Genomic DNA, 55,356 nt, shown 5'->3' with positions numbered 1-55,356 from the left:
CGGGTCTCGAGTTCGGTTTCCAGCCGCTGCAGGCCGCAGATGTAGCGCATTTCCAGGATGGCGGTGCGGATCGTCATGTCGGACTTGGAAAGCGCGATGCATTCTTCCACCGTACGGGTGGCGTGGCCGACCTTGAAGCCCATGTCCCAGAGCACGTAGAGCATGAACTCGACGGCCTTGTGCGTCTCCTCGGTCGGGCGCGGCGGGAAGAGGAAGAGCAGGTCTATATCGGAGCCCGGCGCCAGCGTGTCGCGGCCGTAGCCGCCGACGGCGGTGACCGCAAACTTGTCCTTCTGCTGCGGAAAGATATGGGCGGTGGCGAAATTGTAGAGGACGGTGATGATCTGGTCCTGCAGCCAGGAAATCCGGTAGGCGCAATTCAGCCCGCCGCCGTCGGCCATAAGTGCGGCCCGCGCCTTCTGCCGGCCTTCCGTGCTCGCCTTCTTGAGCACCGCAAGCAGGTCGGCGCGCAGCACGTCGGGCCGGTTGCGGTTGGCCTCGGCAACGGCGTCGCACTGCTTCTGCAACAACTCGACGTCGAGAATATGGGAAAAATCAAGCTCGCGCATCGCTGTCGCCGGGGCGGTTTCCTGTTCATGCCGGGCGGCCGCATCCGGGCTCGCCTCGTGTTTCGTCCGCATGCGCTATAACCCCTTTATCAGGCGATTGACACGGGCCCTCATACTGCAAGAACCTTTAAATTTGGCGAAATGGTGTTGGTAAGCCGCGCGACGGCTTTCCTGAAAACTCAGGTGGTGGCCCGCGCATTCAGCAAATGCAGCACCTGCCGCGTCTCTCTCATGATCTCCTCAAGCGACTGTCTGTCGCACTCGCGATAGCCGGCCTTGGCGATCGAAGTTCCGAGTTCCGAGATCATAGCGCAGCAGCGGGTAATTTTCAGCATGCCGATCGGCGACGTCCAGCCGCGCGCATTGCGATCGGCGTCGGCGCGCCGCATCGTGTCGAGCATGGAGCAGATGAGCGAGAGGCGCTCCGTTTCGCGTATCAGCTTTTCCATGAACATCGCGTGCCGCTGCCCTATTTCAATTTTTTCTTGAGGTCGTAAAGCGCGTCCATTGCCTCGCGCGGCGTCATATCGTCAAGGCTCATCGCCTTCAGCGTCTCCTCGACCTTGGACGGTCCGCGGGCCGTGTCCTCGCGGCGCACCGCCACCTGGAAGAGCGGCAGGTCGTCGATCAGTTGGCTCGCCGGGTTCTTGCGGTCGGCATCTTCGAGGCGAGTGAGCACATCGCGGGCCCGCGTCACCACCGAGGCCGGAAGCCCGGCAAGGCGGGCGACCTGGATGCCGTAGGAGCGGTCGGCCGCGCCCGGGCCGACCTCATGCAGGAAGATGACGTCGCCGTCCCATTCCTTGACGCGCATCGTCGCGTTCGATAGCCGGCCCAGCTTTTCCGAAAGCACGGTCAGCTCATGGAAATGCGTGGCGAAGAGGCCGCGGCAGCGGTTGGCCTCGTGCAGATGCTCGACGGAGGCCCAGGCGATCGACAGGCCGTCGAAGGTGGCGGTGCCGCGGCCGATCTCGTCGAGGATGACGAGCGAACGGTCGCTCGCCTGGTTGAGGATCGCAGCGGTCTCGACCATCTCGACCATGAAGGTGGAGCGCCCGCGCGCCAGGTCGTCGGACGCGCCGACGCGCGAGAAAAGCCGGTCGACGATGCCGATATTGGCTGAGGTCGCCGGCACGAAGGAGCCCATCTGCGCCAGGATCGCTATCAGCGCGTTCTGCCGCAGGAAGGTCGATTTGCCGCCCATGTTCGGGCCGGTCAACAGCCAGATCGCGCCGTCCTTGTCGCCTGCTTTCGGCGATAGATCGCAATTATTGGCGACAAAGGGGCCGCCCGCCTGCCGCCGCAGCGCCTGCTCGACGACCGGATGGCGGCCGCCCTCGATGGCAAACATCTTCGAGCCGTCGACCTGCGGACGGCAATAGGCCTGCTCTTCGGCGAGCAGCGCCAGGCTAGCTGCAACGTCGATGACGGCAAGCGCCCTCGCGCCGGATTTGATCGCCTCGGCTTCCTTAACCACTGCCGCCGTCATCTTCTCGAAGGCGGCAAGCTCGATCGTCAGCGCCCGATCGGCGGCATTGGCGATGCGGCTTTCGAGATCGGCAAGTTCGGTGGTGGTGAAGCGCATCGCGCTCGCCATCGTCTGGCGGTGGATGAAGCGGGCCTTGGCTTCGGCCGTGTCCGTCATCGGCGAGGCATTGCCGGCGGTCACCTCGATGAAATAGCCGAGGATGTTGTTGTGCTTGATCTTCAGCGACCGGATGCCGGTCTCTTCGGCATATTGCAGTTGCAGCCCGGCGATCACCCGGCGCGACTGGTCGCGCAACGCCCGGACCTCATCGAGCTCGGGGCTGGCGCCGTCGCGCAGGAAGCCGCCGTCGCGCTTCAGCAGCGGCAATTCGTCGGCAAGCGTTTCGGCCAGCAGGGTTTCGAGCGCTGCGGGAAGGGCCTGCAGCCCGGACAGCGCCTGGCCAAGCTCTTCCGGCAGCATCGCATTTGCAAGCATGGCTGCCACGTCGTTCGCCGCTTGAAGGCCCTGGCGAATGGCTGACAAATCGCGCGGGCCGCCGCGGTCGAGCGCCAGGCGCGACAGCGCCCGCGGCATGTCCGGCACATGTTTCAGCGTGTCGCGCAGATTGCCGCAGAGCGAGGGTTCGTCGATCAGGAAGCCGATCGAATCGAGCCGCGCATTGATGCGGGCGGGGTCGGTCAGCGGCGACATCAGCCGCTCGGCCAGAAGCCGCGCGCCGCCGCCGGTGACGGTGCGGTCGATCGCTTTCAGCAATGAGCCGTTGCGGTCGCCCGACAGCGTGCGGGCCAGTTCCAGATTGGCGCGGGTGGCGGGATCGATGAACAGCGTTGACGCCGCACTTTCCCGCTCCGGCTTGCCGAGCGCCGGCCGCTCGGCGATCTGAGTCTTCTCGACATAGGCGACGGCGGCGGCAGCCGCCGCCAGCTCGGCGCGCGAGAAGGTGCCGAAGCCGTCGAGCGTCGCAACGCCGAAATACCGCGCGATCCGACCTTCGGCGCTGGCGCTGTCGAAGAGCACGGCAGGCTGCGGCACGGCGGTGCGACCGAGCACGTCGAACACCGGCTTGAGTTCCGGATCGTGGAAGATCGTCTCGGGCAGGATCAGTTCGCGCGGATCGATGCGCAGGATATCGGCAAGCAGTCGCGAGGCTTCGGTTTCGGCCAGCCGGAAGACGCCGGTGGAAATGTCGATCCAGGCAAGCGCCAGCAAAGGTTCGGCCCCGCCGCGAATGCGGGTCAGCGCCATCAGATAGTTGGATTCCGAGGGCGAAAGCAGCTTTTCTTCGGTGATCGTGCCCGGCGTGACCAGGCGGACGACATCGCGCTTGACGACGGATTTGCCGCCACGCTTTTTCGCTTCGGCCGGATCTTCGACCTGCTCGCAGACGGCGACGCGGAAACCGAGCGAGATCAGTTTCTGCAGGTAATCGTCGGCCGCATGCACCGGAACGCCGCACATCGGGATATCCTGGCCCATGTGCTGGCCACGCTTCGTCAGCGTGATGCCGAGCGCACGGGAGGCTTCCAGCGCATCCTCGAAGAACAGCTCGTAGAAGTCGCCCATGCGATAGAAGAGCAGCGAACCCGGATTGTTCGCCTTGATCTCTATATATTGCTCCATCATCGGCGTCGCCGAGGCACGACTTTCCGCCGTGGCAAGCTCGGCAGCCGAAAAGGCTTCATTCTCTGTGTCTATTCGTGCGTTCACGGAGGTGCAGTTTTTCCCAAAAAAACAGGTGCCAACCCTATCCGCGCGCCGCTATAGATGACAACAGCATTTGAGGAAGAGCGAAGCGTCGCCCACAGGACGTTGGAGGATTTATGCCCGATATCGATAAGAAGGACCGGCCGGCGACATCAGTTACCGACCAGGAGGCGCTCGATTTTCACGCCACGGGCCGGCCCGGCAAACTGGAAGTCGTCCCGACCAAGCCGATGGCGACGCAGCGCGATCTGTCGCTCGCCTATTCGCCGGGTGTCGCCGTACCGGTGAAGGCGATCGCCGCCGATCCGCAGACGGCCTACGATTATACCGCCCGCGGCAACATGGTCGCCGTCATTTCCAACGGCACGGCCATTCTCGGTCTCGGCAATCTCGGCGCGCTGGCCTCCAAGCCCGTCATGGAAGGCAAGGCGGTGCTGTTCAAGCGCTTTGCCGACGTCGATTCCATCGACCTCGAAATCGATACGGAAAATGTCGACGAGTTCATCAACTGCGTGCGCTTCCTCGGTCCCTCCTTCGGCGGCATCAATCTCGAGGATATCAAGGCGCCGGATTGTTTCGTCATCGAAAGCCGGCTGCGCGAGCTGATGGATATTCCCGTCTTCCACGACGACCAGCACGGGACGGCGATCATCGCCGCCGCCGGCCTGATCAACGCGCTCGAACTGACCGGCCGCGACCTGAAGACGACCAAGCTCGTCTGCAACGGCGCCGGTGCTGCGGCGATCGCCTGCATCGAACTCATCAAGGCGATGGGCTTTGCGCCGGAGAATATCATTCTCTGCGACACCAAGGGCGTCATCTACCAGGGCCGCACCGAGGGCATGAACCAATGGAAATCGGCGCATGCGGCAAAGACCGATACACGCACGCTTGAGGAGGCGATGGACGGCGCTGATGTCGTTTTCGGCCTGTCGCAGAAGGGCGCCTTCTCGGCAGAGATGATCCGCTCGATGGCGGATCGACCGATCATCTTCGCCATGGCCAATCCCGATCCCGAAATCACCCCGGAAGAGGTGGCCCGCATCCGCGACGACGCCATCATGGCGACCGGCCGCTCAGACTACCCGAACCAGGTCAACAACGTTCTCGGCTTTCCCTATATCTTCCGCGGCGCTCTCGACGTCCGCGCCTCCACAATCAACGACGCGATGAAGATCGCCGCCGTCAAGGCGCTGGCAAACCTTGCCCGCGAGGATGTGCCGGATGACGTGGTTGCCGCCTATCAAGGCAACCGGCCGCGCTTTGGCTCGCAATACATTATCCCGGTTCCTTTCGACCCGCGGCTGATCTCGGCGATCCCGGTCGCGGTGGCGGAAGCGGCGATCGAAACCGGCGTCGCCCGCAAGGTCATCACTGATATGGCCGGTTATGCCCGCGAGCTTTCGGCGCGCCGCGATCCGATCGCCTCGACGCTCGCCAGCCTCTATGAGCGGGTGCGCCGCCGCCCGAAGCGGATCGTCTTTGCCGAGGCCGAGGAAGAGCAGGTCCTGCGCGCAGCACTCTCCTACGCCAACCAGCAGCTCGGCACCGCCATCCTGCTCGGCCGCGAGGACCTGATCCGGTCGACGGCCGAACGCGCCGGCATCGATCTCAACCGGCCGGGGCTTGAAATCGTCAATGCCCGTATTTCCACCCGGATCGAAGCCTATATTGACTATCTCTATGCCAGGCTGCAGCGGCACGGTTATCTCCACCGCGACGTCCAGCGGCTAATCCATAATGACCGCAACCACTTCGCCGCCACTATGGTGGCGTTGGGCGACGCCGACGGCATGGTGACGGGTATCACCCGCAACTATTCCACCGCGCTGGACGATGTGCGCCGCTGCATCGATGAAAAGCCTGGCCACCGCGTCATCGGCGTGTCGCTGGCGCTCTGCCGCGGCCGCACGGTCTTCGTGGCCGATACCGCCGTCCACGACATGCCGACGGCCGAGCAGCTTGCCGATATTGCCGAAGAGGCCGCCGGTCTGGCGCGGCGCATGGGCTATCAGCCGCGCGTCGCCATGCTCGCCTATTCCACCTTCGGCCATCCCTCGGGCGAACGTTCAGAGCGGGTGCGCGAGGCGGTGAAGATCCTCGACAAGCGTCGCGTCGATTTCGAATATGACGGCGAGATGGCGGCCGATGTCGCATTGAACCGCAAGGTGATGGAGCAATATCCCTTCTGCCGCCTTTCCGGCCCCGCCAACGTGCTTGTCATGCCGGCCTTCCACTCGGCCTCGATCTCGACCAAGATGCTGCAGGAGCTTGGCGGCTCGACGGTAATCGGCCCGATCCTCGTCGGTCTCGACAAGCCGGTGCAGATCACCTCGATGGGCGCCAAGGACAGCGACATCGTCAACATGGCGGCGATCGCCGCCTACGGGGCGGGTTCGTAACCTGTCCTGCGTTTCTGAGACGCCTTTTGGCCCGGCCGACTGTGCGTCGGCCGGGCATTTATCCGGCTTTAGACTGGCGCCAAGGGGTGAAGCATCATGAGCGCCAAAGCCTGCCAGCCATTGCCGGCCGATCGTGCCTGGCCTCGAGCGCGCCTCCTGAAGATGAGATCAAGTTGAGAAACAAACTTGTCGTTTTAGCCATCGTGGTCGCCAGCTGTTTCGCTTATACGAAATTGATGGCCAGGGTCGGCTCAGGCTCGCCGCCTCCGGATGCGCCATGGGAACAACAGGCTGACCTCATTCGCGTTTATAAATCCGAACGCCGCATGGTCCTTTTGAGAGGCGATGCTCCCATCTCTACATACCGGATTTCTTTAGGCACGGCTGCCGATGCCGGGCCCAAGCAGCGAGAAGGTGACGAGAGAACACCTGAAGGGCGTTATGAAATAGACTGGCGAAATCCAAAGTCCATGGCCTATCTGAGCCTGCACATTTCCTATCCAAACCCGGATGATCGGCGCAACGCTGAAGCAGGAGGTTTTCCTGCCGGGGGCGATATCATGATCCACGGGCTTCCCAATGGCTGGGGCCTCTTCGGAAACGTCCATCACCTGTGGGATTGGACGGATGGCTGTGTTGCAGTAACCAACTCGGAGATGCGCGATATCTGGGCTCGCGTCCCCAACCATACACCGATAGAGATCATGCCCTGAAACATTGCCGGGGCCTGGCGACTAGGAAAGGCTCTAGCTCGCGAAGCGGCCCGCGTCGGCGCCGTAATAATTCAGGTAGCGGTCGGAAATGCTGGAGATCGGCAGCACGATCAGCACGTCGGTCGTGTTGAAGGCGTGGTCGACGACGGCGCTGGAGCCGACCATCGCGCCCAAGCGCATGTAACCCTTGATCAGCGGCGGCAGCGCCATCAGCGCGCGCTTCGGGTTGACGGCCTCGACCGGCATCAGATCCATGTTGCGGGCGAGATGCGGCAATGCGCTGACGGCCCATTCGTTCTTCGCCAGCACATTGTGGTAGAGGAAGGACAGCGCCAGCGCATGGCTTTCTAGATAGACGCCGGGGAAAGAGGCGCAGCCGAACATGGCGCTGACGCCGTGCTTCAGCGCATAGGCCCAGTTGCCCTGCCACAGAAGCTCGACGGTGCGTTTGGTGCGGTATTCCGGCAGTACGCAGGAGCGGCCGAGCTCCATGAAGCGCTTACCCGGATGTTTGGCGAGGAGGCCCTCGATCTCGAATTCGGAAGCCGAGTAAAAACCGCCATTGGCCATGGCGACATCCTGGCGCAGCAGGCGGTAGGTGCCGACGATCTGGTCTTCCGGGTCGCCCTCGATCGTGCGGTCGAGAACGAGAAGGTGGTCGCAAAAGGCGTCATAGGCATCGACATCGCGCTGGCGGCGCATGGCGTCCAGCGGCAGTTGCGCCTTCATTTCGTCGACGAAAACTCGGTAACGCACGGCTTGGGCGGCATCGATCTCGCGCGCCGTGCGGGCAAGCCGGGTTTCCAGATTGCCGATGCGGCCGAGGATGTCGCCGTCCGTCTGCGCAGCCGCCGTCAAGGGCGGTGCAACCTCGGTGGTGTCACGATTCAGGATGTCGATGGCGGACATGGCGATTCTCCCGTTGCCGGCTTATCGACGCCATAAAACACTTCTCTGCGACAGGAAAGTGACATATTGAATTTGTGAACGCAAGAAGCATGCCGGCCCCGCGGCACGTTATCGCGCCTCTGCCCGGCGGGCGGAAAGTGCGGCGACCGCCTGCACTTCGGTCAGCAGCCGCACCGGGTCGACCGGCTTTACCATCACCCGGTTGGCGCCGTTCAGCAACACCTGGCGGCGCGATTCGTCGCTCTTGTCGGCGGTCAGCACAATCACCGGCACCGAGGCCAGATCGAGCCGTCTTTCGTGGCCGCGCAGGCGTCCGAGCATGTCGATGCCGTTGCCGCCGGGCATCGACAGGTCGCTGATGATGATATCGGGCCGGGCATTCGCCTCGCAGAGAGCGCAATCCAGCAGCGCCTCGAAATCCTCGACATGGCGCACCTTATGCCCGCCCTTCTCCAGCACGACGCGCACCAGCATGGCGTTGATCGGATCGTCCTCGCCAAGCAGGATGTTGAGCCCGCTGGCGGCAACCATCGGCTCCGCCGCCGAAAGGCCAAAGCCCGGCTGGTTGTCGTTCAGCGCGTCGCGCTTCTCCATGCCGCGCATGCGCCCGCGCAGCACGTCGATCAGCGACTGTTCGCGCAGCGGCCGGATGAGCCAGGCATCGAAGAGGTCGAGCGGATGGGCGCTGCGCTCTTCCGGATTGACGAGCAGCACCTTGCGCAGGCCAAGGGCGGCGATTTCGGCGCGATCGGCAAGATGGGCGGCAAATTCCGCCGACATGCGATGGTCGATGATGATATCGGTCGGCCGCTTTCCGCTATTGGCCAAGCCGAGCAGCGTCGTCCGCGCGCTCTCGCCGTCGCTGACCAGATGGCAGAGGCCGCCGAGCGCGGTGATCGTCTCGGCGATGGCGGTGCGTGCAGCACCCGTCGGCGCCAGGAGCACGACGCTGTTGCCGGCAAGCAGCGTATTGCGCCGGTCAGGGCGCTCGCTGCCGATATCGACAGGGAAGCGGATGGTGAATTCGCTGCCTCTGCCCTTTTCGCTGGCAACCGTCAGCGTGCCGTTGAATTCGCGCATGATGCGGGCGGAGATGGCAAGGCCGAGCCCGGTGCCGCTGCTCCTGTCGGCAACGGTCCCGCCCTGTTCGAATTCGCCGAAGACTCGCGCCTGCTCCTCCGCCGTCATGCCGGGACCGCTATCCGTAACCGTGATCGACAGGTCGTCCGCATCGAGCGAGACGCGAATGAAGACGCCGCCGACCTGGGTGAACTTCACCGCATTGCCGATGACGTTGAACAGAACCTGGCGCAGCCGCGCCGGGTCGAAACTCATATTCTCCGGAACGTCTGATGACACCGTGGCGCCGATCTCGATGCCTTTTTCATGCGCCCGGTGGGCGAGCATCTCGACGACGCTTTCCAGAAGCTTGCGCAGCGATTCCGAGCGCGGGTGCAGCGCGAAGCGACCGACCTCGATGGTGGAGAAATCGAGCAGATCCTCGACGAGCTGCGTCAGCGCGTGGCCGGACTGGCGGATATTGGCGAGATAATCCTGCTGCTCCTGCGTCAGCCGCGTCTCGGCGAGGAGATGCGTCATGCCGAGCAGGCCGGAAAGCGGCGTGCGCACCTCGTGGCTGACGGTGGCAAGCAGCCTCGACTTGGCGGCGCTGTTATACTCGGCCTTCTGGCGGGCCTCCTCGCGGCCCTGCGCGATCAGCCGCTCGTCGGTCACATCGCGCGCCACGCTCTGCAGCAGCAGCCGGCCGTTTGCCGGGTCGCGGGTGACGACGTCGCGCCAGAGAAAGATGCGCTGGCCGTCCGGCGTCGAGATCTCGACATCGAAGCAGTGGGGTATCGGGCCGGGCCGAAAGGCAAGCCCGATCTCCTCGCAACTGTGCCCTTCGGGACGCAGGCGCCCGGTCAGCCGGCGAAACGTATCGTTGGCGGAAATGATGCGCCGGTCCATGCTGCGGCTGACGGTGATATCGCCGAGCACGTCGTGGACGTCTGCAAACAGCTTGGCGCCGTCGTTCCAATCCGGCAGCGATTTGCCGCCGCCGGGGGGCCTGCGCCGGCGAAACATCAGGACGGCATAGCTGGCGATGACGGCAAGGCCGAGGACCACAAGACCGCCCGAAAGCAGCAGAGGATCGCCGGCATGGGCAAGCAGAGTCAGGATCATCGCGGCAAGCAGGCCAGCGCCGCCAAGCCAGTAGACCAGCAGGCGCCGTGTCGCTGCAGGCCCCATCTTGCCGTCATCGGCCGCCTGAGGCGCCGATGTGCCGGGTCGCGAGAAGAACTCCGCCATCCGCTCTTCACGCGGCTTGGCGGCGGGTCCGCCGAAGGCGGCGGACAATCTTTCCTGCAACTGTCCCAGATTCTGCATGCAATCTGGCTAACATGAGGCCTCTTCCGAATGCCTTCAGGAATTCGATAAGATTTTAGCGGCCGGCCTTTTTCGGCAGCAGCAGCTCGTCGAGAATGACGCAGCCAGCCCCGATGGTGATGAAACTGTCGGCGAGATTGAACACCGCGAAAGACCAGCTGTCGGTGTAAAACAGGATGTAATCGATCACGTGGCCATAGGCGAAGCGGTCGACGAGATTGCCGATCGCGCCGGCGATGATCAGCGCGTAACCGAGATGGGCAAGCCAGCGGTCCTTCGCCGTGCGGTACCACAGCCAGATGACGAAGGCGACGATGACGAGGCGCATGCCGACGATGAACCAGCCATCCATGCCCTCCAGCATCGAAAAGGCAACGCCGAGATTGTAGGTGCGGTAGAGCGCCAGCATCGGAATAACCGGCACGGCCTCCTGCAGCGGCAGGTAATGATCGACCGCGATCTTGACGATCTGGTCGAGGAAAACGGCGACGATGATGAAGAAGAGGATCGGCGCCGGGCGCGAAAACAGCGCGGGGCGGGCAGGCGTCTGTTCGGTCATTTGCCCTCGGCAAGTGAGAGGAGATGGCGGCGCGCCTCGAAAAGCATGACAGCGGTGGCGACGGCGAGATTCAGGGAATCGGCGCGGCCCTGCTGCGGAATGCGGGCAAGCGCGTCGGCTTGCCCGGCCAGTTGGTCCGGCAGGCCGGATTGCTCGTTGCCCATCAGCAGCACGACGGGCTTTTTCCGGTAGTCGATGGTGCGGTAGTCGACCGCGCCGGCAAGATGCGTCGCAACCACGGAAACGCCGGCCGATTTCCGCCAGGCGATGAACTCTTCCGGTGTTGCCCGCGCCACCGGAACGGCAAAGACCGAGCCCATGGTGGCCCGCACCGTTTCGAGCGAAAAGGGATCGGTCGTCTCTCCGATCAGAATGATGCCGGAAGCGCCGGCCGCATCGGCTGTGCGGATAATGGTGCCGAGATTGCCGGGGTCGCGCACCCGGTCGAGCGCCACCCAGGTCTCGCCATCCCTCGGCCGAATGTCCCGAAGCGGCATCCAGCGCTGCTCGAAGATGCCGACGACCATCTGCGGATTGTCGCGCCGGGTGATCGAGGCGATCACCTTTTCGCTGACTTCGAGCACCAGCCCACCCGAGGCGACGGTCTTTGCCGCCATCTGCTCGACCAGCGGCTTGCCCTTGGCGGCCTTGGCATAGACCAGCGTCCGGATTGTCCAGCCGAGTTCGATCGCATCGATGACGAGCTTCAGTCCTTCGGCCAGGAAAGTCCCGCTTTCCTCCCGCGACTTCTTGTTCGTCAGCGCCTTGATGTCCTTGATGATCGGATTGGCAAGCGAGGTGACTTCCTTCACCTGTCCGACCCTGCGCGGTCCCTGATCGTGGAAGTCCTTGCTCATTTCGGCACCCAGCGGGAAAAGAGGGAGGTGGAAAGCGCGCGGCCTGGCGTCTTGCCGTCGAGGCCGGCTTCGCGGATGACCAGCTCGCCGGATTCGACCACGCCGCCGGCGCCCCGCATCGTCTCGCGCATCAGCTCGTGGATCGAATAGAAGCTGGCGCGGATCGAATAGGCGGTCAGCACCAGGCCGACGGCCTTCGGCGACAGGATCTCGCGGCAGACATCGAGCATCAACGGCAGATGCGCGAAAAGATGCCAGACTTCGCCGTTCGGGCCGCGGCCGAATTTCGGCGGATCGGTGAGGATGATGTCGTACTGGCTGCCGCGGCGTTCCTCGCGCAGGATGAATTTCATCGCGTCTTCGCAGATCCAGCGGATCGGCAGCTTCTCCATGCGCCCGAGCGCCTGGTTTTCCCGCGCCCAGCCGATCGCCTTCTTCGAGGCGTCGACATGGGTGACTTCGGCGCCGGCTGCGGCGGCAACCAGCGAGGCGACGCCGGTATAGCCGAAAAGGTTCAGCACTTTCAGCGGCCGGCCGGCCTTTTCGACCTGCTCCTTCATCCAGCTCCAGTGCACGATCTGCTCCGGGAAGACGCCGACATGACGGAAAGAGGTGAAACGGCCGAGGAAATCGACGCCGAGCAGGTTGAGCGGCCAGGTCTCTCCCAGCGCCTCCTTCGGGAAGCGCCAGCGGCCGCTGCCTTCCTCGTCGGTATCGCCGGTGAAGACGGCATTGACCTTTTCCCAGACATGCGAGGGCAGCGACGGCCGCCACAGCGCTTGCGCCTCGGGACGGATGATACGGTAGGGGCCGTATTGCTCAAGCTTTTCGCCGTTGCCGCTGTCGATCAGGTGGAAGTCGCCGGCCCCGAGCGATTCGAGGATCACGGGCACGCGCTCAGCCGGGCGCTCGCCGCTGCGCGTCATCAGCGGCCGTTCGGGGGCGGCAGGCACGGCAGCCTCGCGCACCGTCTCGCGGGCAGCCGCAGGCCGCGAGACCGGCTTCGGCGGCCGGCCGACCCGGTCGTCCCTGCGGCTTTCCCCGGAAGGACCTGATGTCTTCTTCTGGCCCGGCCGGCGTTCTCTTTGTTTCAACGTGCTCTTCCGCGTGTCTGTCGGGATATGGTGAGAACGTCTGCATCTTCTGCAGCGCCCTTTGAATTATGCAGTAGCCCAGAAAAGCGTGCCGGATCAACTGCGCGCCGGCGCGGCATTTATTTCAAGCCTCCGATGACCGCCGGCGAAGCCAGCTTTCCGCCGCATAAAGGGCTGCGACATGCATCGACTGCATGATGACCGCGCCGGACTGCAGGTCGCCGAGGAGGGCGGCAAGATCCTCAAACAACAGCTCGACCTTCTCGCCCGGGTCGAAACGCGGTTCACCGGCTCGGCTGAGGTCGAGTGCCAGCCAGCTCGTCACCGCGTTGCTGTGGCTTGCTGCATTCGGGTAGGAGGTGAGCAGCTTGACGAAGGTGGAGGCTTCATAGCCGGTCTCCTCCCGGAGTTCGCGCCGGGCTGCCGCCATCGCCGCATCGCCGGTCTCGCTGTCGCCGTGCTCGACACCGCCGGCGACGAGCCCGTGGATGATCTCGCCGCGTCCATGCCGGTATTCCCGAGTCAGCAGCACGCGGCCGTCGGGCATGACAGGCACGACGTTGATCCAGTCGGGATAGTCGAGCACATGGAAGGGCGCGACGACGGTCCCATCGGCGGTGATGCAGTCGTCGCTTCGCAGCCGGATCCAGCGATCCTCATAGGTGATGCGGCTTGCCGTCACGCTCCACGGCCTCAATTCGTCACTCATCGCCAATTCCTTGCCCCGGAACGAGCGGGATAACGTTCCTCTCCGCCTGGCAAAAGCCTTTCCCGCTGGGATAAAGTGAGCGAATCGGAGATGGGGTTATCGAATGGATTTCACCGGCGAAGAACGCATCGCCGCGCCGCGGGATGTCGTCTGGGCAGCGCTCAACGATCCCGAGATCATGCGCGGCTGCATTCCAGGCTGCCAGGCCATCGAGCGGCTGTCGCCGGATACCTTCGAGGCGACGATCAAGGTCAAGTTCAGCCTGCTGTCGGCTACCTTTCATGGGCTGCTGACACTGTCCAATGTGGATGCGCCGAACAGCTACACGCTGTCGGCCGAAGGCAAGGGTGGTCTTGCCGGCTTTGCCAAAGGAGCCGCCGATATCGTGCTCGAAGAAAGCGGTGCCGAGACCATCCTGCATTTTCGGGCAAAAGCCGAGCTCGGCGGCAGGCTTGCCCAGTTCGGCGCACGCCTGCTCGATGCGACCTCACAGAGGCTCGCCGAAGGGTTCTTTTCGGATTTCAATGCCGCCGTCGTCGCGAAGATGGCGGCTGGCTGATCCGGGCCCGACGCCACGCGCTTTGGGCTTGGCGTGGGTTGGGCCATGGGTTACATCCACGTCATGACGTGGACAATCAGGCCGCCGCGGGCGGAAGACCAGGAAATGCTCGCGGAGATTTATCTTTCCGTGCGCCGCGAAACATTCGTCTGGGTCGATCCCGGCAAATTCCACCGCGAAGACTTCGCCGCCCATACGAATGGCGAGACGGTCTTCGTCTGTGAGCATGAAAACGGCGGAGTAGCCGGCTTCCTGTCGCTCTGGCCGGCCGATGATTTCATCCACATGCTCTATATCAGCCCGGACTTCCAGGGCTTTGGCGCCGGTACGGCGCTGCTGCAGGCGCTGCCGGAATGGCCAGGCCACCGCTACCGGCTGAAGTGCCTGGTGAAGAACCGGCGGGCGAAGGCTTTCTACCTCGCCCACGGTTTCCGTGTGACCGGCAACGGCACGTCGCCGGAGGGCGACTATGAGGAACTGAGCTTTTTTCCGGTTTGACCGCTGCCGAAGCATCGCCGAAACCGAGCCGGTTTATCGTGCCGGAAGCTGCCCGGCGATTTCCTCGGCGCGGCTCTTGTGGCGGTCGGCCTCGCCCTGCCAGCGGATGGCTTCCTTGGCCTCGGTGCGGGCGCGCTTGCGGTGTTTACCCTGGCTGAACCAGGTGGCGGCCGAGCCGATCAGCATGCCTGCGATCAAGGCAACGACCAGGAAGACGAAGAAGGGCGCAGAAACCGCAAGCACCTGATCTTCCGGCCGGAACGGATTGAAGGCGAGCGTGACGCTTTGGCGGTTGGCGACGCAGAAGACGATGAGGATGACGCCGAGCGGCAGCAGAATCAACAGGTTGACGATCTTCTTGGCCATTGGAGCTCTCCATGCGTCGGATGGCGCCGCCCTTTCTGAGCGGCGCATTGTAACTACGCATCGGCCCCGAAAATCGATTCCGATTTTCGGGGCCGATGCGTTAGCAGAATAGGAAAACGGTCTTCGAGATCAAGTGCGGATTCGCCGCAGGCGGCGTGCGGCGCTCAATCCTCTTCGTCGGCCTGACCGGGATTGAGCCGCTCGCGCAGCTCCTTGCCGGTCTTGAAGAAGGGAACCCACTTCTCCTCGACGAAGACGGTATCGCCGGTGCGCGGGTTGCGGCCGGAGCGGGATGGGCGGTTCTTGACCGAAAACGCGCCAAAGCCGCGCAATTCGACTCGGTTGCCCGCAGCCAGTGCATCCGTGATCTCGTCGAGAACCGCGTTGACGATATTCTCGACGTCGCGATGATAGAGATGCGGGTTGCGTGCTGCAACAATCTGCACCAATTCGGACTTGATCACGTTCGCCCCCTTAAATTATTGATTTCTTATCAATCGCGGCCAACCTGCCAAACTGAAAGCAGCCCGTCAAGAAGCAACTTTGGGGGCAGGATTCCATTGATATCCTGGCCTTTCAAGAGATCATCATAACCGAAGATCGTAATCAACCGCGAAACAGCCCCAGCGAGCAGAAAGGGCGTGTTGCTCTTCTTGTCCCAGTCGACCATCGGCAGGTCGGCGTCGACGCCACGCGATTTGAGATAGGCCCGGATTTCCGCCTCGCCGCCGATCGTATCGACGAGTTTCACCTTGAGCGCCTGGCGGCCGGTATAGATCGTGCCGTCGGCGAGTTTCAGCACCTCGTCGCGCGGCAGCTTGCGCCGGTCGGCGACCAGATCGACGAACCAGTTATAGCTGTCGACCACCATGTTGCGGATCATTGCCTTGGCCTCCTCGCTCGCTTCGTGGAACGGCGAGGGTTCGGCCTTCAGCGGCGAAGATTTGATCTCCTGCAGCGAGACGCCGATCTTATCGAGCAGCGGCTGGATCTGCGGATACTGGAAGATGACGCCGATCGAGCCGGTGATCGAGCTGTCGCCGGCAATGATCGTGTCGCCGGCGGTGGCGATCATATAGCCGGCGGAGGCGGCAAGCGTGCGCACATCGGAGACGACGGGTTTCTTGGCTGCGATCGCACGGATCGCCTTGAAGATCTTTTCGCCGCCATAGGTCGTGCCGCCGGGCGAGGAGATCGAAATCACTGCGGCCTTCACCTGATCGCTGGTCTCGACTTTCTTCAGCCGCTCCAGAAGCTCGTCGTCGTCGACGATCAGTCCCGAGATCGTCACGTGGGCGATATGCGGGCGCTCCGTCCCGCCATTGCCGAAGGCGAAGCTGTAGAAGGCCAGACCAAGCGCCACGATGAGGGCGACCGCGACGATACGCCAGAAGCCGAGCTTGCGGCGCAGCCGCCGGCGATCGGCGATGATCGAACTGTCCATGAGAAACCTCCAGCGCTGGCCCGGCTTCGGCATGCCGCCGATCGATCCGGTGAAATAGGTGGCAGCGGCGCGTACGAATGCCACTTTTTGATGTTTTTCCGTTTTGTTGCTTGTTGCAGAAAAAATTCCATATTGGCAAGCCAATGTAATAATGCGAAACGAACTGTGATTGGCGGCCGGCTTTGTTACGAGGCGCGGCAATCACCGCACATGGAACGAGACCTATGCTCGATACCCTGAAGAACAACGGAAATGCCGCCTATGCGGGCTCCGGCCGTAGCGCCTATGGCGATGCGTTGTTCCATTCCGCCCGCGTGCGGCGGCTGAAGATTTTGCTGCCGGTGGCAGCCCTCATCGTCGCGGCTGCCCTCCTGGCGGTGGCGTTGGTCAGCATCTATCTGCCTGAGAACGTCAAGTTCGAAGGCGCCAAGATCGAAAACGGCAAGGTCGTGATGGAAAAGCCGGCGATCGCGGGCCGCAATTCCGACGGCATCAATTATTCGATGCTCGCCGAACGGGCGTTGCAGGATATCCGCAATCCCGATCTCATCACGCTGGAGACCATCAAGGCCGCCGTGCCGATGAATGACGGCCTGATCGCCCGCGTCGTCGCCTCGACCGCCGACTACAACCGCGCCACCGACAACCTGCATATGACCGCTCCCTTCACCCTGGTGCTGAGCAGCGGCCTCAACGCGAATTTCCAGTCCGCCCGCCTCGATATCAAGGGCGGAAACATGCGCAGCGACGACCCCGTCACCATCACCAAGGACAATGCCTCCATTGTTGCGAAGACGCTCCAGATAACCGATAAGGGGCGGGTGATCACATTCGAGGGGAATGTTCGCATGAATGTCGATCCATCCACCATCCATAAACAGGGCACTTAACCAGCCGGGTCATCCATGACAAAAGATTGTCGCATTTCCACTTGCAAGACTGGCTTGGCGTTCATTGCCGGCGCATTTGCCCTTGTTCTGACAGCCGCGGGCGCGGGAGCGCAGCAGGCGGCCACGATGTCGGGCATGAAGCTTTCCAACGACCAGCCGATCCAGATCGAAAGCGACAAGCTGGAAATCCACGATCAGGAACACACGGCTTTGTTCACCGGCAAGGTCAAGGTCGTCCAGGGGACGACGACGATGCAGTCCGGCAAGATGACCGTCTATTACAAGGACAAGGCGGCAAAGCCGGCCGCCGACGGGACGCAACCCGCCGCCCAGCCGCAGCAGTCGGCCTCGCTGGCATCGGGCAGTGCCGATATCGACAAGATCCTGGTGACCGACAAGGTCCTGCTGACATCGGGCACGCAGACGGCGACCGCCGATGACGGCAAGTTCGATATGGCCTCGCAGACATTCATCCTCACGGCGGATCAGGGCAACAAGGTTATTCTGTCGGATGGACCGAACGTCTTCACCGGCTGCAAACTGACCGTTCACATGCAAACCGGTCAGGCGGAGCTTGAAAGCTGCGGCGGGCGTGTCCAAATTCAGCTCGATCCAAAATCGCAGCCGAATGCGCAGCAGAAGCAGAACTGAGAAGCCGGCCTCCCACGTGAAATTATCATCGCTATCCACCATGTTCGGCCAGCCCGGGCCACAAGCTGCGGGCGCCGCCGACAAAAGCCGTTATCAGGGAACGCTGATCGCACGCGGTCTGACGAAGACCTATGCGACGCGGCGCGTCGTCAATGGCGTCTCGCTGGTGGTGCGCCGTGGCGAGGCCGTCGGCCTGCTCGGTCCGAACGGCGCCGGCAAGACCACCTGTTTTTACATGATTACCGGCCTCGTGCCGGTGGATGAAGGCACGATCGAGATCGACGGCAACGACGTCACGACCATGCCGATGTACCGCCGCTCCCGTCTCGGCGTCGGTTACCTGCCGCAGGAAGCCTCGATCTTTCGCGGCCTGACGGTGGAAGAAAATATCCGCGCCGTGCTTGAAGTGCACGTCAAGGACAAGGCCGAGCGCGAGCAGAAGCTGAACGAGTTGCTGGAAGAATTCCATATCCAGAAGCTGCGCAAGAGTGCTGCAGTTGCCCTCTCGGGCGGTGAGCGCCGCCGTCTCGAAATCGCCCGTGCGCTGGCGACCGACCCGACCTTCATGCTGCTCGACGAACCCTTCGCCGGCGTTGACCCGATCTCGGTCGCCGACATCCAGAATCTCGTCCATCACCTGACGGCGCGCGGCATCGGCGTTCTCATCACCGACCACAATGTGCGCGAGACGCTGGGTCTGATCGACCGGGCCTACATCATCCATGCCGGCGAAGTGCTGACCCATGGCCGGGCGAACGACATCGTCAACAATCCGGAAGTGCGCCGGCTTTACCTCGGCGACAATTTCAGCCTCTGAACGGTCGATGATGCTAAAGACGGCGACGCTGCCTCAGTCATCCTGAAACGGCGCAAACCTTTCGCCGACACCTGTCCCACCGCAGAAATTAACCGCGCCGACATAGTTCCGCTTGACCAAATGAGATAAAAAAGCAATTTTTGGGCCAGTTGGATTTCCGTCGCCTGAAGTGTGATCGGACGCGGTTTCCCGGAGGAATCGAGGGAGTTTCGCGTCCGTCATGGCACTGTCCGCCAGTCTTTTCCTGCGCCAGAACCAATCGCTGGTGATGACACCGCAGCTGATGCAATCCATCCAGCTGCTGCAGATGACGCATGTCGAGCTCACCCAGTTCATCGCCCAGGAAGTGGAGAAGAACCCGCTGCTCGAATTTCCGTCGAATGACGGCGAGGCGGGCGCAGAACGCGGCGAATCCGAGGACGAGCCTTATGGTCATTCGCCGGAGGATGCGGGCTCGGACGATGGCTACGACAACCGCACCGACGCGCTTTCCAGCGACTGGTACGACAATGGCGGCAGCGCCAGCACCAGCCGGCTGAACGACGAGCTCGACGCCAACTACACCAATGTCTATCCCGATGACAGCGCGCCGCAGCGCCTCGATGCGCCGGAACTCGTCGGCCAGTGGAAATCGATGCCGGGCAGCGGCGGCGAGGGCACTGATTACGATCTCGACGATTTCGTCGCCGGCCAGGTGTCGCTGCGTGATCATCTCGCCCAGCAGATCCCCTTCGTCCTGCCCGACATGGCCGATCGGCTGATCGCGCAGAACTTCGTCGATCAGCTCGACGATGCCGGTTATCTGCAAGTCGATCTCGTCGAGACCGGCGAGCGGCTGGGCACGAGCCTGACTGCGGCCGAGCGTGTGCTTGCCGCACTTCAGACGCTCGATCCGCCGGGGGTTTTCGCCCGCAGCCTCTCCGAATGCCTGGCGATCCAGCTCAGGCAGAAGGACCGGTATGACCCCGCCATGCAGGCGCTTGTCGAAAACCTCGAACTGCTGGCACGGCGCGATTTTGCCACGCTGAAGCGGCTCTGCGGCGTCGACGAGGAAGACCTTCTCGATATGCTCGGCGAAATCCGGCAGCTTAATCCCAAGCCCGGCAGCGGTTTCGAGACCGGCGTTTCCGAAGCGATCATGCCCGATGTGGTCGTCAGGCCCTCCTTGGAGGGCGGTTGGCTGGTCGAGCTCAATCCGGATACGCTGCCGCGCGTGCTCGTCAACCAGTCCTATTTTTCCCGTGTGACCAGGAATGGCGATGATCACGCCTTCCTGTCCGAATGCCTGCAAAGCGCCAACTGGCTGACGCGCAGCCTTGACCAGCGGGCAAAAACCATCATGAAAGTGGCAAGCGAGATCGTCCGCCAGCAGGATGCCTTCCTGCTGAACGGTGTCGACCACCTGCGCCCGCTGAACCTGAAGACGGTCGCCGAGGCGATCAAGATGCACGAATCCACCGTCAGCCGCGTCACCTCGAACAAATACATGCTGACGCCGCGCGGCCTCTTCGAGCTCAAATATTTCTTCACCGTCTCGATCAGCGCCGTTGCCGGCGGCGACAGCCATTCGGCCGAGGCGGTGCGTCACAAGATCCGCGCGCTGATCATGCAGGAGAGCCCCGACGCGGTGCTCTCCGACGACGATATCGTCGACATGCTGAAGAAAGGCGGAGTCGATCTCGCCCGCCGCACGGTTGCCAAGTACCGCGAGGCTATGAACATTGCCTCCTCGGTCCAGCGCCGGCGCGAAAAACGGGCGCTCGCCAAGGTCGCCGGCTTCTGACGCCGCAATGCTTCGGTCTTGATCGAAGCATCCAGCTCCAAATCCCCGTTATTTCTCTGACGTCTTGAACGAATTGGGAAAGCCTACCATGACGCCGCAAAATCCGAAGCTTGCCAGGGAGCTTCTCCTGCTGCTGGCGCTGGCAACCCTCTGGGTTTCGTCCTACACTTTCATCAAGATCGGCGTCGAGACGATCCCCCCGGTGACTTTGATCGCCGTCCGCACGCTGATTGCCGGTGGCATTCTGCTCGCCGTCCTCCGCTACCGGCGAATCCGTCTGCCCACTGACGGTGGGACGTGGCGGCGGTTTTTTGTCCAGGCCTGTCTGAACAGCGTCATTCCCTTCACGCTGATTGCCTGGGCGGAACAATCCGTCGATGCCGGGCTGGCGGTGATCCTCAATTCGGCAACGCCGATCTTCACCTTCCTGCTGACCGTGCTGATAGTCCGCCACGAGCAGGTGACGGCGCGAAAGCTTTTCGGCGTCATATCAGGAGTTGCCGGCATCTGCCTGGTCATCGGCGTAGAGGTGCTCGGCGGTCTCGGCGAAAGCCTGATGGCGCAGCTCGCCATCATCCTGGCGACAGCCTGCTATGCCGGTGCGGCGATTTTCAGCAAGAACTTCAAGGGGCTCGATCCCGCCGTGCCGGCGGCCGGCTCGTTGATCTCGGGCGCGGTCATTCTCCTGCCGGTCAGCCTCGTCGTCGACCGGCCGTGGACGCTCGATCCCTCGGCCGCATCGATTCTGGCGCTGCTGGCTCTGTCCGCCTTTTCGACGGCGCTTGCCTTTGCGATCTATTTCCGTCTCGTCCAAACGTTGGGCTCGGTCGGCACGACGTCGCAAGCCTATCTCAGAGTGCCGATCGGTGTTGCGATCGGCATCCTTTTCCTCGGCGAAAGGCTGAGTCCGACGGCCTGGATTGGACTCGTTTGCGTCATCTTCGGTGTCGCAGCCATGACGATCCCGGCGCGAGCTATGGCAACCACAGCGAGAATCCACTAAAAGTCATTGGTAAGCGGCCGGTGAAATATGCTGTAATTACCGTGTTTTCAATGCGTGCGTCGCGTGTATTAGTGATGCCGATTTTTCGCCCTATTGACTTTTCAACAGCGGCTGGCTAGAAGCCCGCCGCAATCGATGCCGCAAACGGCGTCTGGAGTTATCCCCAGCATCAGAAGGGCACCAAGGACCAGCAGGCTGACGCCGATCTTGCTTGAGATTGCGCGAAGTGCTTGGATGAACCTGAGGCTTGGCGTAAACTGATACCCGCAAACGACGATAAGAAGGGAAACTCCATGAGTGTGCGTGTGTCCGGTAAACATATGGAAATTGGTGACTCGTTCCGTCAAAAGATCGAGGACCAAATTGGTATGGCCATCACGAAATACTTCGACGGGGGATATTCGGGTCAGGTGACCGTGGAAAAGGCAAGTTCTCGTTACTCGGCAGACTGCAAGCTTCATCTCGACAGTGGGGTGGTGCTGCATGCGGCCGGCGAGGCGACGGACCCGCTGCTGGCTTTCGACGCCGCTTCGGAGCGCATCGAAAAGCGCCTGCGCCGCTACAAGCGCAAGCTGAAGGACCATCATGCCGGAAACCATCTGAACGGTTTTGCAGAAGTCTCCTACACGGTCATGGATTCCGTTCCTGACCACGAAGATGAGATCCCCGACGATTTCGCGCCGGCCATCGTCGCCGAAAGCACGAAGCAGCTGAAGACCATGTCGGTCGCCACCGCCGTGATGGCGCTCGACATGACCGACGAGCCGCTTCTCCTGTTCCGCAGCCCCGGCAAGGAACACTTGAACATCGTTTACCGTCGGCACGACGGAAATATTGGCTGGATCGATTCCGCCAATATCAAAGGCTGAGATCAGGCGGTGAGCGGCGGTATCGCCGCCGCTCGTTGCATTTGATCCCGGCGACAGAAGGAAAAAGAAATGGCATTGGCAGATTTGCTCCATCAGGATGCGATCATTCCCGCCCTCAGAGTAAATTCCAAGAAACAGTTGCTTCAGGAATTGGCCGCAAGAGCCGCCAGGATCACCGGGCTCTCCGAACGGGAGATCTTCGACGTCATCCTGCAGCGCGAACGCCTTGGCTCGACCGGCGTCGGCAACGGCATCGCCATTCCCCACGGCAAGCTGGTCAACATCCATTCGATCGTCGGCATCTTCGCCCGGCTGGAGCAGCCGGTCGATTTCGAAGCCCTGGACGACCAGCCTGTCGACCTCGTCTTCCTGCTGCTGGCGCCGGAAGGTGCCGGTGCCGATCATCTGAAGGCCCTGTCGCGGATCGCCCGCGTGCTGCGCGATCACGATCTGGTCGCCAAGCTGCGCGCCACGGATTCCGCTTCGGCAATCTACGCTTTCCTCAATGAGGAACAGACGTCGAACGCTGCCTGAGCGTCATTTATGTCTGAAATGCAAAAGGCGCCGGCTCATCCCGGCGCCTTTTGCATGATAATGCGTGTCGCCGGGAAGTGTGCAGCGGTTCCCGGATAACGACATGCATAAAAACAAAGAGCTAAAGCGCGTCGCATGAATCAAGTTAGCCGTGACGCGCTTTAGGGAACTGATGCTCAGAACTCTTCCCAGCTATCCTGCGCCACGGCAGCCGAGCCACGCGATGGAGCTGCCACGCGGCGGACCGCGGGGGTGGCACGAGGCGAAGCGGCCGGGGCAGTCGGCGCCCGCATCTGCTGGGCAACCGAGGTCAGTGCTGCGGCATTGCCTGAGCCTGCGACCCTGAAACGGGTAGCAAGCGCCTTCAGCGTCTGTGCCTCGTCGTTGAGGGCGACGCTGGCGGCGGTGGCTTCCTCCACCATCGCCGCGTTCTGCTGCGTCACCTGGTCCATCTGGTTCATGGCCTGGTTGATTTCCTTCAGGCCGACGGCCTGTTCGCTGGCCGATGCCGAGATCTGGCGGATGAGATCATTGATGCTCATCACCTGTTCGGCGATCTTGTGCAGCGTGCCGCCGGCCCGCCCGACCAGATCGACACCTTCCTTGACCTGGACGGCCGAGGTGTTGATCAGCGTCTTGATTTCCTTGGCGGCATTGGCCGAACGCTGCGCAAGTTCGCGCACCTCCTGGGCGACGACGGCAAAGCCCTTGCCGGCTTCCCCGGCACGCGCCGCCTCGACACCGGCGTTCAGCGCCAGCAGGTTGGTCTGGAAGGCGATCTCGTCGATGACGCCGATGATCCTCGAAACTTCCGTCGATGACTGCTCGATCCCTTGCATCGAGGCGATCGCCTTCTGCACCACTTCGCCGGACTTTTCGGCGTCCTGGCAGGCGAGGTTGACGCTGTCTGCGGCCGTGCGGGCGTTGTCGGCGCTGGAATCGACCTGTGCGGTGAGTTCGTTGAGTGCGGCCGCCGTCTCCTCAAGGCTTGCCGCCTGCTGTTCGGTGCGCTTGGCGAGGTCGGAAGCGCTGTCGCTGATTTCGCCGGTGCCCAAGCCGATATTGGCGACGCTGAGGTTCATCGTGTTGATGGTCTCTTCGAGGCTCGCAAGGGCGGCGTTGAAGTCCTGTTTCAGCTTGCCATATTCGCCGGGGAAATCGTCGGTAATGCGGTGACTGAGATTGCCCTGCGACAGCGCCGAAAGGCCGTCGCCGACGATCGAGACGATATGGCGCTGAAGCGATACCGATTGCTGGCGTTCCGATTCCGAACGGCCGCGCTCGGTCTCCGCCGCCTGCCGCTCTCTGGCGGCCTCGTCTTCGAGGCGACGGCTGTCGGCGAGCGTGAAGCGGAAGCCTTCGAGCGCCTTGGCGACCGAACCGATTTCGTCGGTACGGTCCTGGGCGGCGACCGGTTCGTCATACTTGCCGTCGCCCAGCGCTTCGACGCTGGCAACCAGCCCGCCGAGCGGTCGCTGCACCAGCGAGCGAACGGCGAAATAGAGTGCCAGCATCACTGCGCCGAGCACGATCAGGCCGTTGACGATCATCATGGTGGTCTGATCCTGCACCGGTGCGTTGATCGCCGTATGCGGGACATCGACGAGCACGACCCAGGTGGCGTTGACGCCGGGAACCGCGAACGGATAGACGACGCGGTCGAAAGGATCGAGGCCGTCATAGGCGAGGTTTCTGACGAGGCCCGGCTGTTTGCTTGACAGCGCCGATTTGACGGTGTCGGCGCCTTCGCCGTCATACTGCTTGGTCATCAGGTCGGGGATCGGCGCGACGATCCAGTTGCCGGTCTGCGACAGCAGCGTGACGCGGCCGGAGCCGAACGGATGCAGCGCCTGCAGCTTATCGGTCAGCGATTTCAGCGAGATGTCGACGCCGCCGACACCGATCATCTTGCCACCCGACATCACGGGATAGGCGATCGAGGTCAACAGCGTCGGAACGTCGGTACCTTCGGCCATATAGGGCGTGGTGATCGCGCCCTTGCCGCTGTCGGCGGCGAGCTTCCACCATTCGGCGGTATAATCATTGTCGAAAGTCGAATATTGGATGCCGCCATCCTTGGTTTTCGACCAGTAAGGCGTGAAGGCGCCGTTCTTGTTCGTGCCTTCGTCATTGTTGTTGGCGATCTCGGTGGTCTTGCCGTCGAGCGCGCCGAGCTGCTCGCAGAACCAGCTGCCGAAGGCGAAGGCGTTCTGCTCGAGATTGGCCTTCAGCACGTTGATCATGCCCTTGCGATCGAGCGCCTTGCCTTCATGGCCGCGGCCGATGACGCCGGACATAGTGCGTGCGGCGCTGGCGAGTTCGCCGACATTGGCGGCGATTTCATTTGCGATCGATTTCGCCTCGAGGTTCGCCTGATCCATCGTCAGCGTCTGGACGCGGTCCCGGGTCTGGCCGATGAGGAAAAAGTTCGAAACGACAAGGACAAGCGCGATGGCGATGCCGGTGATGACGATGAGCTTCGCGGCAAGCGATTTCATGCGGAATATGGACATGGGAATCCTCGGGCAAGGATGCGCCGAACGGGCATTTTCCGGCGCAGGAGCAAAGGCATCGCCCCGTCATGGAGCCGCCGCCTGCAGCGCCGTGCATCTGTTAAAGACGCGCAAAGGACGCCGCAGCATTTTGAATTATGCAATGGACGGCCGGATCAAAGGCATGCGTCACCGGCGACCAGGAGCAACATCGCTGGGGATCTGTTAAATTTGAATGAAATTTGGGCCGTGCGCCGCGGTAAAAAGGCAGGAATTCCCCTTAAAATTAAGGGCCCTGCCGGCGGCTTCGCAAAGAGACGCAGCTTATATCCTGGCTGCGACGTCCTCACCCCAAGGGATCGAAGGCTGCGCCCCGGATTTGAGGCAGGCGAGTGAACCGGCAACGGCCGCACGGCGCAGCGCCGAGGCAAAATCCAGGCCCTCGTCGAGGCTCGCCGCGAAATAACCGCAGAAAGTGTCGCCGGCGCCGACCGTATCGACGGGTTCGATCTTCAGACCCTGCGCCCTTAAGATCGCTCCGTCGCGAATGGCGATGACACCGTCGCCGCCAAGCGTCACGATCAGCGTCTGGCCGGTTTCGGCGTGCAGGCGCATCAGGGCTGCCTCGCGCGCCGGCGCGTCCATGCCGTCCTGTCCGGCGAGCCGCTCGAACTCGGTCTCATTGGCAATGACGATATCGGCAAGCCGGCCGAGGCGCGGCGCATCGGGAATCAAGGGCGCAAGGTTGAGGATACTGGTGACGCCCTTGGCGCGGGCGGCCGACAGGGCGCGTTCGACGGCATCAGCCGGCACTTCGAACTGCAGCATCAAGATATCGCCTTCCTTCATGCCGCCGATCGCCGTCTCGGCATCGTCAGCGGTGACCACGCCGTTGGCACCGGGAACGACGGCAATCATGTTTTCACCGTCGCCGCCGACAAGGATCAGCGCCGTGCCGGTGGGACCGTCGACATGCTTGACCAGAGAAAGATCGGTTCCCGCATCATCGAGCAGGGCAAGGGCATCGGCGGCGAAGCTATCCTTGCCGACAGCGCCTGCCATATGCACGTAGCGGCCGGAGCGCCGCGCGGCCAGCGCCTGGTTGGCGCCCTTGCCGCCGGCGGCGGTGGCAAAACCGTTGCCGGCCACCGTCTCGCCGGGCTTCGGCAGACGCTCGGTGGTGGCGATGAGATCCATGTTGATGGACCCGAAAACTGTAATCATCAGGGGTGTCCCGTCCTTTGGCGCATGCGGGCGAGACACTGCCCGAAGCGGTCACTCCTCGTCAACCACCCTGAGCTTGAGAAGCCCGGTGCGGCTTTCCACCGATTTGGCTGCGGGTTCGGTGTCGCGGCCCGGTTTGCTGTCGCCGCCGGCCTCGAATTCCAGCGCTTCGATCTTGGCGCCTCGCTTGGTCAGTTTGTCGGCCGAGGTGACGACCATGTCGATATCCTTCTGCGCCATGGCGAAATGGCCCTGCAGCTTGCGCACCCGCTCGTCGAGGCGGCCGAGGTCGTCCATTAGGATCGCCACTTCGCCTTGGATCAGATGTGCCTGCGCCCGCATGCGCTGATCCTTGAGCACGGCCTGGATGACCTGGATCGACAGCATCAGCAGCGATGGCGAGACGATGACGATGCGCGCGCGGTGCGCTTTCTGCACCACCGGCTCGAAGTTTTCGTGGATCTCGGCGAAGATCGATTCCGACGGCACGAAGAGAAAGGCCGTATCCTGGGTTTCCCCCTGGATCAGATATTTCTCGGAAATGTCCCTGATATGGATCTCCATGTCGCGGCGGAACTGCTGGCCGGCGATCTTGCCCGCCTCCGGGCTGCCGGCGTCGCGGATCGCGTTCCAGGCCTCGAGCGGAAATTTCGCATCGATCACCAGCGGCGGCGCACCGTTCGGCATGCGGATCGTGCAGTCGGGCCGCGAGCCGTTGGAGAGCGTTTGCTGGAAGGCATAGGCGCCCATCGGCAGGCCGTCGGCGACAATGGTTTCCATTCGCGACTGGCCGAAGGCGCCGCGCGTCTGCTTGTTGGAAAGAATGGCCTGCAGCCCGACGACATCCTTGGCGAGCGTCTGAATATTGTTCTGCGCCGCATCGATCACCGCCAGCCGCTCCTGCAGCCGCTGCAAATTCTCATGCGTCGATTTGGTCTGCTCGGTGATCGTCGAGTTGACGCGCTGCGACATGCCGTCGAGGCGTTGGCTGATCGCCTGGTTCAGCTCGCTCTGCCGCGCGCCGAACACCTCGGTCATCACAGCGATCCGGCCCTGCATCTCCGCCTGGATCTTCAAAAGCTCGGCCATGCGCGCCTCGCTTTCAGCGGCACGAAAGCTTGCCTCCTCCGCCTGCTCGCGGCGAAGGCTTGCGCCGCGCAGCAGCAGCACGATCACCAGCAGGACAAGAGCCAGCAGAACCCCGCCGGCAAGCGCCAGCATGGCCGGGCTGATGGAGGCAAGCGACAAACTGAACGAATCGGAACTAGCGGTCATGCCGTAACCATAACAGAAGAGGTGGCAATATATAGATCAAAACGTGAACGGACATAGCGCCCCCAATGTCCTCGCAGGCCGAGGCTCTTGCTGGCCAAAAGGGTCGTTCCGGTACCGCTGCCGGCCAGCGGCCAGCGGCGAATATGGCGAAATTCCGGGCGGGGATGCAAAAAAGCGTCTTCCCTGCCTGCCGGATAATTCCATAGTCGGAAAAGATGGGTTATGGGAACGCCATGACCATCAAGCCACTCATCATTCTTCCCGATCCTATTCTCCGCCAGGCCTCGAAGCCGATCGAGCGGGTCGATGCCGACCTGCAGCGTCTTGCCGACGATATGCTGGAAACCATGTACGACGCGCCGGGCATCGGCCTTGCGGCGATCCAGATCGGCGTGCCGCGCCGCATGCTCGTCATCGACGTGTCGCGCGAAGGCGAGGAAAAGCAGCCGCAGGTCTTCATCAACCCGGAGATCGTCAAATCTTCCGACGAACGCTCGGTCTACGAAGAAGGCTGCCTGTCTATCCCGGATTATTATGCCGAGGTCGAACGCCCCGCCGTCGTCTCGGTCAAATATCTCGACCGGAACGGCAAGGAACAGACGGTGGAAGCCGATGGCCTGCTCGCCACCTGCCTGCAGCACGAGATCGACCATCTGAACGGCGTGCTGTTCATCGATTATATCTCGCGGCTGAAGCGGGAGATGGTGATCAAGAAATTCACCAAGGCGGCGAAGTCGAAGGCGCTCTGAGCGTCGCGTTGAAATTTCGCCGGCGAGGCGCTATGATATCACTGATATCATAATGGAGGTGCCGATGGGTGACCTGCTTATTCGCGATGTTCCGGATGCAATGAAGCGGCAGCTTCAGGAAAGCGCGCAGCGCAATGGCCGCAGCCTTTCGGAAGAGGCGATCGAAATCATCCGCCGGCAGATTGCTGTCGGGCGTTCGGGGGCTTCCGCCGGACAGCGCTTTCGCTCGCTGATGAGCGATGAAAGATTGAGCGATGAGGAGGTGGAAACCATCGCCGCATCGCGCCACGAACCCGACCGCGAACCGCCGCGCTTCGACACATGATCGTCCTCGATACGAATGTGATTTCCGAAATGCAGGGGAGAACCCACAGCGAGCGGATATTGAACTGGCTTGATGGCTATGACGTCGAGACGCTTTTCCTGACGACGATTGCCGTCGCCGAAATGCGCTATGGTCTTAAACTTCTTGATGACGGCAGGCGGAAGGCAACGTTGATATCCGACTTTAATAAGATCGAGTCGGAATTTTCAGGCCGTATCCTCGGTTTTTCCCTGAGCGCGGCCAATCGCTACGGCCTCTTGGCGGCACAGCGCAAGAGGGCGGGGCGGCCGATGGAGACCAAGGATGCGATGATCGCCGCCATCTGCCTTGCAAACGGCGCCACGCTCGCCACCCGCAACACCAGAGATTTCGAGGGGCTTGATCTCAAGCTCGTAAACCCGTTTGAAGACGGCTGATCCTCAATTGGCGAGATAGAATGTCTCTTAGCATCATTTTCATGGGAACACCGGAGTTCTCCGTTCCGACCCTGCGCCTGCTGGTCGATGCCGGACACAGGATCATCGCCGTCTACACGCAGCCGCCGCGGCCGGGCGGGCGGCGCGGGCTCGATCTGCAGAAATCGCCGGTGCATCGGGCGGCCGAACTGCTCGGCCTGCCGGTTTTCACGCCGGTCAATTTCAAAGATCCCGAGGAGCGCGAGAGGTTTGCCGCTCTCAAGGCCGATGTCGCCGTCGTCGTCGCCTACGGATTGCTGCTGCCGGAGGCGGTTTTGAACGGCACCCGCGACGGCTGCTATAACGGCCACGCCTCGCTGCTGCCGCGCTGGCGGGGTGCGGCGCCCATCCAGCGGGCGATCATGGCGGGTGACGCAGAAACCGGCATGATGGTGATGAAGATGGACAAGGGCCTCGATACCGGCGCCGTGGCGCTCACCCGCACAGTCGAGATCGGCCCGAACATGACGGCAGGCGAGCTGCACGACCGGTTGATGCAGGTCGGCGCCAAGGCGATGGCGGAAGCCATGGTGAAGCTGGAGATGAACGACCTGCCGCTGACGCCGCAGCCGGAAGATGGTGTGCTCTATGCCGCCAAGATCGACAAGGCCGAAACCCGCATCGATTTTGCCAGGGATGCCCTAGATGTGCACAATCATATCCGCGGTCTGGCGCCATTTCCCGGCGCCTGGTTCGAGCTCGAGATCGGTGGCAAGCCTGAGCGCGTGAAGGTACTCGGCTCGGAGCTGGCTGAAGGCGAGGGGCCTGCCGGGCAATTGCTGAGCGACGATCTCGTGGTCGCCTGCGCCTCGGGTGCTGTGCGGCTGACCAGGCTGCAGAAGGCAGGCGGCAAGCCGCTGGCCGCAGCCGATTTCCTCAGGGGCACGCCGCTTGCCGCCGGCACGAGGCTTTCCTGATGCCGCGCTTCCGCATGACCGTCGAATATGACGGCGGCCCCTATGTCGGCTGGCAGCGGCAGGAGAACGGCCCCTCGGTGCAGGGCGCGATCGAAGCCGCAGTGCTGTCGCTGACCGGCGAGACCGTCTCGATCCGCGGCGCCGGCCGCACCGATTCGGGCGTCCACGCCATGGGCCAGGTGATCCATGCCGATCTGTCGAAGGCATGGTCGCCGTACCAGCTGCAGAATGCCTTGAACGCGCATCTGAGGCTTGCCGGCGAGCGTGTTTCCATTCTCGATGTCGAGGCGGTTGCGGAATTCTTCGATGCCCGTTTCTCGGCGTTGCGCCGCCATTATCTCTACCGGATCGTCAGCCGACGGGCGCCGCTGGCGCTGGAAGCCGGCAAGGCCTGGTGGGTACCGAAGGCGCTCGACCACGAGGTCATGCACGCCGCCGCCCAGAGGCTGGTCGGCCGCCACGATTTCTCCACCTTCCGCGCCGCTCATTGCCAGGCAAACAGCCCGGTGCGCACGCTCGATCGGCTGGATGTGACGCGCAGCGGCGAGCTGATCGAGATCCGCGCCACGGCGCAGAGTTTTCTCCACAACCAGATCCGCTCCTTCGCCGGCACGCTGAAGCTCGCCGGCGAAGGTAAATGGACGCCTGACGATGTCGAGGCCGCCCTTGCAGCGCGCGACCGCAAGGCCTGCGGCCCGGTGGCGCCGCCCGACGGGCTCTATTTCCTGCAGGTGGATTATCCGGAGGTGATCGTCGACCGGCGCAGGCCGGCCAGCGAGACCGATGACGATCCATCGTAAGCTTGGTCAGACCGGATAGATGCCGAGGAAGTGCTGCAGATATTCCGAAAGGATCATCGACGGCACCAGCAGCACCAGCGTCATTGCCCCGACCATCAGCGGATGACCGTGGCAGATCATCCGCAGAATGCGCGCCAGCACGAAGACCTGAGCCAGCATGAAAGCAAGCAGCAGCAGCGAGACAAGGCCGACGGAGCCGGGAAGGAAGACAACCATCGCCAGCAGCAGCCCGTTGATATAGGAGAGCGGCACGCCGAGCCAGTTGACGCTGACGACGACGGGGGCGAAACGCTCGCCCATGCGGAAGGCAAGCAGCAGCAGCCCGGCAAAAACCAGCGGCACGAACCAGTTGGCGAGCTCGACGAAGCCGAGCCTGAGATAGAAGGCAAAGCCGACATCGGCTTCCGGCGGCATCGACCGCAGAAAGACCTGCCGCCACCAGAGCCAGGAAATGCCCATCGGCGGCAGGCACCAGGCGATCGCCCAGAACGAGCGGTTGACGCCGCGCTCGGACAAATCGAGGTAGCGGAAGCCGCGCGGATCCAGCCGGATCAGCAGCCAGAGGCCGGCCAAATAGTATTGGACTTCCCTAAGCCCCGGCATTGGCGAACCAGTGGGCAATGAAGGTCTCGTAGATCGCCGTCAGCATCTCCAGATCGGAAACGGCGACGCGCTCGTCGACCATGTGCATCGTCTGGCCGACGAGGCCGAACTCGACGACCGGGCAATAATCCTTGATGAAACGCGCATCCGAGGTGCCGCCGGTGGTCGAAAGCGCCGGCGAGCGGCCGGTGACACTTTCGACGGCTGAAGAGAGCGAGGCGATCAGGGCATTGTTGCGGGTGAGGAAGACATGGCTCGGCCGGTCGGCCCAGACGATATCGTATTTCACCGGTTCGCGGCCCGGCCGCAGCCGACCATCCCCGGCGGCGGCGTCGAGGCGCCGCAGGATTTCGGCGCGCAGCGTCTCGGCCGTCCAGCTGTCGTTGAAGCGGATGTTGAAGCTGGCCGAGGCCTTGGCCGGAATGACGTTGGTCGCCGGATTGCCGACATCGACCGTGGTCACCTCAAGGTTTGAGGGCTGAAAATCGTCGGTGCCGCCGTCGAAGGGCGGATCCATCAGCGCCTGCGTCAGCTGCAGCATGCCGCGCACCGGATTGTCGGCAAGATGCGGATAGGCGGCGTGGCCCTGGACGCCATGCACGGTGATCTTGCCCGACAGCGAGCCGCGCCGGCCGATCTTGATCATGTCGCCGAGCCTGTCCGGATTGGTGGGCTCGCCGACCAGGCAGGCATCCCAGCGTTCGCCGCGTTCGGCCGCCCACTGCAGGAGCTTGGTTGTGCCGTTGATCGCCGGGCCTTCTTCGTCGCCGGTGATCAGCAAGGAAATCGAGCCCTTGGGCGGCCCGCTCTTTTCGATATGGCGGGCGACGGCGGCGACGAAGCAGGCAATGCCGCCCTTCATGTCGACGGCGCCGCGACCGAAGAGTTCGCCCTTCGATATCTCGGCGGCGAAGGGCGGATGCGTCCAGGCGGCCTCGTCGCCGACCGGCACGACATCGGTATGGCCGGCAAACATCAGATGCGGGCCGTCCTTGCCAAGCCGGGCATAGAGGTTTTCAATATCGGCGGTTCCCGCTTCGCTCGCTTTCACCTTGTCGACAGTGAAGCCGAGCGGCGCAAGCATGGCGTCGAGCGCCGACAGCGCGCCGCCTTCGGCCGGTGTCACCGAGGGGCAGCGAATCAGCGTCTGAAGATTGGCGACGGGATCGGTAGCGGTCATGGCGTCGAACTATCCGGCGGGAATGGCAAAGACATGGCAAGGCGGCGGCCTCGCGCAAAAGACGCCGCCTGTTTACCGGATCAAAGTCCTGGTGTCATCAATCTCTGAGCAGCTCGTTGATGCCGGTCTTGGATCGGGTCTGTTCATCGACGCGCTTGACGATGACGGCGCAATAGAGATGCGGCGCCGGCTTGCCGTTGCCCATGGTCGCATTGCCTGACGGCATCGAGCCGGCGACGACGACGGAATAGGGCGGCACTTCGCCGTAGCTCACTTCGCCGGTGGCGCGGTCGACGATCTTGGTCGACTTGCCGATAAAGACGCCCATGCCGAGCACCGAGCCTTCGCGGACGATACAGCCTTCGACCACTTCCGAACGGGCGCCGATGAAGCAATTGTCTTCGATGATCGTCGGGCCGGCCTGCATCGGCTCCAGCACGCCGCCGATGCCGACGCCGCCGGAGAGATGCACATGCTTGCCGATCTGCGCGCAGGAGCCGACCGTCGCCCAGGTATCGACCATCGTGCCTTCGCCGACATAGGCGCCGAGATTGACGAAGGAGGGCATCAGGATGGCGTTCGGGGCGATATAGGCCGAGCGGCGCACGACGCAGTTCGGCACGGCGCGGAAGCCGGCGGCGCGGAACTGGTTCTCGCCCCAGTTCTCGAATTTCGAGGGCACCTTGTCCCACCAGGTGGAATTACCCGAGCCGCCCTTGACCACGTCCATGTCGTTGAGGCGGAAGGACAGGAGCACGGCCTTCTTCAGCCACTGATTGACCGTCCAGGCGCCGTCGGCGCCGCGCGTTGCGACACGAACCTTGCCGGCATCGAGCAGGTCGAGCGCTGCTTCGACCGCATCGCGAACCTCGCCCTTGGTCGACGTGTTCACATTGTCGCGATTGTCGAAGGCGGCTTCGATGGTCTTTTCGAGGGATGCGAGGTCGGTGGCGCTCATGAGAATTCCTTAAACTTCGATCTTTATCGTGGAGACGGCGGAGTCTCCGGAATGCGGTTGGCAGGGATTTAACCTGCTCTACAGCATGCAGCCGTAGAACGGAATGATTTTTCCAACAAGATCATACTTGGATTCAAGGCGTTATAGCGACATATCCGGCTTTGAAGCCGGCAAGACTGAAAGGCATTTCGACATGGCGAAGGGACGAAACGGCGGGTCGCGGCGCAAGGATGGCGTATGGGACCCGCTGAAGAGCAGCTCGACCGACAGGCAGCGCGCCGAGGCTGTGCCGAAGACGCCGCAGACGATGTCGCCCGCCTACCGCCTTGCCTATGTCGACGAGGATTTCCTCTGCCGTGAGGAGCTGCGGCCGATCCGCCTGCAGCTGGAGCTGCTGAAGACGGAGATGATGCTGACGGAGCGCGGCATCCGCTCGACCGTCGTCATGTTCGGCGGCGCCCGTATTCCCGCCCCCGGCCAGAGCGCCTGGGCTGCCCGCAACGACATCCAGCGCGCCAATCTGGAGGCGGCCTCCGTCTATTATGACGAGGCGCGAAAATTCGCCCGGCTCTGCTCGAAATATTCGGCGACCCTCGGGTTCCAGGAATATGTCATCGTCACCGGCGGCGGTCCCGGCGTCATGGAGGCCGGCAATCGCGGCGCGGCCGACGAGGGCGCACCCTCGATCGGCCTCAACATCGTGCTGCCGCACGAACAGGCGCCGAACGCCTATGTGACGCCGGAACTCAGCTTCAACTTCCACTATTTCGCCATTCGCAAGATGCATTTCATGGTGCGCGCCAAGGCAATCGCCGTCTTTCCCGGCGGCTTCGGAACGCTCGACGAATTCTTCGAATGCCTGACGCTGATCCAGACCGGCCGCATGGAGCGGCTGCCGCTGATCCTCTTCGGCGAAGCCTTCTGGCGCCGCATCGTCAATTTCGATGCCCTGGCCGAATTCGGCACGATCGCGCCCGACGACGTCAAGCTGATCAGCTTCGTCGACACGGCCGAAGCCGCGTGGAAGATCATCCAGGATTTCTATGAGCATCGCGAATAGCGGCTCGGCATCCCGTTGGTAAGACGTGGCTCTTTCCCCGCCGGGCGGGGAAAGAGCGGAGGCGATGGTTCGCCCAACCTTGCAGCCGCGGCCTACAGCAGCGGCCGGTCCGGCATGTCGTCGATCGAGATGACGCCGTCCTTGTTGCGGTCCATCCGCGCAAACAGCTTGTCGAAGGCGGCAACGGCTTCCTGTTTGGAAATCTGGCCGTTCCGGTCGGTATCAACCCGGTGCATCATCATCGAGGCGCGCATGAAGTTGCCGCCATGGCGCATCCAACGGTGCCCGTCATGACCATCATGCCCGCCGTGACCGTCGCGTGGCGGCCGGCCCTGGTCGTCATTGCCTGGCGTCGCTGCTGCGGTATCGGTATCCTTGTTTTCGCTGGCCTCCTGCTTGCGCTGATCTCTCATCGCCTGCATCTGCGTCTTCTGGTATGCGCTGATTTCACCGGGCGTCAGCGAGCCGTCATTATTGGTGTCGATCGCAGCGAAAACCTTGTCGAGGCCGGCGGTCGCTTCTTCTTTGGAGACCTTGCCGTCCTTGTTGGCGTCGAACTGCTTGAGCATCCTGACATAGGTGATTTCGCGGAAGGCGGCAGGCCCCGGACCGTGCATGCCGGGGTGCTGGCGCGGCGCGTCAACGGGTGCGGCATGGCCTGCCCCGGCGGCTGCGCCGAAGATGAGGGTGGAGGAAAGCGCTGCCAGTATCAGCTTGTTGCGGTACATCGTATTTGCCTTTCGTGAGGTGTCCCCTCACGAAGAAAGCTACGGCAGCAGGGCGGAAAGCCCCAGTTAAACATCGGTAAGCTGAATGAAACTTTGGTAATCCGTCAGTCGCCGCCAACCCAGGGGCCAGATCAGCTCCGAGCGGTAATCTTGCCGAGAAAGGCGGCGAGGTCGTCGGTGACGAAATCGATGTGATCCTCTTCGCCGCTGGTCTTTTCCCACCATTCGACGAGCGTGTCTTCCAGATTGCGCGGCACCAACAGCACTGTCTGCATGCCGAGCGCCTTCGGCACCGTCAGATTGCGCGGCAGATCCTCGAACATCGCCGCCTTGCTCGTTTCGACGCATTTTAACGCCGTGAACTTGTCGTAGGTCGCCTGCGCCGGCTTCGGCACATAGTCGGCGGCGACGATATCGAAGATGTCGTCGAAATGCTCGAGAATGCCGAGCGCACCGGCCGTCATTTCCGCATGTTTGACGCTGCCATTGGTAAAGATGAACTTACGCCCGGGCAGCGCCTTGATCGCCGCGGCGAGTTCCGGCTGCGGCGTCAGCGCCGTGTAGTCGATCGCATGCGCCTTTTCGAGGAAGTCGTTCGGGTCGATGCCGTGATGAATCATCAGGCCCTGCAGCGTCGTGCCGTGCTCGAGGTAATATTGCTTCTGCAGCTTGCGCGCCTCTTCCCGCTCCATCTGCAACAAGGCCGCGACATAGGCGGTCATGTTCTTGTCGATCTGCGCGAAGAGATTGACATGATGCGGATAGAGCGTGTTGTCGAGGTCGAAGACCCAGTCTGTGACGTGCGCGAAATCGGCTTTATCAGGCGTGCGGTCGATCTTTGTCATGGCGGTCTTATGGCATGGGCGCGGCCGCAAGGAAATCGACAAGAATAAAATAGACGCCCGATTTTCGGCGGACGGCGCATGCGCGGGATGCTAGAAAGCGGATATGCTTTTCGAACGCCCCGACGACGATACGCTCTATGACGCCTTGATCGCGCGCAGCGCTGATTATGAGGGGCAGGCCTATGTCTGCGTCAAGACGACGGGCATCTTCTGCCGGCTGACCTGCCCGGCGCGCAAGCCGAAGCGGGAAAATACCCTGTTCTTCGAGACGATCGCCGCTTGCATGCATTCCGGCTTTCGTCCCTGCCGGCGCTGCAGGCCGCTGGAACAGCCGGGCAGGGAGCCGATCGTCGACGAACTGCTTGCGGCACTCGACGCTCAGCCGGAGGTTCGCTGGACCGAGGAGCAGATTGTCCGCCGTGGCCATGATCCCTCGACGGTGCGCCGCGCCTTCAAGCGGGCGCTCGGCATGACCTTCCATGACATCGTCCGCTATCGCCGGCTCGGCGAAGCGGCCCGGCAGCTGGCCGACGGCGCGCGCGTCATCGATGCGCAGATCGACGCCGGATACGAGTCTCCGAGCGGCTTTCGCACGGCATTCCAGCGGCTCGTCGGTAAAGCGCCGGCGCTCTCGCAAAACCGCGAATTGCTCGTTGCCGATTGGTTCGCCACCCCGCTCGGGCCGATGATCGCGGTTGCCGACAAGACGCATCTGCACCTTCTCGAATTTCATGATCGTAAGGCGCTGCCGACTGAGCTCGAAGCGCTGCAGAAGCGCGTCCGATCCTCGGTCGCAATCGGCCGCACCCCTGTCATCGACCAGATCGAGGCGGAGATCCGGGATTATTTCGAGGGCCGGCCCACCGTTTTCACGACGCCGCTGGCGCTTGGCGGTACGCCCTTCGAAAAACATGTCTGGGCAAAGCTGATGGAAATCCCTGTCGGTGAGACGCGCGCCTATGGCGATCTTGCCAGGGAGATGGAAAGGCCGGAGGTGGTGCGGGCCGTCGGCCGCGCCAATGGCGCCAACCAGCTTGCCATCATCGTGCCCTGCCATCGTATCCTCGGCGCGGATGGTTCGCTGACCGGCTACGGCGGCGGGCTCTGGCGCAAACAGTGGCTGCTGCGCCATGAAGAGAAAATCAGTACACAGGCGAAGATGGAGGAGACAGCATGAACCAGATTGAGAAGGCCAAGGCATTCGCCGCGCTGCATAAGAAGGGCGATCCGATCGTCCTCTACAATATCTGGGATGCCGGCACGGCGAAGGCGGTGACGGAAGCCGGCGCCAAGGCGCTCGCGACCGGAAGCTGGTCGGTCGCCGCAGCCCACGGGTTTGCCGATGGCGAGAAACTCCCGATGCAGGTACTTGTGGAGACGGCGAAATCCATCACCGCCGTCATCGACCTGCCGCTGTCGGTCGATTTCGAAGGCGCCTATTCGGCGGAGCCCGAGGGGGCGGCGGCCAATGCCGCCAGGCTGGTGGATGTCGGCGCCATCGGCATCAATTTCGAAGATCGGGTGGTTGCCGGCGAGGGGCTCTACCCCGCCGAGAGCCAGGCGGCCCGCATCCGCGCCCTTCGCGCCATGGCCGACGGCAGAGACATCCCCTTCTTCATCAACGCCCGCACCGATCTCTTCCTCGCCGAAGGCGATCTTGCCAAACATGCCGGTCTGGTGGACGAGGCGATCGAGCGCGGCAGGGCCTATGCGGCGGCCGGCGGCAACGGTTTCTTCGTTCCCGGCCTGATCGATCCCGCCTTGATCGAAAAGATCTGCGCTGCATCGTCGCTGCCGGTCAATATCATGATGCGGGCGGGGGCTCCCGATGTGAAAACCCTGGCAAAGCTCGGTGTCGGCCGCATCAGCTATGGACCGGGGCCTTACCGGTCGATGATGGAAAAGCTGAAACAGGAGGCGGCGGCGATTTACAGCACGCTCTGAGGCCGAGATGTGCGCGGGCCGCAGCTCTCAGATGAAAGACTGCGGCCCGAAAATGACATCCCACTCCGCTCAGGAACGGAAGCGCAGATTGCGCCGTGTCAGCTGGTCGACCGAGGTGCAACCCATCAGCTTCATGTCCCGTTCGATCTCGGTGCGCATCGTCTCCAGCGCCCGTTCGACGCCGGGCCGCCCGGCGGCGGCAAGCGGGAAGAGATAATAGCGGCCGAGCCCGACCGCCTTCGCCCCTAGCGACAGCGCTTTAAGAACATGCGTGCCCCGCTGCACGCCGCCATCCATCATCACGTCGATCCGGTCGCCCACCGCGTCGACGATTTCAGCCAGCTGGTCGAAGGCGCTGCGCGAACCGTCGAGCTGGCGGCCGCCATGGTTGGAAAGCACGATGCCGGTGCAGCCGATCTCGACCGCGCGCTTGGCGTCTTCGACCGACATGATGCCCTTCAGGCAGAATTGCCCGCCCCAGGCCTGCACCATGTCAGCCACGTCGTTCCACGACATGGAGGGGTCGAGCATTTCGGTGAAATATCGGCTGATCGACAGGGCGCCGCCGTCCATCTTCACGTGGTTTTCGAGCTGCGGCAGCCGGAACGCCTCATGCGTCATCCAGTCGATCGCCCAGGACGGCTTGATCGCAAACTGCATCATGCCGGCGAGATTGAGCTTGAAGGGAATGGCAAAGCCGGTGCGCTTGTCGCGCTCGCGGTTGCCGCCGGTAATGCTGTCGACCGTCAGCATCATCGCCTGCACGCCGGCATTCTTCGCCCGCGCCATCATCTCGTGGTTGAGGCCGCGGTCCTTGTGGAAATAGAACTGATAGACCTGCGGCCCGGCGCTGATCTGCCGCGCTTCCTCCAGGCTGATCGTGCCGAGCGAGGAGACGCCGAACATCGTGCCGTATTTTCCCGCCGCCGCCGCGACCGCCCGCTCGCCCTGGTGGTGGAAAAGCCGCTGTAGCGCCGTCGGCGAGCAATAGACCGGCATCGCCAGCTTCTGCCCCATGACGGTTACCGACATGTCGACCTCGGCCACCCCGCGCAAGACGTCGGGCACCAGATCGCAAGCTTCGAACGCCGCGCTATTGCGCCGATAGGTCACCTCGTCATCTGCAGCGCCGTCGATATAATCGAAGATCGGCCCGGGAAGCCGCCGTTTGGCCATGCGCCGGAAATCGTGAAAATTATAGCAGTCTGTAAGGCGCATCTGTTTGCTCGACCCGTTAAGTTTCGGGGCGCAACCTAAAGCACGATTCGAAATCTTGCCAAGGCTAGATCGGGCGATTTGCGGCTTCTTCGAGCGGATATCGCAGTCAGGGGCGCGATTCCGCCTGATGTTGCGGCTGATTGCCACCGGAAGCGGATGTGTCGACGCGCTTCAACCCTCGCCGTGGCACGATCATGTGCGGGAGCTTGATCGCCGAACCCAGGCCGATCCCCGCCAGCAGCCGGATGAAATACCAACCGAGGTCCAACTGCCCCGGCTCGATGCCGAGCCGCGCCGATTCCGGAAAGGCGTGATGGTTGCCGTGGAAGCTCTCGCCGAAGGTCACCAGCCCGAAATGCGGCAGGTTGTAACCCTGCACCGCGACGTCATCGACACGCCATCCCTGATGACCGGCCCGGTGGGCGAAATGACCGACCAGCCAGTGTCCGGTCAGCGACACCGATACCCGCACGGCAATGCCCCGTGCCTATCTCTCGGCATCCGGCTTGACCGCCGGCGAGATCGCTGAGCGCTTCAGCATGTCCAAGCCGGCCGTTTCGCAGCATCTTTCCATTCTTGAAACGGCGGGGCTGATCAGACGGGAGAAGCAGGGCCAGTTCATCCACTATTCCCTGATCGAGAATAATTTGGTCAGTACGCTCAATGGCTTCGTGCAGGAGGTCTGCCCGGTCAGCGGGCCGATCAAGAAGGAAAGCCAGGCGCGCGTCCGCGCCAAAGAATTGCCTTGAGCATCGGGGCCGATCCTGTGCCGGCGTGATCGCGAGAAAAGATGGAAGAGGTCGGGCAGGCGCCTCTCACGCATGGGCGCTACTGGCTGCTCTTCCCGATGGAAAAGCTGAAACAGGACTCAAGAGCAGGAGGAGGGGAGACGCGCCCTTCGTTCCGATGAAAGGCGCACCCTCGGTCAGGGAACGATCAGCGTCCCGATGCCGTGCTCGGTGAAGATTTCCAGCAGGACGGAATGGGCGGTCTTGCCGTTCAGGATGACGACGCCCTGGACGCCGGCCTTGATCGCATCGATGCAGGTCTCGACCTTCGGGATCATGCCGCCCGAGATCGTGCCGTCGGCGATCAGCGCATGCGCCTCGGCGACGGAAAGCTCCTTGATCAGTTGACCATTCTTGTCGAGCACGCCGGCCACATCGGTCAGGAACAGCAGCCGGGTGGCGTTGAGCGCGCCGGCAATGGCGCCGGCGAAGGTATCGGCGTTGATATTGTAGGTGGCGCCGTCGCGGCCGGGTGCGACGGGCGCGATCACCGGGATCATCTCCGAGCGGGCGAGCAGATCGAGCAGCGTGCGGTCGACCTCGACCACTTCGCCGACGAAGCCGAGATCGAGCACGCGCTCGATGTTCGAATCCGGATCCTTGACGGTCTTGCGCGCCTTTTCGGCGAAGACCATGTTGCCGTCCTTGCCGCAGAGGCCGATCGCCCATTCGCCGGTCTGGTTGATCAGCGCGACGATTTCTTTGTTGATCGAGCCGGCGAGCACCATCTCGACGATCTCGACCGTCTTCTGGTCGGTGACGCGCAGCCCGCCCTCGAATTTCGATTCGATGCCCATCTTGTTCAGCATGGCGCCGATCTGCGGGCCGCCGCCGTGAACGACGATCGGGTTGACGCCGGATTGCTTCAATAGTGCGATGTCGCTGGCAAAGGCCTTGCCGAGTTCGGGATTGCCCATGGCGTGGCCGCCATATTTCACGACGATCGTCTTGTTTTCATAACGCTGCATGAAGGGCAGCGCCTTGGCCAGAAGCCGTGCCTGCAGTTCGCTTTCGGACTCGTTCATGGGGACCCCGCGGAATTGTTCGCGGCCTTTTATCGCAAGTTTCCGACAGAGGGAATAATCCAGAGGGCAATAGTTTTTCGTATCTGGCGCGGAGCCGGTGGCCTTTAGCGTCCGGCGCACCCAAGCATGAGATGAGGAACGGCATGCAAGGCGATGAGATTGCAGACCTGATCGGCCGCGTCGCGCTCGGCGACCGCCGGGCCTTTGTTGCCCTTTACAATCAGACCGGGCCGAAACTTTTTGCCATCTGCCTGCGTATCTTGAAGGATCGCACGGAAGCCGAAGAAGCCCTGCAGGAAGTTTATATCAGCATCTGGCAAAGGGCCGGAAGCTACCAGGCAGCGACAGGATCGTCGGCAGCGTGGCTTTCGGCGATTGCCCGCAACCGGTCGATCGACGCGTTGCGGTCGCGCAAGCCCGTCGCCGACGAAATCGACAGTGCCTATGATCTTGCCGACGCCGCACCCGACCCGGAAATGCAGACGGTGACGAAGGATGAAGGAAGGCGGATTGACACCTGCATGGAAGAGTTGGAAGCTGATCGTGCGGTCGCGGTGAAACGGGCTTATGTCGAAGGGCTGAGCTATCAGGAACTGGCCGATCAGTTTGGTTCCCGCTGAACACGATGCGGACCTGGCTCAGGCGCAGCCTGTTGAAACTGAGAGAGTGCATGGAACGATGACATCGCCCGACAAAAGCAAGGGAGACCGCTCCCGCGACGAGGTTCTCGCCGGCGAATATGTGCTTGGCGTCCTGTCGCTGCAGGATCGGCGGGTGGTGGAAGAGCGCATGCGCCACGATCGGCCCTTTGCCGCGATCGTCAGCCGCTGGGAAACCAACCTTTCTGCCTTCAATGACGAATATGAAACCGCCTCGCCGAACCGGGAAACCTTCAAGCAGATCGAGGCGCGGCTATTCGGCGATGCTCAAAAACCCGCATCCTTTTCGCAAGGCCTCTGGAATTCGGCAGTCTTCTGGCGCTCGCTGAGCTTTGCCTGCGTCGTCGTCGCCGTCAGCGCCGTCATCTTCGCCTCGGGCGTCGTGCCTGAGCCGCAGGGACCGACACCGCTGGTCGCCTCGCTTTCCGGCCAGAACAGCGCCATCAATCTTCTTGCCTCCTACGAGCTGCAGAGTGGACGGCTGAAGATCGTGCCGGTCGCCGCCGGCAAGCCGGAGGAGAAGTCGCTGGAACTCTGGCTGGTGCCGGGCAGCGGCCTGCCGAAATCGCTCGGCGTCTTCCAGCCGGGCGAGAGCGGCGAACTCGTCATTCCCGCCGATCTGCGCAGCAATCTCGCCGATGGCGCGACGCTTGCCGTCAGCCTCGAACCCTTCGGCGGCTCGCCGACCGGCCAGGCGACCGGTCCGGTGATCGCAAGCGGCGCATTGCGCCGGCCATGATCGGGCGCCGGCCGTAAATCGCGTCGGCCATGAAATCATTTTCTCCTGTCTGAAACTCTTTGGCGCAAGCCGCCGTAGTTCGAAATGTCCGGACGACGCTCAGGCATAAAGCCCGCGGATCGTGTCCGGTGAGGAGAAAATCATGATCAAGTCCGTATTGCGCGGTTTTGCGCTCGCCACCGCCCTGTCCGCCGTCGCCTTTGCCGCCGCCAAGAACCCTGAAGTCGGCGGTGCGCCGATGTTCGCCACCAAGAACATCATCGAAAACGCCGTGAATTCCAAGGATCACACGACGCTGGTCGCCGCCGTCAAGGCAGCCGGCCTGGTCGGCACGCTGGAGGGCAAGGGTCCCTTCACCGTCTTTGCGCCGACCAACGAAGCCTTCGCCGCCCTGCCGAAGGGCACCGTCGACACGCTGCTGAAGCCGGAAAACAAGGCGACGCTCACCAAGGTTCTGACCTGCCATGTCGTTGCTGCCGACGCGATGGCCAAGACGGTTGCCAAGATGATCAAGGATGACGGCGGTGAGCACGACATCAAGACCGTCGGCGGCTGCGTGCTGAAAGCCAAGGAAAGCATGGGCAAGATCACCCTGACCGACGAAAACGGCGGCGTCTCGCACGTGACGATCGCCGACGTCAAACAGTCGAACGGCGTCATTCACGTCGTCGACAAGGTGCTGCTGCCGAAGATGTAAGCCCGCCCATCTTGGCAGGGCCCGGGGCGCTCTTCGGGGCGCCCCGAAAGTAGGCGAGAATGACTTGCCTTGTGATTTCCGACCAGTTTTTTAGCGATGAGGCTATTGGGTCGCTTCGGCTATTGGGAAAACGAGCGAGACACTCACGCCGGCGTCGGGGGACGAGGTGACTTCGACCTTGGCGCGGGCGTTCTGTTTCAGCGACTGTACGATCATTGCGCTTAGTTTACCCGGGTGCGGCCAAGTCACATCTTGAGGAAGCCCGACCCCGTTATCGGCGACGGTGATCCTGCACCCTGTATCGCTGACGACACAACGGAGCGTGATTTCTCCGCCATCACGCCCCACGAAGGCATGTTTGAGCGTATTGGTGAGCAGTTCGTTGATGACCAAGCCGGCGGGCATGGCCACATCGACCGAAACCGGCCAGGTGTCGACCTTCATGTCCAGCCGGATCCCTTCCACGGCGTGAGCCGCCATCACCGAGGCGGCAATCTGGCTCACATAGGTTCCAAGATCGACTGTGGCACCTTTCTCTTCGTCCGACAGCGAGCGATACAGCAGCGCCAGGGCCTCAATTCGCCCGGCAAGCCGTGCAAACCTTTCGCTTTCCTCGCTCTGTTGCGCATTGCGTGCCTCCATCCGGATCAGCGCTGTGATCATCTGAAGGTTGTTCTTCACGCGATGCTGAAGTTCGCGCAGAAGGACATCCTTCTCCGTCAGCAGTTCACCGAAGCTTTGATCGGCCGCCGCCTCATTGCGCGCCGCAAAGGCCACCAATCGGAACAGCGGGGTATCATCATCGTTGACGATGGTATTCGACCAGACATCGATAATGGCAGTGCTCTCGGGTTCGGCCACCAGCGAGAACGCGCCAATATACTCCTCGGCAGAGGTCACGGCGGCCGTGAGCGTCGCTCCTCCCGAAATGGCGGTGGAATTCAATTCGATCTCGGACCAGGTCTTTCCCTCGACCTGCTTTGCGCTCAGCGCCGTCAGCCGTTCGAATTCGAGATTGACATAGATCAGCGCCTCGCGGTCGCCGAGTTCGGAGACGGCCACGGCAAAAGGGACGTGATCGAGAAAGTGTCGAAACCGATCGTCATCAAGGGCTTCGGCCAGATGGGGCAGGTTGCCGACGCCTTCCGGCGACAGCGGCTGGTCTTTGCTATCGGTCATCTCATTACTCGCGCACGCGGACTGCTCTTGCACCGCCTGGGATGGAGGGTTGCTTCAAATACTGCGGGGACGCAAGTGCAATCGCCGCTGATCCGCTTACGCAAGCAGTTTCATGATGCGATGATAACGATCCGAACCCGTGGGGCCAAACCCGGCAAGGCTATGCCCGGTCATAGGTAAACGAGGTCAGCAGCGTCGTCACGAAATTGCTCGCCCGTTCCTTGACCAGGACCTCCGTCCATTCATCCGTGCCGCGCAGCCGCAAGTCCGTGTAGATGCTGTCCACCGCTGCCTCTTCGATACGCTTGATGTGCGTCCTGAACGAAGCCTCGCCGCCACCATGATACATGTCCCTGATAACCATTCGGAGAATCTCCTGAATGGCGATCTGCCAAGCCGTATTGATCGACTGGAGTTCCTTGATATCGTCCGCCATTCAAGCTTCCTTCAGGATGAGTTCACGGTGAGCGCAGTGTGAGGTCAGCCGGCCCGGGTGCGTTTTGCAACGAGCGCGGCCGTTGTTGTTGCCCGGTCGTTGCGTTCCCTGGAAAGCCGCGCCTCGCGAAGCCGCAAGGTCTTTGCCTGTTGCGATTGGACGTCGGATTCGAGTTCCTCGGCCGCCTTGTTCTTTGCAAAGAACTGGCTCTGGACGTTGCCGAAGGCAATCTCCGCCCGCTGGCGGGATTTGCTGTATGTCTCTGTCATGTCGGGTCCGATACTGAGAGTTCGATGGGCGAGCGAAAACAAAAAGGCCAGGCAGTTCGCCTGGCCTTGCATGGATAACGTGCTTCCGGCAGTGCCAGTACATCCGTGGTCAAAGGAAAGCAGATATCGAGTTAAGCGTTCTGGAGATTGCAAGCGGACATCTTGCCCGACTTGTTGTCACGCTCGAGATCGAAGCCGATCTTCTGGCCTTCGACGAGTTCGCGCATTCCGGCGCGCTCGACGGCGGAGATGTGAACGAAGGCGTCAGCGCCGCCATTGTCAGGCTGAATGAAGCCGAAGCCCTTGGTGGAATTGAACCATTTAACGGTGCCAGTGGTCATGATGAACCCTTTCATAGCAATATTGAAGAACCGCAGCGCCAGGGCGATACGGATGGTGATAGCGATTTTTGAAAGGAAGTTCGTTCAGGCCGCGGTGCTAATCGCGCGATAACCAAGCCAGCAAGCAAAATTCGATAGTTGTCATGTAGCGCAACGGACCCGCGTCGTCAACCGTTAGTTTTTCATCGATGGTCGATTCAACTTTCGGATGCGTCGGTAGCCTTTGCACCAAATGGGGACTCGGCCGACTGAAAAGCCGCGGATCCGAAAATGTGGGAAGGAGCTTCGGAACTGGCCGGATTCGCGCGTCGCCGAACATTGCCGCAGCTATCGGCGAGCGCTGAACCATCTAGCGCCGCTCTATTTCCAGCGGGCGACGCCGACGGTTTCGCCGATCGCCTGGCGCAGATCGTCCAGCCCGTCGCCCTTTTCCGACGAGGTGGACAGCACGCCGGGATAAGCGGCCGGGCGCTTGCGGATCTTTTCCGCGGTCTCGGCAAGCAGCTTCGGCACGGCCGGCGCCTTGATCTTGTCGGTCTTGGTCAGCACGATCTGATAGGAGACGGCCGCCTTGTCGAGCAGATCGAGCACGTCGTCGTCGTTCTTCTTGATGCCGTGTCGGCTGTCGATCAGCACATAGACGCGCTTCAGCGTCGCGCGGCCCCGCAGATAGTCGAAAACCAGCTTGGTCCACTTGTCGACCTGCTCCTTCGGCGCCTGCGCATAACCGTAGCCGGGCATGTCGACGATCGCCATCGGCGGCATGTCGCCGCTTTCGCCGGAATAGCCATCCGGAACGAAATAATTGAGCTCCTGGGTTCGCCCCGGCGTGTTCGACGTGCGCGCCAGCCCCTTCTGGCCGACCAGCGCATTGATAAGCGACGACTTGCCGACATTGGAACGGCCGGCAAAGGCCACTTCCAGGGGCCCTTCCGGCGGCAGGAAATTGAGCGAGGGTACGCCGCGGATGAAGATCCATGGGTGGCCGAAGAGCGGCTTTTCGGTTTCGGGCATGCGGGCTCTGCAATCTCCGGGTTCTGTCTCTTCACCGGGCTTCGTGGTTTTGAGGGGAGATGTCAAGCTTTGAGGCGGTTAACAGAGCCCATTGCGGTTCCCTGCGGCCGACGGCTCTGCGTCTCATCGCGCGCCTAGGCTGACAAGGTAGGCGCACAGCATATCGGCCATCGCCTCCGAATAGGCTTCCATGTCTTCGCTTTTCCGCGGTCTTTCGGAGAAATCCTTTCCGACGGTCGTCAGGGTTGTCATCATAACGTCGCCGGCGAGCACGCGGGCTGCCTCAGGGAGGGCGGGAAGCACCTCCCTCAGGAACGCCTCGATCACCGGATCGCCAGCCTGTCGCGCCTCCCGGGCCTCCGGCGCATCCCTGTAGAGCGGAGCGGCGTCGCCGAGCGCCACACGGACGGCGGCCTCTTCGCACTCCGAGCGAATAAAAGCCTGAACCAATCTGCGCACCCGGCGAAGCGGCGGCTCCGATCGGTCGTTGAGGATCTCACTCAGAAGACCGGTGGTATCGCGCCACTCGTCGCTCTGCAGCCGAAACAGGATCGCCGCCTTGTTCGGAAAATATTGGTAGAGCGACCCAATGCTGACGCCTGCTTTCTCAGCCACGCGCGCGGTGGTGAAGCGGTGCGCGCCTTGCTGCGCCAAAACCTGAACAGCAGCCTGCAGAATGGCCGAAACGAGCTCGTTCGACCGCGCCTGTTTGGGCTGTTTTCGTGAGGAAATTTCAGGGCTTGGGCGATCGGCCATTTCCAGGCTCCCGGATGCGATTAGCGAATGCGACGAATTAATCGTATTTTTTCGATCGGCACAACAACGCTCTCGACAAAGGATTTGCCATGACCACGTTAACGACCTCACCGCTCGCGCCGCTGCTCGAGCATTTGTTCGAACAGGCCGACAAGGCGACGAGCCCCGGCCTGGCGGCACTGTCGCGGGAGGAGCGGGATCGCCTCTTCCACAGCAAGACGGAATACCGCAATTTCTACGGCCTGATAAAGGACCTGTGGCTGCCCGTGTCGCGCCGGACCGGCGAGTTGCTCTATATGCTGGCACGCGCCAGTGGAGCACGTGAGATCGTCGAGTTCGGCACGTCGTTCGGTATTTCCACGCTCTATCTCGCCGCCGCATTGCGCGATAACGGCGGCGGCCGGCTGATCACCACCGAGTTCGAGCCCGACAAGATCTCCAGAGCACGGCAGAACCTTGCGGCGGCCGGGCTTGCCGATCTCGTCGAGTTTCGGCAGGGCGATGCGCTTGAAACCCTCGTCGCCGATCTTCCCGGCAGCATAGATCTGGTCCTGATGGACGGTGCAAAGTCGCTCTATCTGGAGATTTTGTACATCTTGGAAGGCCGCCTCCGGCAGGGAGCGATTGTCATCGCCGACGATGCCGACGCCTGCCCGGAATACCTCGGCCACGTGCGCGCGCCTGGCCGCGGTTACATGTCGACGCCGTTTTCCGAAGATATCGAGCTTTCCATGCGCGCTTGTTGAAGCCGCGTCGGCGCAGGGTGATTGCTCATCGATACGAACAGAAAAGCCCCGTCGGAGCGGGGCTTTGCTGTAGCACATTAACCTGCGGCAATAGGCAGCTGCGTCATTTCGACGGCGCCGTTTTTCGTCGGAACAGGCCCTTCAGATTGTCGAACAGCTCGACCTTGACGCCCTGGCGCTTCATGATCACCGACTGCTGGATCACCGAGAGCGTGTTGTTCCAGGCCCAGTAGATGACCAGGCCGGCCGGGAAACTTGCCAGCATGAACATGAACACCAGCGGCATCCAGTTGAAGATCATCGCCTGCGTCGGATCGGGCGGGGTCGGGTTCATGCGCATCTGCAGGAACATGGTGACACCCATGATCAGCGGCCAGACGCCGAGATGCAGAATGGTCGGCGCTTCGAAGGGCAGCAGGCCGAACAGATTGACGATCGTCGTCGGATCGGGGGCCGAAAGGTCCTTGATCCAGCCGAAGAACGGCGCGTGCCGCATCTCGATGGTGATGTAGATCACCTTGTAGAGCGAGAAGAAGATCGGGATCTGCAGCGCCACTGGCCAGCAGCCGGCGATCGGGTTGATCTTCTCTTCCTTGTAGAGCTGCATGGTCGCCTGCTGCAGCCCCATGCGGTCATCGGCGAATTTCGCCTTCAGCTCCTCCATCTTCGGCTGCATGCGCTTCATGTTCGCCATCGAAGCATATTGCTTGCTGGCGAGCGGGAAAAACAGCGCCTTGACGACGATGGTGGTGCACAGGATCGCCACGCCGAAATTGCCGAAGAAGCGATAGAAAAAGTCCATCAGCTTGAACATCGGCTTGGTGATGAAATAGAACCAGCCCCAGTCGATCAGCCGGTCGAACTTCGGGATCGAATAGCTGGTCTCGTAGCCGTCGATGACGGGCACTTCCTTGGCGCCGGCGAAGACGAGGTTCTTGAGCTCGATCGACTGGCCGGGCGCAACGGTGAAGGCATCGTCCTTGTAGTCGGCCTGATAGCGCGGCTGGCCATCGGCAAAATGCGAGAAGCGTGCTTCATAGGCCGAGGTCTGCGGCGGAATGATCGTCGCGGCCCAGTATTTGTCGGTAATGCCGAGCCATCCGCCGGTGGATTTCGGCGGCATGACGGCTTCCTTCTCGGCGGCGGTATATTTGGTTTCGACGAGCCCGTCATCGCCGATGACGCCGATGAATCCTTCATGCAGCACGTAGACGGAGGGCGTCGTCGGCTTGTTGTAACGCGTCACACGGCCGTAGGAAGACAGTGATACGGGAGCCTGGCCGGTATTTTCGACCTTGTCGGCGACGGTGAACATGTAGCGTTCGTCGACGGAAATCGTCCGGGTAAAAGTCAGGCCCTTGTCGTTGGTGTAGGAAAGCGTCACCGGCGTCTTGTCGGTGAGCTTGGCGCCCTCGGGCGCCGTCCAGAGCGTCGAGGCGCCGGGAACGTTGCCCGTGGCGTCGCTGCCGATATAGCCGAGCTCGGTGAAGTAACCACCCTTGGTTTCCGCCGGGCTGAACAGGGTGATGGTCGGGCTCGAGTCGTCGACGGTCTCGTGATAGCCCTTGAGCTTCAGGTCGTCGAGCCGGGCGCCGGCGAGGTTGATCGAGCCGGAAAGCGCAGGCGTATCGATGACGACGCGCGGGTTCTTTGCCAGCGCCTGTTCCAGCGTTGCCGTGGCGACGGCCTGACCGGAAGGGGCGGTCCCACTCGTCGGGGCCGGCGCCGCGCCGTTGGCTGCGGGCTGCTGCACCTGTTCGGTCTTCTGCTGCGCCTTCTGGGCTTCCTGCGCCTTGCGCTGGGCCTCGATGCGCGGATTCATATAGAGAAACTGCCAGCCGAGGACGATCAGCACCGAGAGAGCGATCGCAATGAAGTAATTGCGGTTTTTTTCCATCATACGTTCCTGGGGCGTCCGTCTCCGGAGCGCCGGGGTTTCGGCCTGGTTTCCACGCGAAATTTCAGTTCCGCGGCCAATTCTTTGAAGGACGCCTCAAGCACGTCCCTGCGCGCGACAACCACATAGTCGTGTCCGGGCTGCATTGCAAACCCCGCATGAAGCCGCACCGCCTCTTTCAGGCGGCGGCGCATGCGGTTGCGTTCAACCGCGTTGCCATGTTTTTTGGTGACTGTAAATCCGACGCGGGCTTGGCTGTCGGGTTCCTTCCGGTCGAGGACTTCGAGAAGAAAGAGGCCGCCGCGGCGTTTTTCGCCCTCGCGCACGGCAAGAAACTGCGGGCGGCTTTTCAGCCGCCCGACAGCGTGTTTTTCTTTATTGGTCGTCAATTCGCCCGCCATCTCTTTTCGGGCAACCCGGCCTTAAGCCGAAAGACGCTTGCGGCCCTGCGCGCGGCGGCCGGCGATGACCTTGCGGCCACCCTTGGTAGACATGCGCGCACGGAAGCCGTGGCGACGCTTGCGAACAAGCTTGGATGGTTGGTAGGTACGCTTCATTTATTTAAACACCGCGGAGTGCGGCCCTTCTTGAATTTGCATAATGCAAGGAGCGTTATTTTTCGAACGGGCGGGCCATAAAAGGCTGAGTGACCGGACGTGCGGCGGCTTATAGGGATGAAGCCGGTGAAAGTCAATTATACCGGATAATTTCGCTGCAAGCACCAGCTCGGCAAGTATTTTCGCACTCCGGTATTAATAAATTCGATCTGCGCCGACTGGTTGTGATTTGTCGGCGCGGCAGACCGATCGCCCGGTTTTCAGGGCTTTGTGCGTCCCGGCCAGGGTCCACATGGATAATTTCCCCAGCCATAATCGTAAATAATGGAAATCTAACTTTAATAAATTTCGCCGATATTCAGGTCATCGGCTGGAATTTGCTTTCCAGGCAGTGGCGTACCTCAGGAGACAGCATTGAAGATCCGCGGCAAAATTAATCTGTTGGTATGCGTGATGGGCGCGGTGGCGCTTCTGATCGGCGCAACTGCGCTTTCGGCCATGCACGAATATAATCGCAACCTGACGGCTTACGAGCAGGCTGCCGCCCGCGCCTATGCCGGCGAACGCCTCAACCGCTTCGTCACGGCCGTGGTCATGGAAGCGCGCGGCATCTATGCGGCCAAGTCGATCAAGGACACGCCGAACTTCGCCAAGGGCCTGCTGGCCGGCCTCGACGAGATCGACAAGGTTATCGCGGGCTGGGCGCCGCTGGTTCCGGACGACGAGAAGGGCGATTTCGCCAAGCTCGTCGCCCGCGCTGCGGAATTCCGCACCTTCCGTATGGAGACTGCCCGTCTCGGCACCGAAGTCGGCCCCGAGGCCGCCAGCGCCCAGGGCAACAATGACGCCAACCGCGCCAACCGCAAGGCGTTCCAAGCCGAAATCGACGCGGTCGTCGCCACCGACAAGGCAGCGCTCGAAACCGTCAATACCGAGATCGAAAGCTTCCGCACCTGGGTACTGATGCTCGTCCTCAGCATCACCGGCATCGGCATCGCGGTCGGCATCGGCATGGGCTTCTATATCGGCACCAGCCATCTGAGCCGCCCGATCAAGCGCGTCACCCGGGCGATCAATGAGGTCGCCAGCGGCAATTTCGAAGCCGAGGTTCCCTTTGCCGGACGCCAGGACGAAATCGGCGAGATGGCCGCCGCCGTTGCGGTCTTCAAGGCGAATGGCCTAGCCGTCAAGCGCCTGAACGCCCAGGAGGCGGCGATGCGCGCCAAGAGCGACGACCTGCAGTCGAGCATGTCCGTCGTCGTCGCCGCGGCTGCGGCCGGCGACTTCGGCCACCGCATCGACAAGGACTATGAGGACGAGAACCTCAACCAGTTCGCTGGCAACATCAACACGCTGCTGTCGAGCGTCGATGCCGGCATCGGCGAAACCCGCCGCGTCATCGCAAGCCTTGCCGAAGGCGATCTGACCCAGACGATGCGCGGCAGCTTCCAGGGCGCCTTCGCCGAGTTGCAGCAGAACGTCAACAATACCTTCGTCACCCTGCAGGCGACCATGCGCGAAGTGCGCGAGACGACGGAGGCGATGAACGGCAACACCGCCGAGCTGCGCAATGCCAGCGACGACCTGTCGAAACGCACCGAGCAGCAGGCGGCCGCCCTCGAACAGACATCGGCAGCGCTCGACCAGATTACTGCCGTCGTCCAGAACTCCACCGAGCGGGCGCATGAAGCAACCGTCATGGTCTCCGAAGCCAAGGACAAGTCTGGCGCTTCCGGGGTCGTCGTGCGCAACGCCGTCGAAGCCATGGGCCGCATCGAGCAGGCCTCGCGCGAAATCAGCCAAATCATCAATGTCATTGACGAGATCGCCTTCCAGACCAACCTGCTGGCGCTGAACGCCGGCGTCGAGGCGGCACGCGCCGGCGAGGCCGGAAAGGGCTTCGCAGTCGTCGCCCAGGAAGTGCGCGAACTCGCCCAGCGTTCGGCAACGGCCGCCAAGGACATCAAGGCGCTGATCACCAAGTCGGGCGACGAGGTCCAGGTCGGCGTCAAACTCGTCCAGGCGACCGGCGAGGCGCTGGCGGAAATCGGCACCCGCGTCATCGCCATCAACGATCATATCCATTCGATCGCCACGGCTGCCACCGAACAGTCGACCGGCCTGAAGGAAGTCAATACCGCCGTCAACCAGATGGACCAGGTGACCCAGCAGAATGCCGCGATGGTCGAAGAGACCTCCGCCGCCACGCACAGGCTTTCGGCCGAGGCCGGCGGGCTGGTCCGCCTCATATCCCGCTTCAGGCTGTCGGATGACGCGCCGGCACCGGTGGCGCTTGTCCGCAACGAGCCGCAAAGGCCGGTCGCCTCGCCCGCCCGCCGGGCGATCGCCAAGGTCGCCCGCGCCTTCGGCGGCAATACGGCCGCCGCCGATCAGAGCTGGGAAGAGTTCTGATCTGTTATCGATCATGCGCTTTGAAACGCCGCCTCCGGGCGGCGTTTCTTTGTGACGACATGACGCTGCTCGCAAAGATTTGAAAGCGGAGCCTTTTGGTCTAATATAAAGCTCCAACGGTGAAGGCGGCTGGAAGGCTGCCGATCGGGCGAGACAAAAATGCCGGTACAAGATCAGGGCGACAATCCTTCGGCCGAAACCCCCGCGACCGGCGAGACCGCAAGGGCGCCGTGCCCGTCTGCCGGTATGTTCGGCGGACTGTCGGGCAAGCTGCTCTGGCTGACTGTCTTCTTTATCATGCTCGCTGAAATCCTGATCTTCTTCCCCTCGGTCGCCAGCATGCGCATACGCTGGCTGGAGGACAGGCTGAACACGGCCGCTGCCGCCGCCATCGTCATCGATGGGCTGCAGCCGGTCGAGCTGCCGCGCGCGCTGCAGAAGGAGACGCTCGAGGCCACCGGCACCAAGGCGATCGTGCTGCGCAAGGATGGCACCTCGCGGCTCCTGGCGACGACCGATATGCCGACCTCCGTCGATGAAGCCTATGATCTCACCGACGTGCCGCCGGCAACGGCGATGCGCGATGCGCTCGACACCTTGATCTTCGGCGGCAGCCGGATGATCCGCGTCTACGGCCCGGTCGGCGACACCAATACCGGCGTCGAGGTGGTGATGAAGGACAGGCAGCTGCGCACCGCGATGTTTGCCTATTCCCGCAACGTTCTCCTGCTATCGGTGCTGATTTCGCTCTTCACCGCGACGCTGATCTTCTTTGCGATCAACCGCATCCTGATCGGCCCGATCCGCCGGCTGACCGGCAGCATGCAGCAATTCTCCTCCGATCCGGAAAACCCCGCGCATATTTATATCGGCGAGGGCGGCCGCGACGAACTGGCGGTTGCCGGCCGCAACCTCACCTCGATGCAGATGGAGCTGCAGAAGACGCTGAAGCAGCAGAAGAACCTCGCCGCTCTCGGCCTCGCCGTTTCCAAGATCAATCACGACATGCGCAATATCCTGGCCTCGGCGCAGCTGATGTCGGACCGGCTGGTCGATGTCGACGATCCGATGGTCAAGAGCTTCGCCCCGAAGCTCCTGCGCACCATCGACCGCGCCGTCGGCTATACCACCGAGGTGCTGTCCTACGGCAAGGCGAGCGAATCCGCCCCGCGCCGCCGCCATATCCCGCTTTTGGAACTCACCCAGGACGTCAAGGACATGCTGGCGATCGATCCGCAAAGCGGCATCGAATTCACCGAGCAGATCGGCGCCGATCTCAAGGTCGATGCCGATGGCGAGCAGCTGTTCCGGGTCATCCACAATCTCTGCCGCAACGCGCTGCAGGCGCTGACGGCGCCGGGCGAGGCTGCCCCGGGCGCCGTCAGGCGCATCACCGTCGCCGCCCAGCGCGTCGGCAGCGTCGTCAGCATCACTGTGGATGATACCGGCCCCGGCATGCCGCTGAAGGCGCGCCAGAACCTGTTTGCCGCCTTCCGCGGCTCCGCCCGCTCCGGCGGCACCGGCCTCGGCCTGACGATCGCCCGCGAGCTGGTGCTCGCCCATGGCGGCACGATCGCGCTGGTGGAAAAACCGACGGTGGGAACCCAGTTCCGCATCGAGATTCCCGATCGCCCGGTTTCGCTGGAGGATTACCGCAGCCGGACGCACCTTGAGAAGTGACCGGATTTCGAAAGCCGCGGCCGCAAATTATGAAACGCGTGATTTTTTCCGAAATGCTCTTGCATTGTCCCGAAGGACGCTTTAGAGGATCGCCCACGCAAGCGGCACCGCCGCAATTGCACGCACCCGTAGCTCAGCTGGATAGAGCACCAGACTACGAATCTGGGGGTCAGGAGTTCGAATCTCTTCGGGTGCGCCACTTCCTTTTTAGCAGCTTTAATTGCACTCAGTGCCGGATGGGCAACGTCATCTGACGTGGCTCTCTGATATTGTGCGTAACTGACCAGCATTTTTTCCTATGGTCCCATCGGAGGAACTGTGTCCGGTGGCAGTTGCCTGCGGAGGAAATTTGCCGTGACAATTTCAGAATTATTGACGGTCTCCAACCGACATCAGTTTCCCTTGCCGGATTTTCAGAACGGCGATGAAATAAGGTTTCCCGGCGCTTTGGTGTCGGCATTGCTTGATCGGTTCACAAAATCAGGAGACGCCGTCTTCGATCCCTTTGTCGGCTTAGCCCGAATCTCTCAAAGTAAGGGGTGCATCGGGGCTGCGAATCTGAGAAACTGCTTTTGCTACAA

General features: G+C 62.3%; 57 protein-coding genes, 1 tRNA gene and 3 pseudogenes (1 of these 61 only partly in view). 28 read left to right on the top strand and 33 right to left on the bottom strand.

Annotated features, from left to right (window positions below; translation table 11 throughout):
- The 3 genes from OS035_RS06780 to mutS form a co-directional block, all read right to left on the bottom strand.
- Positions 1-641, bottom strand: the 5' end (the start) of a protein-coding gene (locus tag OS035_RS06780) for a [protein-PII] uridylyltransferase (protein ID WP_183779150.1). It extends 2,266 nt beyond the left edge of the window; only the first 641 of its 2,907 coding nucleotides appear in the window; it begins with the start codon at positions 639-641; its stop codon lies beyond the left edge, outside the window.
- Between the two features lie 107 nt (positions 642-748).
- On the bottom strand, positions 749-1,024 hold the full coding sequence (locus tag OS035_RS06775) for a hypothetical protein (protein ID WP_054182031.1): 276 nt from the start codon (positions 1,022-1,024) through the stop codon (positions 749-751).
- Between the two features lie 14 nt (positions 1,025-1,038).
- Entirely contained in the window at positions 1,039-3,765 is a 2,727-nt protein-coding gene (gene mutS, locus OS035_RS06770; RefSeq protein WP_331813565.1) for a DNA mismatch repair protein MutS, read from the bottom strand.
- Positions 3,766-3,878: 113 nt separating this feature from the next.
- Between mutS and OS035_RS06765 the strand changes: the two genes are divergently transcribed.
- Together OS035_RS06765 and OS035_RS06760 are read left to right on the top strand one after the other, a co-directional pair.
- The gene (locus tag OS035_RS06765) at positions 3,879-6,164 is read left to right on the top strand and encodes an NADP-dependent malic enzyme (protein ID WP_183779154.1); all 2,286 of its coding nucleotides are present in this window, start codon (positions 3,879-3,881) and stop codon (positions 6,162-6,164) included.
- Between the two features lie 173 nt (positions 6,165-6,337).
- Positions 6,338-6,877, top strand: coding sequence for a L,D-transpeptidase family protein (locus OS035_RS06760; protein ID WP_183779156.1), 540 nt, complete (start codon positions 6,338-6,340; stop codon positions 6,875-6,877).
- A 33-nt stretch (positions 6,878-6,910) separates the two neighbouring features.
- On the opposite strand, the gene OS035_RS06755 is transcribed toward OS035_RS06760, so the two are convergent.
- The 6 genes from OS035_RS06755 to OS035_RS06730 all read right to left on the bottom strand — a co-directional run bounded on the left by OS035_RS06755 (position 6,911) and on the right by OS035_RS06730 (position 13,393).
- Positions 6,911-7,786, bottom strand: a complete 876-nt coding sequence (locus tag OS035_RS06755) for a GNAT family N-acetyltransferase (RefSeq protein ID WP_331813564.1) — start codon at positions 7,784-7,786, stop codon at positions 6,911-6,913.
- 108 nt (positions 7,787-7,894) lie between these two features.
- A complete protein-coding gene (locus OS035_RS06750; RefSeq protein WP_183779160.1) occupies positions 7,895-10,174 on the bottom strand; it encodes a hybrid sensor histidine kinase/response regulator in 2,280 nt (759 codons plus the stop codon).
- 55 nt (positions 10,175-10,229) lie between these two features.
- A complete protein-coding gene (gene lspA / locus OS035_RS06745; protein WP_183779162.1) occupies positions 10,230-10,733 on the bottom strand; it encodes a signal peptidase II in 504 nt (167 codons plus the stop codon).
- A complete protein-coding gene (locus OS035_RS06740) occupies positions 10,730-11,590 on the bottom strand; it encodes a TrmH family RNA methyltransferase (protein WP_003588968.1) in 861 nt (286 codons plus the stop codon). The genes lspA and OS035_RS06740 overlap by 4 nt, the downstream gene beginning before the upstream one ends.
- Entirely contained in the window at positions 11,587-12,684 is a 1,098-nt protein-coding gene (locus OS035_RS06735; protein ID WP_183779164.1) for a class I SAM-dependent methyltransferase, read from the bottom strand. Before OS035_RS06735 ends, OS035_RS06740 begins: the two co-directional genes overlap by 4 nt.
- A 124-nt stretch (positions 12,685-12,808) precedes the next feature.
- Positions 12,809-13,393, bottom strand: coding sequence for an NUDIX hydrolase (locus OS035_RS06730; protein WP_183779166.1), 585 nt, complete (start codon positions 13,391-13,393; stop codon positions 12,809-12,811).
- 103 nt (positions 13,394-13,496) lie between these two features.
- Between OS035_RS06730 and OS035_RS06725 the strand changes: the two genes are divergently transcribed.
- Positions 13,497-13,952, top strand: coding sequence for a CoxG family protein (locus OS035_RS06725; RefSeq protein ID WP_097624667.1), 456 nt, complete (start codon positions 13,497-13,499; stop codon positions 13,950-13,952).
- A gap of 63 nt (positions 13,953-14,015) precedes the next feature.
- A complete protein-coding gene (locus OS035_RS06720) occupies positions 14,016-14,450 on the top strand; it encodes a GNAT family N-acetyltransferase (RefSeq protein ID WP_183779346.1) in 435 nt (144 codons plus the stop codon).
- Between the two features lie 33 nt (positions 14,451-14,483).
- On the opposite strand, the gene OS035_RS06715 is transcribed toward OS035_RS06720, so the two are convergent.
- From OS035_RS06715 to sppA, 3 genes are all read right to left on the bottom strand, one after another.
- Positions 14,484-14,816, bottom strand: coding sequence for a LapA family protein (locus OS035_RS06715; RefSeq protein WP_003570781.1), 333 nt, complete (start codon positions 14,814-14,816; stop codon positions 14,484-14,486).
- A 164-nt stretch (positions 14,817-14,980) separates the two neighbouring features.
- Positions 14,981-15,280, bottom strand: a complete 300-nt coding sequence (locus OS035_RS06710; protein WP_003544934.1) for an integration host factor subunit beta — start codon at positions 15,278-15,280, stop codon at positions 14,981-14,983.
- A gap of 29 nt (positions 15,281-15,309) precedes the next feature.
- Positions 15,310-16,260 (bottom strand): signal peptide peptidase SppA, encoded by a 951-nt coding sequence (gene sppA / locus OS035_RS06705; RefSeq protein ID WP_183779348.1) that lies wholly within the window; start codon positions 16,258-16,260, stop codon positions 15,310-15,312.
- A gap of 224 nt (positions 16,261-16,484) precedes the next feature.
- Between sppA and lptC the strand changes: the two genes are divergently transcribed.
- From lptC to lptB, 3 genes are read left to right on the top strand one after another with little or no spacing between them, the layout of a single operon-like run.
- Positions 16,485-17,150 (top strand): LPS export ABC transporter periplasmic protein LptC, encoded by a 666-nt coding sequence (lptC, locus tag OS035_RS06700; RefSeq protein ID WP_097624669.1) that lies wholly within the window; start codon positions 16,485-16,487, stop codon positions 17,148-17,150.
- Between the two features lie 15 nt (positions 17,151-17,165).
- Positions 17,166-17,801, top strand: a complete 636-nt coding sequence (locus OS035_RS06695; RefSeq protein ID WP_097624670.1) for an LptA/OstA family protein — start codon at positions 17,166-17,168, stop codon at positions 17,799-17,801.
- A gap of 40 nt (positions 17,802-17,841) precedes the next feature.
- The gene (gene lptB / locus OS035_RS06690) at positions 17,842-18,618 is read left to right on the top strand and encodes an LPS export ABC transporter ATP-binding protein (protein WP_003583867.1); all 777 of its coding nucleotides are present in this window, start codon (positions 17,842-17,844) and stop codon (positions 18,616-18,618) included.
- Between the two features lie 33 nt (positions 18,619-18,651).
- Here lptB and OS035_RS06685 read toward each other — a convergent pair whose 3' ends face one another.
- Positions 18,652-18,840 (bottom strand): hypothetical protein, encoded by a 189-nt coding sequence (locus OS035_RS06685; protein ID WP_310804190.1) that lies wholly within the window; start codon positions 18,838-18,840, stop codon positions 18,652-18,654.
- On the opposite strand from OS035_RS06685, the gene rpoN reads away from it, so the two are divergent.
- The 4 genes from rpoN to ptsN all read left to right on the top strand — a co-directional run bounded on the left by rpoN (position 18,839) and on the right by ptsN (position 22,807).
- Positions 18,839-20,401, top strand: coding sequence for an RNA polymerase factor sigma-54 (gene rpoN / locus OS035_RS06680; RefSeq protein WP_097624671.1), 1,563 nt, complete (start codon positions 18,839-18,841; stop codon positions 20,399-20,401). The two genes, OS035_RS06685 and rpoN, sit on opposite strands and share 2 nt — an antisense overlap.
- An 88-nt stretch (positions 20,402-20,489) precedes the next feature.
- Positions 20,490-21,404 carry a DMT family transporter gene (locus tag OS035_RS06675; RefSeq protein WP_331813563.1) on the top strand — a complete coding sequence of 305 codons (915 nt, stop codon included), beginning with the start codon at positions 20,490-20,492 and terminating at the stop codon, positions 21,402-21,404.
- Positions 21,405-21,697: 293 nt separating this feature from the next.
- Entirely contained in the window at positions 21,698-22,273 is a 576-nt protein-coding gene (gene hpf / locus OS035_RS06670; RefSeq protein WP_003588952.1) for a ribosome hibernation-promoting factor, HPF/YfiA family, read from the top strand.
- Between the two features lie 69 nt (positions 22,274-22,342).
- On the top strand, positions 22,343-22,807 hold the full coding sequence (gene ptsN, locus OS035_RS06665; protein ID WP_003570770.1) for a PTS IIA-like nitrogen regulatory protein PtsN: 465 nt from the start codon (positions 22,343-22,345) through the stop codon (positions 22,805-22,807).
- A gap of 176 nt (positions 22,808-22,983) precedes the next feature.
- On the opposite strand, the gene OS035_RS06660 is transcribed toward ptsN, so the two are convergent.
- The 3 genes from OS035_RS06660 to OS035_RS06650 all read right to left on the bottom strand — a co-directional run bounded on the left by OS035_RS06660 (position 22,984) and on the right by OS035_RS06650 (position 27,798).
- The gene (locus tag OS035_RS06660; protein ID WP_331813562.1) at positions 22,984-25,320 is read right to left on the bottom strand and encodes a methyl-accepting chemotaxis protein; all 2,337 of its coding nucleotides are present in this window, start codon (positions 25,318-25,320) and stop codon (positions 22,984-22,986) included.
- A 303-nt stretch (positions 25,321-25,623) separates the two neighbouring features.
- Positions 25,624-26,523: a ribokinase gene (locus OS035_RS06655; protein ID WP_183852825.1), complete on the bottom strand. Its 900-nt coding sequence runs from the start codon at positions 26,521-26,523 to the stop codon at positions 25,624-25,626.
- A gap of 51 nt (positions 26,524-26,574) precedes the next feature.
- The gene (locus OS035_RS06650) at positions 26,575-27,798 is read right to left on the bottom strand and encodes a DNA recombination protein RmuC (RefSeq protein WP_183779180.1); all 1,224 of its coding nucleotides are present in this window, start codon (positions 27,796-27,798) and stop codon (positions 26,575-26,577) included.
- 233 nt (positions 27,799-28,031) lie between these two features.
- On the opposite strand from OS035_RS06650, the gene def reads away from it, so the two are divergent.
- The 5 genes from def (at position 28,032) to truA (ending at position 31,044) form a co-directional block, all read left to right on the top strand.
- Complete coding sequence (gene def, locus OS035_RS06645) at positions 28,032-28,547, top strand: peptide deformylase (protein WP_003588946.1); 516 nt, start codon at positions 28,032-28,034, stop codon at positions 28,545-28,547.
- 64 nt (positions 28,548-28,611) lie between these two features.
- The gene (locus OS035_RS06640) at positions 28,612-28,872 is read left to right on the top strand and encodes a FitA-like ribbon-helix-helix domain-containing protein (protein ID WP_097624676.1); all 261 of its coding nucleotides are present in this window, start codon (positions 28,612-28,614) and stop codon (positions 28,870-28,872) included.
- Positions 28,869-29,288, top strand: a complete 420-nt coding sequence (locus tag OS035_RS06635) for a type II toxin-antitoxin system VapC family toxin (RefSeq protein ID WP_331813561.1) — start codon at positions 28,869-28,871, stop codon at positions 29,286-29,288. The genes OS035_RS06640 and OS035_RS06635 overlap by 4 nt, the downstream gene beginning before the upstream one ends.
- A gap of 20 nt (positions 29,289-29,308) precedes the next feature.
- Positions 29,309-30,244, top strand: a complete 936-nt coding sequence (fmt, locus tag OS035_RS06630; RefSeq protein WP_331813560.1) for a methionyl-tRNA formyltransferase — start codon at positions 29,309-29,311, stop codon at positions 30,242-30,244.
- Complete coding sequence (truA, locus tag OS035_RS06625) at positions 30,244-31,044, top strand: tRNA pseudouridine(38-40) synthase TruA (RefSeq protein WP_310804185.1); 801 nt, start codon at positions 30,244-30,246, stop codon at positions 31,042-31,044. Before fmt ends, truA begins: the two co-directional genes overlap by 1 nt.
- Positions 31,045-31,050: 6 nt before the next feature.
- Here truA and OS035_RS06620 read toward each other — a convergent pair whose 3' ends face one another.
- The 3 genes from OS035_RS06620 to dapD form a co-directional block, all read right to left on the bottom strand.
- Positions 31,051-31,647, bottom strand: coding sequence for a hypothetical protein (locus tag OS035_RS06620; RefSeq protein ID WP_003588938.1), 597 nt, complete (start codon positions 31,645-31,647; stop codon positions 31,051-31,053).
- A complete protein-coding gene (dapE, locus tag OS035_RS06615; protein ID WP_183779188.1) occupies positions 31,634-32,827 on the bottom strand; it encodes a succinyl-diaminopimelate desuccinylase in 1,194 nt (397 codons plus the stop codon). Before dapE ends, OS035_RS06620 begins: the two co-directional genes overlap by 14 nt.
- Positions 32,828-32,924: 97 nt before the next feature.
- Positions 32,925-33,785 carry a 2,3,4,5-tetrahydropyridine-2,6-dicarboxylate N-succinyltransferase gene (gene dapD, locus OS035_RS06610; RefSeq protein ID WP_183779190.1) on the bottom strand — a complete coding sequence of 287 codons (861 nt, stop codon included), beginning with the start codon at positions 33,783-33,785 and terminating at the stop codon, positions 32,925-32,927.
- Between the two features lie 193 nt (positions 33,786-33,978).
- On the opposite strand from dapD, the gene OS035_RS06605 reads away from it, so the two are divergent.
- Positions 33,979-34,845 (top strand): LOG family protein, encoded by an 867-nt coding sequence (locus tag OS035_RS06605; RefSeq protein ID WP_097624852.1) that lies wholly within the window; start codon positions 33,979-33,981, stop codon positions 34,843-34,845.
- 92 nt (positions 34,846-34,937) lie between these two features.
- Here OS035_RS06605 and OS035_RS06600 read toward each other — a convergent pair whose 3' ends face one another.
- Together OS035_RS06600 and OS035_RS06595 are read right to left on the bottom strand one after the other, a co-directional pair.
- The gene (locus OS035_RS06600) at positions 34,938-35,573 is read right to left on the bottom strand and encodes a calcium-binding protein (RefSeq protein WP_331813559.1); all 636 of its coding nucleotides are present in this window, start codon (positions 35,571-35,573) and stop codon (positions 34,938-34,940) included.
- 131 nt (positions 35,574-35,704) lie between these two features.
- Entirely contained in the window at positions 35,705-36,418 is a 714-nt protein-coding gene (locus OS035_RS06595) for a pyrimidine 5'-nucleotidase (RefSeq protein WP_097624683.1), read from the bottom strand.
- 103 nt (positions 36,419-36,521) lie between these two features.
- On the opposite strand from OS035_RS06595, the gene OS035_RS06590 reads away from it, so the two are divergent.
- Together OS035_RS06590 and OS035_RS06585 are read left to right on the top strand one after the other, a co-directional pair.
- Positions 36,522-37,595 (top strand): bifunctional transcriptional activator/DNA repair enzyme AdaA, encoded by a 1,074-nt coding sequence (locus OS035_RS06590; protein WP_331813558.1) that lies wholly within the window; start codon positions 36,522-36,524, stop codon positions 37,593-37,595.
- On the top strand, positions 37,592-38,362 hold the full coding sequence (locus OS035_RS06585) for an isocitrate lyase/PEP mutase family protein (protein WP_331813557.1): 771 nt from the start codon (positions 37,592-37,594) through the stop codon (positions 38,360-38,362). The genes OS035_RS06590 and OS035_RS06585 overlap by 4 nt, the downstream gene beginning before the upstream one ends.
- A 69-nt stretch (positions 38,363-38,431) precedes the next feature.
- Here the strand turns inward: OS035_RS06585 and OS035_RS06580 are convergent, their stop codons facing one another.
- The gene (locus tag OS035_RS06580) at positions 38,432-39,580 is read right to left on the bottom strand and encodes an alpha-hydroxy acid oxidase (protein WP_097624686.1); all 1,149 of its coding nucleotides are present in this window, start codon (positions 39,578-39,580) and stop codon (positions 38,432-38,434) included.
- Between the two features lie 106 nt (positions 39,581-39,686).
- Positions 39,687-40,061: pseudogene (locus OS035_RS06575) on the bottom strand (acyl-CoA desaturase); the annotation flags it as partial.
- Here OS035_RS06575 and OS035_RS06570 point away from each other — a divergent pair.
- On the top strand, positions 40,057-40,329 hold the full coding sequence (locus OS035_RS06570; RefSeq protein ID WP_331813556.1) for a metalloregulator ArsR/SmtB family transcription factor: 273 nt from the start codon (positions 40,057-40,059) through the stop codon (positions 40,327-40,329). The pseudogene OS035_RS06575 and the gene OS035_RS06570 sit on opposite strands and share 5 nt — an antisense overlap.
- Positions 40,330-40,505: 176 nt before the next feature.
- On the opposite strand, the gene argB is transcribed toward OS035_RS06570, so the two are convergent.
- Entirely contained in the window at positions 40,506-41,393 is an 888-nt protein-coding gene (gene argB / locus OS035_RS06565; RefSeq protein WP_003570750.1) for an acetylglutamate kinase, read from the bottom strand.
- A gap of 143 nt (positions 41,394-41,536) precedes the next feature.
- Between argB and OS035_RS06560 the strand changes: the two are divergent.
- The 3 genes and pseudogenes from OS035_RS06560 (at position 41,537) to OS035_RS06550 (ending at position 43,488) form a co-directional block, all read left to right on the top strand.
- Positions 41,537-42,075: pseudogene (locus OS035_RS06560) on the top strand (sigma-70 family RNA polymerase sigma factor).
- Complete coding sequence (locus OS035_RS06555) at positions 42,072-42,791, top strand: anti-sigma factor (RefSeq protein ID WP_097624688.1); 720 nt, start codon at positions 42,072-42,074, stop codon at positions 42,789-42,791. The pseudogene OS035_RS06560 and the gene OS035_RS06555 overlap by 4 nt, the downstream one beginning before the upstream one ends.
- Before the next feature lie 142 nt (positions 42,792-42,933).
- Entirely contained in the window at positions 42,934-43,488 is a 555-nt protein-coding gene (locus OS035_RS06550; protein ID WP_097624689.1) for a fasciclin domain-containing protein, read from the top strand.
- Between the two features lie 102 nt (positions 43,489-43,590).
- Here OS035_RS06550 and OS035_RS06545 read toward each other — a convergent pair whose 3' ends face one another.
- From OS035_RS06545 to OS035_RS06520, 6 genes are all read right to left on the bottom strand, one after another.
- Entirely contained in the window at positions 43,591-44,667 is a 1,077-nt protein-coding gene (locus OS035_RS06545; RefSeq protein WP_331813555.1) for a sensor histidine kinase, read from the bottom strand.
- 160 nt (positions 44,668-44,827) lie between these two features.
- Positions 44,828-45,103: a hypothetical protein gene (locus OS035_RS06540; RefSeq protein ID WP_097624691.1), complete on the bottom strand. Its 276-nt coding sequence runs from the start codon at positions 45,101-45,103 to the stop codon at positions 44,828-44,830.
- A gap of 44 nt (positions 45,104-45,147) precedes the next feature.
- Positions 45,148-45,372, bottom strand: coding sequence for a hypothetical protein (locus OS035_RS06535; RefSeq protein WP_097624853.1), 225 nt, complete (start codon positions 45,370-45,372; stop codon positions 45,148-45,150).
- Positions 45,373-45,503: 131 nt separating this feature from the next.
- Positions 45,504-45,713, bottom strand: a complete 210-nt coding sequence (locus tag OS035_RS06530) for a cold-shock protein (protein WP_003588915.1) — start codon at positions 45,711-45,713, stop codon at positions 45,504-45,506.
- A gap of 360 nt (positions 45,714-46,073) precedes the next feature.
- On the bottom strand, positions 46,074-46,727 hold the full coding sequence (gene yihA / locus OS035_RS06525; protein ID WP_003588913.1) for a ribosome biogenesis GTP-binding protein YihA/YsxC: 654 nt from the start codon (positions 46,725-46,727) through the stop codon (positions 46,074-46,076).
- A gap of 123 nt (positions 46,728-46,850) precedes the next feature.
- On the bottom strand, positions 46,851-47,483 hold the full coding sequence (locus tag OS035_RS06520; protein WP_183779214.1) for a TetR family transcriptional regulator: 633 nt from the start codon (positions 47,481-47,483) through the stop codon (positions 46,851-46,853).
- Positions 47,484-47,572: 89 nt separating this feature from the next.
- Between OS035_RS06520 and OS035_RS06515 the strand changes: the two genes are divergently transcribed.
- Positions 47,573-48,229: an O-methyltransferase gene (locus OS035_RS06515; protein ID WP_097624693.1), complete on the top strand. Its 657-nt coding sequence runs from the start codon at positions 47,573-47,575 to the stop codon at positions 48,227-48,229.
- 103 nt (positions 48,230-48,332) lie between these two features.
- Here the strand turns inward: OS035_RS06515 and yidC are convergent, their stop codons facing one another.
- From yidC to rpmH, 3 genes are read right to left on the bottom strand one after another with little or no spacing between them, the layout of a single operon-like run.
- The gene (gene yidC / locus OS035_RS06510; protein ID WP_331813554.1) at positions 48,333-50,126 is read right to left on the bottom strand and encodes a membrane protein insertase YidC; all 1,794 of its coding nucleotides are present in this window, start codon (positions 50,124-50,126) and stop codon (positions 48,333-48,335) included.
- Positions 50,126-50,527 carry a ribonuclease P protein component gene (gene rnpA / locus OS035_RS06505; RefSeq protein ID WP_183779216.1) on the bottom strand — a complete coding sequence of 134 codons (402 nt, stop codon included), beginning with the start codon at positions 50,525-50,527 and terminating at the stop codon, positions 50,126-50,128. The genes yidC and rnpA overlap by 1 nt, the downstream gene beginning before the upstream one ends.
- Positions 50,528-50,548: 21 nt before the next feature.
- Positions 50,549-50,683 (bottom strand): 50S ribosomal protein L34, encoded by a 135-nt coding sequence (gene rpmH, locus OS035_RS06500; RefSeq protein WP_003570740.1) that lies wholly within the window; start codon positions 50,681-50,683, stop codon positions 50,549-50,551.
- 414 nt (positions 50,684-51,097) lie between these two features.
- Between rpmH and OS035_RS06495 the strand changes: the two genes are divergently transcribed.
- The 4 genes and pseudogenes from OS035_RS06495 to OS035_RS06480 form a co-directional block, all read left to right on the top strand.
- Positions 51,098-53,095, top strand: coding sequence for a methyl-accepting chemotaxis protein (locus tag OS035_RS06495; protein WP_331813553.1), 1,998 nt, complete (start codon positions 51,098-51,100; stop codon positions 53,093-53,095).
- Positions 53,096-53,254: 159 nt separating this feature from the next.
- A complete protein-coding gene (locus tag OS035_RS06490) occupies positions 53,255-54,775 on the top strand; it encodes an ATP-binding protein (protein WP_097624696.1) in 1,521 nt (506 codons plus the stop codon).
- Between the two features lie 122 nt (positions 54,776-54,897).
- Positions 54,898-54,974 (top strand) — tRNA-Arg (locus OS035_RS06485).
- 155 nt (positions 54,975-55,129) lie between these two features.
- A pseudogene (locus OS035_RS06480) lies at positions 55,130-55,356 on the top strand (hypothetical protein); the annotation flags it as partial.

Origin of the sequence: Rhizobium sp. 268, assembly GCF_036571585.1 — a bacterium.
GTDB classification, from domain to species: domain Bacteria; phylum Pseudomonadota; class Alphaproteobacteria; order Rhizobiales; family Rhizobiaceae; genus Rhizobium; species Rhizobium redzepovicii.
Note: the sequence above shows the minus strand (reverse complement) of the source record. Positions and strands in the feature narration are given on the sequence as shown.

Bases quoted from the DNA above. Each gene is read 5' to 3' on its own strand.
- OS035_RS06605 (WP_097624852.1), top strand. From the start codon at position 33,979: ATGGCGAAGGGACGAAACGGCGGGTCGCGGCGCAAGGATGGCGTATGG.
- rpoN (WP_097624671.1), top strand. From the start codon at position 18,839: ATGGCACTGTCCGCCAGTCTTTTCCTGCGCCAGAACCAATCGCTGGTG.
- argB (WP_003570750.1), bottom strand. From the start codon at position 41,393: ATGAACGAGTCCGAAAGCGAACTGCAGGCACGGCTTCTGGCCAAGGCG.
- OS035_RS06765 (WP_183779154.1), top strand. From the start codon at position 3,879: ATGCCCGATATCGATAAGAAGGACCGGCCGGCGACATCAGTTACCGAC.
- rnpA (WP_183779216.1), bottom strand. From the start codon at position 50,527: ATGGCGGGCGAATTGACGACCAATAAAGAAAAACACGCTGTCGGGCGG.
- OS035_RS06490 (WP_097624696.1), top strand. From the start codon at position 53,255: ATGCCGGTACAAGATCAGGGCGACAATCCTTCGGCCGAAACCCCCGCG.
- OS035_RS06640 (WP_097624676.1), top strand. From the start codon at position 28,612: ATGGGTGACCTGCTTATTCGCGATGTTCCGGATGCAATGAAGCGGCAG.
- OS035_RS06775 (WP_054182031.1), bottom strand. From the start codon at position 1,024: ATGTTCATGGAAAAGCTGATACGCGAAACGGAGCGCCTCTCGCTCATC.
- OS035_RS06530 (WP_003588915.1), bottom strand. From the start codon at position 45,713: ATGACCACTGGCACCGTTAAATGGTTCAATTCCACCAAGGGCTTCGGC.
- OS035_RS06520 (WP_183779214.1), bottom strand. From the start codon at position 47,483: ATGGCCGATCGCCCAAGCCCTGAAATTTCCTCACGAAAACAGCCCAAA.
- OS035_RS06725 (WP_097624667.1), top strand. From the start codon at position 13,497: ATGGATTTCACCGGCGAAGAACGCATCGCCGCGCCGCGGGATGTCGTC.
- OS035_RS06595 (WP_097624683.1), bottom strand. From the start codon at position 36,418: ATGACAAAGATCGACCGCACGCCTGATAAAGCCGATTTCGCGCACGTC.
- lptB (WP_003583867.1), top strand. From the start codon at position 17,842: ATGTTCGGCCAGCCCGGGCCACAAGCTGCGGGCGCCGCCGACAAAAGC.
- fmt (WP_331813560.1), top strand. From the start codon at position 29,309: ATGTCTCTTAGCATCATTTTCATGGGAACACCGGAGTTCTCCGTTCCG.
- OS035_RS06720 (WP_183779346.1), top strand. From the start codon at position 14,016: ATGACGTGGACAATCAGGCCGCCGCGGGCGGAAGACCAGGAAATGCTC.
- OS035_RS06600 (WP_331813559.1), bottom strand. From the start codon at position 35,573: ATGTACCGCAACAAGCTGATACTGGCAGCGCTTTCCTCCACCCTCATC.
- OS035_RS06660 (WP_331813562.1), bottom strand. From the start codon at position 25,320: ATGTCCATATTCCGCATGAAATCGCTTGCCGCGAAGCTCATCGTCATC.
- rpmH (WP_003570740.1), bottom strand. From the start codon at position 50,683: ATGAAGCGTACCTACCAACCATCCAAGCTTGTTCGCAAGCGTCGCCAC.
- OS035_RS06755 (WP_331813564.1), bottom strand. From the start codon at position 7,786: ATGTCCGCCATCGACATCCTGAATCGTGACACCACCGAGGTTGCACCG.
- OS035_RS06695 (WP_097624670.1), top strand. From the start codon at position 17,166: ATGACAAAAGATTGTCGCATTTCCACTTGCAAGACTGGCTTGGCGTTC.
- OS035_RS06535 (WP_097624853.1), bottom strand. From the start codon at position 45,372: ATGACAGAGACATACAGCAAATCCCGCCAGCGGGCGGAGATTGCCTTC.
- truA (WP_310804185.1), top strand. From the start codon at position 30,244: ATGCCGCGCTTCCGCATGACCGTCGAATATGACGGCGGCCCCTATGTC.
- OS035_RS06655 (WP_183852825.1), bottom strand. From the start codon at position 26,523: ATGATTACAGTTTTCGGGTCCATCAACATGGATCTCATCGCCACCACC.
- OS035_RS06650 (WP_183779180.1), bottom strand. From the start codon at position 27,798: ATGACCGCTAGTTCCGATTCGTTCAGTTTGTCGCTTGCCTCCATCAGC.
- OS035_RS06550 (WP_097624689.1), top strand. From the start codon at position 42,934: ATGATCAAGTCCGTATTGCGCGGTTTTGCGCTCGCCACCGCCCTGTCC.
- OS035_RS06675 (WP_331813563.1), top strand. From the start codon at position 20,490: ATGACGCCGCAAAATCCGAAGCTTGCCAGGGAGCTTCTCCTGCTGCTG.
- OS035_RS06620 (WP_003588938.1), bottom strand. From the start codon at position 31,647: ATGCCGGGGCTTAGGGAAGTCCAATACTATTTGGCCGGCCTCTGGCTG.
- OS035_RS06740 (WP_003588968.1), bottom strand. From the start codon at position 11,590: ATGAGCAAGGACTTCCACGATCAGGGACCGCGCAGGGTCGGACAGGTG.
- OS035_RS06730 (WP_183779166.1), bottom strand. From the start codon at position 13,393: ATGAGTGACGAATTGAGGCCGTGGAGCGTGACGGCAAGCCGCATCACC.
- def (WP_003588946.1), top strand. From the start codon at position 28,032: ATGACCATCAAGCCACTCATCATTCTTCCCGATCCTATTCTCCGCCAG.
- OS035_RS06515 (WP_097624693.1), top strand. From the start codon at position 47,573: ATGACCACGTTAACGACCTCACCGCTCGCGCCGCTGCTCGAGCATTTG.
- lspA (WP_183779162.1), bottom strand. From the start codon at position 10,733: ATGACCGAACAGACGCCTGCCCGCCCCGCGCTGTTTTCGCGCCCGGCG.
- sppA (WP_183779348.1), bottom strand. From the start codon at position 16,260: ATGGACAGTTCGATCATCGCCGATCGCCGGCGGCTGCGCCGCAAGCTC.
- ptsN (WP_003570770.1), top strand. From the start codon at position 22,343: ATGGCATTGGCAGATTTGCTCCATCAGGATGCGATCATTCCCGCCCTC.
- OS035_RS06545 (WP_331813555.1), bottom strand. From the start codon at position 44,667: ATGACCGATAGCAAAGACCAGCCGCTGTCGCCGGAAGGCGTCGGCAAC.
- OS035_RS06715 (WP_003570781.1), bottom strand. From the start codon at position 14,816: ATGGCCAAGAAGATCGTCAACCTGTTGATTCTGCTGCCGCTCGGCGTC.
- hpf (WP_003588952.1), top strand. From the start codon at position 21,698: ATGAGTGTGCGTGTGTCCGGTAAACATATGGAAATTGGTGACTCGTTC.
- OS035_RS06590 (WP_331813558.1), top strand. From the start codon at position 36,522: ATGCTTTTCGAACGCCCCGACGACGATACGCTCTATGACGCCTTGATC.
- OS035_RS06540 (WP_097624691.1), bottom strand. From the start codon at position 45,103: ATGGCGGACGATATCAAGGAACTCCAGTCGATCAATACGGCTTGGCAG.
- dapD (WP_183779190.1), bottom strand. From the start codon at position 33,785: ATGAGCGCCACCGACCTCGCATCCCTCGAAAAGACCATCGAAGCCGCC.
- yihA (WP_003588913.1), bottom strand. From the start codon at position 46,727: ATGCCCGAAACCGAAAAGCCGCTCTTCGGCCACCCATGGATCTTCATC.
- OS035_RS06555 (WP_097624688.1), top strand. From the start codon at position 42,072: ATGACATCGCCCGACAAAAGCAAGGGAGACCGCTCCCGCGACGAGGTT.
- dapE (WP_183779188.1), bottom strand. From the start codon at position 32,827: ATGACCGCTACCGATCCCGTCGCCAATCTTCAGACGCTGATTCGCTGC.
- OS035_RS06580 (WP_097624686.1), bottom strand. From the start codon at position 39,580: ATGCGCCTTACAGACTGCTATAATTTTCACGATTTCCGGCGCATGGCC.
- OS035_RS06635 (WP_331813561.1), top strand. From the start codon at position 28,869: ATGATCGTCCTCGATACGAATGTGATTTCCGAAATGCAGGGGAGAACC.
- OS035_RS06685 (WP_310804190.1), bottom strand. From the start codon at position 18,840: ATGACGGACGCGAAACTCCCTCGATTCCTCCGGGAAACCGCGTCCGAT.
- OS035_RS06585 (WP_331813557.1), top strand. From the start codon at position 37,592: ATGAACCAGATTGAGAAGGCCAAGGCATTCGCCGCGCTGCATAAGAAG.
- OS035_RS06750 (WP_183779160.1), bottom strand. From the start codon at position 10,174: ATGCAGAATCTGGGACAGTTGCAGGAAAGATTGTCCGCCGCCTTCGGC.
- yidC (WP_331813554.1), bottom strand. From the start codon at position 50,126: ATGGAAAAAAACCGCAATTACTTCATTGCGATCGCTCTCTCGGTGCTG.
- OS035_RS06570 (WP_331813556.1), top strand. From the start codon at position 40,057: ATGCCCCGTGCCTATCTCTCGGCATCCGGCTTGACCGCCGGCGAGATC.
- lptC (WP_097624669.1), top strand. From the start codon at position 16,485: ATGCTCGATACCCTGAAGAACAACGGAAATGCCGCCTATGCGGGCTCC.